The 56,794-nt window shown below is 66.3% G+C and carries 50 protein-coding genes and 1 riboswitch (2 of these 51 only partly in view); of the genes, 21 read left to right on the plus strand and 29 right to left on the minus strand.

The features are described from left to right. A protein-coding gene (locus AKI39_RS21985; protein ID WP_145925349.1) for an HD domain-containing phosphohydrolase crosses the window boundary here: on the minus strand, nt 1–1,369 show its 5' portion. It extends 221 nt beyond the left edge of the window; only the first 1,369 of its 1,590 coding nucleotides appear in the window; it begins with the start codon at nt 1,367–1,369; the stop codon falls past the left edge of the window. A gap of 146 nt (nt 1,370–1,515) precedes the next feature. Between AKI39_RS21985 and AKI39_RS21990 the strand changes: the two genes are divergently transcribed. The 3 genes from AKI39_RS21990 to AKI39_RS22000 all read left to right on the plus strand — a co-directional run bounded on the left by AKI39_RS21990 (nt 1,516) and on the right by AKI39_RS22000 (nt 4,778). Next, a complete protein-coding gene (locus AKI39_RS21990) occupies nt 1,516–2,295 on the plus strand; it encodes an alpha/beta fold hydrolase (RefSeq protein WP_066640944.1) in 780 nt (259 codons plus the stop codon). Nucleotides 2,296–2,404: 109 nt separating this feature from the next. Next, a complete protein-coding gene (locus AKI39_RS21995) occupies nt 2,405–3,598 on the plus strand; it encodes a CaiB/BaiF CoA transferase family protein (protein ID WP_066640945.1) in 1,194 nt (397 codons plus the stop codon). A gap of 187 nt (nt 3,599–3,785) precedes the next feature. Next, a complete protein-coding gene (locus AKI39_RS22000) occupies nt 3,786–4,778 on the plus strand; it encodes a Bug family tripartite tricarboxylate transporter substrate binding protein (RefSeq protein WP_066640946.1) in 993 nt (330 codons plus the stop codon). 137 nt (nt 4,779–4,915) lie between these two features. Here AKI39_RS22000 and AKI39_RS22005 read toward each other — a convergent pair whose 3' ends face one another. Continuing rightward, nucleotides 4,916–5,836 (minus strand): LysR family transcriptional regulator, encoded by a 921-nt coding sequence (locus tag AKI39_RS22005; protein ID WP_066640947.1) that lies wholly within the window; start codon nt 5,834–5,836, stop codon nt 4,916–4,918. A 178-nt stretch (nt 5,837–6,014) separates the two neighbouring features. Here AKI39_RS22005 and gtdA point away from each other — a divergent pair, with 178 nt between their 5' ends. The 5 genes from gtdA to maiA all read left to right on the plus strand — a co-directional run bounded on the left by gtdA (nt 6,015) and on the right by maiA (nt 10,955). Next, a complete protein-coding gene (gene gtdA, locus AKI39_RS22010; RefSeq protein WP_066640950.1) occupies nt 6,015–7,067 on the plus strand; it encodes a gentisate 1,2-dioxygenase in 1,053 nt (350 codons plus the stop codon). Nucleotides 7,068–7,318: 251 nt separating this feature from the next. Beyond that, complete coding sequence (locus AKI39_RS22015; protein WP_066640952.1) at nt 7,319–8,017, plus strand: fumarylacetoacetate hydrolase family protein; 699 nt, start codon at nt 7,319–7,321, stop codon at nt 8,015–8,017. A 3-nt stretch (nt 8,018–8,020) separates the two neighbouring features. Further along, entirely contained in the window at nt 8,021–9,277 is a 1,257-nt protein-coding gene (locus AKI39_RS22020) for a flavin-dependent oxidoreductase (RefSeq protein WP_066640954.1), read from the plus strand. A 56-nt stretch (nt 9,278–9,333) separates the two neighbouring features. Further along, the gene (locus AKI39_RS22025; RefSeq protein ID WP_066640956.1) at nt 9,334–10,299 is read left to right on the plus strand and encodes a tripartite tricarboxylate transporter substrate binding protein; all 966 of its coding nucleotides are present in this window, start codon (nt 9,334–9,336) and stop codon (nt 10,297–10,299) included. Between the two features lie 17 nt (nt 10,300–10,316). Then, complete coding sequence (gene maiA / locus AKI39_RS22030; RefSeq protein WP_066640958.1) at nt 10,317–10,955, plus strand: maleylacetoacetate isomerase; 639 nt, start codon at nt 10,317–10,319, stop codon at nt 10,953–10,955. Between the two features lie 26 nt (nt 10,956–10,981). Here maiA and AKI39_RS22035 read toward each other — a convergent pair whose 3' ends face one another. The 3 genes from AKI39_RS22035 to AKI39_RS22045 form a co-directional block, all read right to left on the minus strand. Continuing rightward, entirely contained in the window at nt 10,982–11,989 is a 1,008-nt protein-coding gene (locus AKI39_RS22035; RefSeq protein WP_066640960.1) for a Bug family tripartite tricarboxylate transporter substrate binding protein, read from the minus strand. Nucleotides 11,990–12,142: 153 nt separating this feature from the next. Continuing rightward, the gene (locus AKI39_RS22040; RefSeq protein WP_066640962.1) at nt 12,143–13,117 is read right to left on the minus strand and encodes a zinc-binding alcohol dehydrogenase family protein; all 975 of its coding nucleotides are present in this window, start codon (nt 13,115–13,117) and stop codon (nt 12,143–12,145) included. 96 nt (nt 13,118–13,213) lie between these two features. Continuing rightward, nucleotides 13,214–14,074: an alpha/beta fold hydrolase gene (locus AKI39_RS22045; protein WP_066640964.1), complete on the minus strand. Its 861-nt coding sequence runs from the start codon at nt 14,072–14,074 to the stop codon at nt 13,214–13,216. A gap of 351 nt (nt 14,075–14,425) precedes the next feature. On the opposite strand from AKI39_RS22045, the gene AKI39_RS22050 reads away from it, so the two are divergent. After that, entirely contained in the window at nt 14,426–15,013 is a 588-nt protein-coding gene (locus tag AKI39_RS22050; protein WP_066643591.1) for a CGNR zinc finger domain-containing protein, read from the plus strand. Nucleotides 15,014–15,062: 49 nt separating this feature from the next. Here AKI39_RS22050 and AKI39_RS22055 read toward each other — a convergent pair whose 3' ends face one another. The 4 genes from AKI39_RS22055 to AKI39_RS22070 all read right to left on the minus strand — a co-directional run bounded on the left by AKI39_RS22055 (nt 15,063) and on the right by AKI39_RS22070 (nt 19,343). Further along, a complete protein-coding gene (locus AKI39_RS22055; RefSeq protein ID WP_066640966.1) occupies nt 15,063–15,803 on the minus strand; it encodes an amino acid ABC transporter ATP-binding protein in 741 nt (246 codons plus the stop codon). A gap of 56 nt (nt 15,804–15,859) precedes the next feature. Next, nucleotides 15,860–16,984: an amino acid ABC transporter permease gene (locus AKI39_RS22060; RefSeq protein WP_066643593.1), complete on the minus strand. Its 1,125-nt coding sequence runs from the start codon at nt 16,982–16,984 to the stop codon at nt 15,860–15,862. Between the two features lie 75 nt (nt 16,985–17,059). Next, on the minus strand, nt 17,060–18,250 hold the full coding sequence (locus tag AKI39_RS22065) for an amino acid ABC transporter permease (RefSeq protein WP_066643595.1): 1,191 nt from the start codon (nt 18,248–18,250) through the stop codon (nt 17,060–17,062). 76 nt (nt 18,251–18,326) lie between these two features. Then, nucleotides 18,327–19,343, minus strand: coding sequence for an amino acid ABC transporter substrate-binding protein (locus AKI39_RS22070; RefSeq protein WP_066640968.1), 1,017 nt, complete (start codon nt 19,341–19,343; stop codon nt 18,327–18,329). A 275-nt stretch (nt 19,344–19,618) separates the two neighbouring features. On the opposite strand from AKI39_RS22070, the gene AKI39_RS22075 reads away from it, so the two are divergent. From AKI39_RS22075 to cheD, 3 genes are all read left to right on the plus strand, one after another. Then, the gene (locus tag AKI39_RS22075; protein WP_066640969.1) at nt 19,619–20,290 is read left to right on the plus strand and encodes a cell division ATP-binding protein FtsE; all 672 of its coding nucleotides are present in this window, start codon (nt 19,619–19,621) and stop codon (nt 20,288–20,290) included. Continuing rightward, nucleotides 20,287–21,195, plus strand: coding sequence for a cell division protein FtsX (locus AKI39_RS22080; RefSeq protein ID WP_066640971.1), 909 nt, complete (start codon nt 20,287–20,289; stop codon nt 21,193–21,195). Before AKI39_RS22075 ends, AKI39_RS22080 begins: the two co-directional genes overlap by 4 nt. Before the next feature lie 285 nt (nt 21,196–21,480). Next, on the plus strand, nt 21,481–22,128 hold the full coding sequence (cheD, locus tag AKI39_RS22085; RefSeq protein WP_066640973.1) for a chemoreceptor glutamine deamidase CheD: 648 nt from the start codon (nt 21,481–21,483) through the stop codon (nt 22,126–22,128). Between the two features lie 32 nt (nt 22,129–22,160). Here the strand turns inward: cheD and AKI39_RS22090 are convergent, their stop codons facing one another. From AKI39_RS22090 to AKI39_RS22120, 7 genes are all read right to left on the minus strand, one after another. Further along, nucleotides 22,161–22,583: a hypothetical protein gene (locus tag AKI39_RS22090; protein ID WP_066640974.1), complete on the minus strand. Its 423-nt coding sequence runs from the start codon at nt 22,581–22,583 to the stop codon at nt 22,161–22,163. Nucleotides 22,584–22,822: 239 nt separating this feature from the next. Further along, nucleotides 22,823–23,914 (minus strand): GlcNAc-transferase family protein, encoded by a 1,092-nt coding sequence (locus AKI39_RS22095; RefSeq protein ID WP_066640975.1) that lies wholly within the window; start codon nt 23,912–23,914, stop codon nt 22,823–22,825. Next, the gene (locus tag AKI39_RS22100) at nt 23,911–24,702 is read right to left on the minus strand and encodes a 2OG-Fe(II) oxygenase (RefSeq protein ID WP_083228990.1); all 792 of its coding nucleotides are present in this window, start codon (nt 24,700–24,702) and stop codon (nt 23,911–23,913) included. The genes AKI39_RS22095 and AKI39_RS22100 overlap by 4 nt, the downstream gene beginning before the upstream one ends. Nucleotides 24,703–24,814: 112 nt before the next feature. After that, nucleotides 24,815–26,131 (minus strand): hemopexin repeat-containing protein, encoded by a 1,317-nt coding sequence (locus AKI39_RS25845; RefSeq protein ID WP_083228991.1) that lies wholly within the window; start codon nt 26,129–26,131, stop codon nt 24,815–24,817. Nucleotides 26,132–26,223: 92 nt separating this feature from the next. Continuing rightward, entirely contained in the window at nt 26,224–27,171 is a 948-nt protein-coding gene (locus AKI39_RS25030; RefSeq protein WP_076879730.1) for a hypothetical protein, read from the minus strand. Beyond that, nucleotides 27,147–27,884 (minus strand): hypothetical protein, encoded by a 738-nt coding sequence (locus AKI39_RS25645; protein ID WP_145925350.1) that lies wholly within the window; start codon nt 27,882–27,884, stop codon nt 27,147–27,149. The genes AKI39_RS25030 and AKI39_RS25645 overlap by 25 nt, the downstream gene beginning before the upstream one ends. A 119-nt stretch (nt 27,885–28,003) precedes the next feature. Continuing rightward, nucleotides 28,004–31,642, minus strand: a complete 3,639-nt coding sequence (locus tag AKI39_RS22120; RefSeq protein ID WP_066640983.1) for an indolepyruvate ferredoxin oxidoreductase family protein — start codon at nt 31,640–31,642, stop codon at nt 28,004–28,006. 188 nt (nt 31,643–31,830) lie between these two features. On the opposite strand from AKI39_RS22120, the gene mutY reads away from it, so the two are divergent. Continuing rightward, complete coding sequence (gene mutY / locus AKI39_RS22125) at nt 31,831–32,910, plus strand: A/G-specific adenine glycosylase (protein ID WP_066640984.1); 1,080 nt, start codon at nt 31,831–31,833, stop codon at nt 32,908–32,910. A gap of 50 nt (nt 32,911–32,960) precedes the next feature. Here mutY and rodA read toward each other — a convergent pair whose 3' ends face one another. From rodA to AKI39_RS22150, 5 genes are all read right to left on the minus strand, one after another. Beyond that, nucleotides 32,961–34,097, minus strand: a complete 1,137-nt coding sequence (rodA, locus tag AKI39_RS22130; RefSeq protein WP_066640985.1) for a rod shape-determining protein RodA — start codon at nt 34,095–34,097, stop codon at nt 32,961–32,963. Then, nucleotides 34,094–36,136 carry a penicillin-binding protein 2 gene (mrdA, locus tag AKI39_RS22135; RefSeq protein WP_083228992.1) on the minus strand — a complete coding sequence of 681 codons (2,043 nt, stop codon included), beginning with the start codon at nt 36,134–36,136 and terminating at the stop codon, nt 34,094–34,096. The genes rodA and mrdA overlap by 4 nt, the downstream gene beginning before the upstream one ends. 14 nt (nt 36,137–36,150) lie before the next feature. Continuing rightward, entirely contained in the window at nt 36,151–36,618 is a 468-nt protein-coding gene (mreD, locus tag AKI39_RS22140; RefSeq protein ID WP_083229153.1) for a rod shape-determining protein MreD, read from the minus strand. 73 nt (nt 36,619–36,691) lie between these two features. Continuing rightward, nucleotides 36,692–37,591, minus strand: coding sequence for a rod shape-determining protein MreC (gene mreC, locus AKI39_RS22145; RefSeq protein ID WP_066640986.1), 900 nt, complete (start codon nt 37,589–37,591; stop codon nt 36,692–36,694). Nucleotides 37,592–37,671: 80 nt separating this feature from the next. Then, nucleotides 37,672–38,715, minus strand: a complete 1,044-nt coding sequence (locus AKI39_RS22150; RefSeq protein WP_066640988.1) for a rod shape-determining protein — start codon at nt 38,713–38,715, stop codon at nt 37,672–37,674. 217 nt (nt 38,716–38,932) lie between these two features. On the opposite strand from AKI39_RS22150, the gene gatC reads away from it, so the two are divergent. The 3 genes from gatC (at nt 38,933) to gatB (ending at nt 42,605) form a co-directional block, all read left to right on the plus strand. Further along, complete coding sequence (gene gatC, locus AKI39_RS22155; protein ID WP_066640990.1) at nt 38,933–39,241, plus strand: Asp-tRNA(Asn)/Glu-tRNA(Gln) amidotransferase subunit GatC; 309 nt, start codon at nt 38,933–38,935, stop codon at nt 39,239–39,241. Nucleotides 39,242–39,243: 2 nt separating this feature from the next. Then, entirely contained in the window at nt 39,244–40,770 is a 1,527-nt protein-coding gene (gene gatA / locus AKI39_RS22160; protein WP_066640992.1) for an Asp-tRNA(Asn)/Glu-tRNA(Gln) amidotransferase subunit GatA, read from the plus strand. A 380-nt stretch (nt 40,771–41,150) separates the two neighbouring features. Beyond that, a complete protein-coding gene (gatB, locus tag AKI39_RS22165; RefSeq protein WP_066640994.1) occupies nt 41,151–42,605 on the plus strand; it encodes an Asp-tRNA(Asn)/Glu-tRNA(Gln) amidotransferase subunit GatB in 1,455 nt (484 codons plus the stop codon). 78 nt (nt 42,606–42,683) lie between these two features. Here the strand turns inward: gatB and pyrE are convergent, their stop codons facing one another. Continuing rightward, nucleotides 42,684–43,364 (minus strand): orotate phosphoribosyltransferase, encoded by a 681-nt coding sequence (gene pyrE / locus AKI39_RS22170; RefSeq protein ID WP_066640998.1) that lies wholly within the window; start codon nt 43,362–43,364, stop codon nt 42,684–42,686. 302 nt (nt 43,365–43,666) lie between these two features. On the opposite strand from pyrE, the gene AKI39_RS22175 reads away from it, so the two are divergent. Further along, nucleotides 43,667–44,449, plus strand: a complete 783-nt coding sequence (locus tag AKI39_RS22175) for an exodeoxyribonuclease III (RefSeq protein ID WP_066641001.1) — start codon at nt 43,667–43,669, stop codon at nt 44,447–44,449. Nucleotides 44,450–45,525: 1,076 nt separating this feature from the next. On the opposite strand, the gene AKI39_RS22180 is transcribed toward AKI39_RS22175, so the two are convergent. The 6 genes from AKI39_RS22180 to metX form a co-directional block, all read right to left on the minus strand. Next, nucleotides 45,526–47,607: a putative bifunctional diguanylate cyclase/phosphodiesterase gene (locus tag AKI39_RS22180; RefSeq protein WP_066641004.1), complete on the minus strand. Its 2,082-nt coding sequence runs from the start codon at nt 47,605–47,607 to the stop codon at nt 45,526–45,528. 134 nt (nt 47,608–47,741) lie between these two features. Beyond that, on the minus strand, nt 47,742–48,590 hold the full coding sequence (locus AKI39_RS22185; protein WP_066641005.1) for a universal stress protein: 849 nt from the start codon (nt 48,588–48,590) through the stop codon (nt 47,742–47,744). An 80-nt stretch (nt 48,591–48,670) separates the two neighbouring features. Beyond that, complete coding sequence (locus AKI39_RS22190) at nt 48,671–49,552, minus strand: universal stress protein (RefSeq protein WP_066641006.1); 882 nt, start codon at nt 49,550–49,552, stop codon at nt 48,671–48,673. A 48-nt stretch (nt 49,553–49,600) separates the two neighbouring features. Then, nucleotides 49,601–50,794: a muropeptide transporter gene (locus AKI39_RS22195; protein ID WP_145925351.1), complete on the minus strand. Its 1,194-nt coding sequence runs from the start codon at nt 50,792–50,794 to the stop codon at nt 49,601–49,603. 84 nt (nt 50,795–50,878) lie between these two features. Beyond that, nucleotides 50,879–51,484: a methionine biosynthesis protein MetW gene (metW, locus tag AKI39_RS22200; RefSeq protein ID WP_066641009.1), complete on the minus strand. Its 606-nt coding sequence runs from the start codon at nt 51,482–51,484 to the stop codon at nt 50,879–50,881. Further along, nucleotides 51,481–52,887 carry a homoserine O-succinyltransferase MetX gene (metX, locus tag AKI39_RS22205; protein WP_338012409.1) on the minus strand — a complete coding sequence of 469 codons (1,407 nt, stop codon included), beginning with the start codon at nt 52,885–52,887 and terminating at the stop codon, nt 51,481–51,483. The genes metW and metX overlap by 4 nt, the downstream gene beginning before the upstream one ends. Beyond that, nucleotides 52,877–52,955: riboswitch (SAM riboswitch) on the minus strand. (Overlaps the previous gene by 11 nt.) Nucleotides 52,956–53,155: 200 nt before the next feature. Between metX and AKI39_RS22210 the strand changes: the two genes are divergently transcribed. Beyond that, the gene (locus AKI39_RS22210; protein ID WP_066643601.1) at nt 53,156–53,383 is read left to right on the plus strand and encodes a helix-turn-helix domain-containing protein; all 228 of its coding nucleotides are present in this window, start codon (nt 53,156–53,158) and stop codon (nt 53,381–53,383) included. 6 nt (nt 53,384–53,389) lie between these two features. On the opposite strand, the gene AKI39_RS22215 is transcribed toward AKI39_RS22210, so the two are convergent. Further along, nucleotides 53,390–54,016: a hypothetical protein gene (locus AKI39_RS22215; RefSeq protein WP_235610699.1), complete on the minus strand. Its 627-nt coding sequence runs from the start codon at nt 54,014–54,016 to the stop codon at nt 53,390–53,392. Nucleotides 54,017–54,153: 137 nt separating this feature from the next. Here AKI39_RS22215 and gshA point away from each other — a divergent pair, with 137 nt between their 5' ends. The 3 genes from gshA to AKI39_RS22230 form a co-directional block, all read left to right on the plus strand. Next, on the plus strand, nt 54,154–55,740 hold the full coding sequence (gene gshA / locus AKI39_RS22220) for a glutamate--cysteine ligase (RefSeq protein ID WP_066641011.1): 1,587 nt from the start codon (nt 54,154–54,156) through the stop codon (nt 55,738–55,740). Between the two features lie 133 nt (nt 55,741–55,873). Next, entirely contained in the window at nt 55,874–56,425 is a 552-nt protein-coding gene (locus AKI39_RS22225; RefSeq protein WP_066641013.1) for a lipocalin family protein, read from the plus strand. Between the two features lie 286 nt (nt 56,426–56,711). Continuing rightward, nucleotides 56,712–56,794, plus strand: the 5' portion of a protein-coding gene (locus AKI39_RS22230) for a TRAP transporter substrate-binding protein (RefSeq protein WP_066641015.1). The gene runs 1,039 nt beyond the window's last position; the window shows 83 of its 1,122 coding nt (coding positions 1–83); the start codon lies at nt 56,712–56,714; its stop codon lies beyond the right edge, outside the window.

Below are 56,794 nucleotides of genomic sequence, written 5' to 3' on the forward strand. Positions count from 1 at the left end.
CTGAAGCGGGCGTGCCCGCCGCCGGCGCGTCCTCGATGCCTTGTGCGGGACTGCGCGCTGTCAGCGCGTCGACGATGCGGCGGTCGAAGCGGCCGCGATCGGCCTCATCGCGCAGGCACGCGGCCGCCGCGTCGTCGGGCAGGGCCGCCCGCCACGGCCGGGGCGAACGCAGCGCCACCCAGGCGACCGAGGCAGCCAGGATCTGGGCGGATTGCCCGACGGCCGGTGCGCCGATGGCGCGGAAATAGCCGGACCCGTCGGCGCGTTCATAGGCATACGAACCGAGCTCGGCGGCATCCGCCAGGGACCCCGTCTGCTTGCCCGCGCGCGCCGTCCAGTATGGCACCAGCCGCACCTTCTCCCAGGCCGGCGCGGACAGCCGGCCAGGCGTATCCCAGATGGCGTTCGGCACCGCGGCGCGGCCGATGCCGTGCACCAGCCCCGCGCGATAGACGGCACGCAGCGTGTCTTCGTCCGTGGCCAAGCGCAGCGCGCAAGCGGCCGCGGCGTCCGCGACGGCGCGCGAATACCCCGTCATCCACGGCAGCTTCAGGTCGATGATGTCGGCGATCAGCTCCAGCGGGGCCGGCTGCGAAGTGGACGGCGTGGGCGTCAAAACCCCTTGCGTGGATTCCAGGGCCGATCGCGTGGATGCCGGAGCCGACCGCGCCGCCTGCGGGGCGGATGGCGGGGGCGGCAAGCCCTCCGGCGCGGATGTGTCATCGTCCAGTTCGCGCATCCACTGCTCGGCGTGCGTCATGGCGATATCCGCCAGGTCGGCGGGATAGGCCGCATCGGCCTTGCCGCGTATCAGTTCACGCGCCCGGCTCACGCCATAAACGCGGGCGTATATCTCCAGGTCGCCCGCCAGGGCAACGACGAATACACCGAGGGGCACCGCGGCGCCGCGCAGGCCGCCAGGCTGACCGCTGCCGTCCCAGGCCTCGAACACATTGCGCAGGATGTGCTGGGCGTTCCCGGACAAGCGCAACATCGCCGCGACCTGGCCGGATACCTCGCAATGGACTTCGGCCAGCGGCCGGATCGCCGCCGCCGCGCCGCCGTGTCGCGCCAGCGGCGCGGACCATCCCGGCCGCATGGCCAGCATGGCCTCGCGGCCCAGGACATCGTCGCCCAGCACGTCCGCGAAACCGGACGCATTGGCCGTGCAGCCGGACCAGCGCAGCAAGCCGGCCTCCTGCACGGCGTGGACCACGTCGTCGCCCAATCCCGCCGCGCGCGCGATATGGCACGCCAGCCGCGCCACGCGCGGAGAGTGATCCGTCGGCTGGCCCATGCTGAGGTCGCCGATAAAAGCCAATGCCCGTATGCCGTCGAACACCGGCACGGGGTTGCCACGCACATGCATCCGCGCACGCTCCGTATCGCCCATCGCCGCCTGCCGCGCGGGCGGCTTCGGCCGGGGAGGCGCCGGGATCGGATGTTCATCCGATGCCCTTATTCCGCCCCAAGCCCCAAGCTGGCGTCTCCTGAAACCGCACCGAGGATAGCACCATGAAAACCCCCTTCAAGAAATACCTGTCCGCCCTGTTCCTGGGCAGCGCCCTGGCCGCCACCGCCGTCCATGCCGCGCCGCCGCCGCAAGACCTGAAAGGCAAGAACATCGTGCTGGTGCATGGGGCCTTCGCCGATGGCTCCAGCTGGAACAAGGTCATTCCGCTGCTGCAGGCGCGCGGCGCGAACGTCGTGGCCGTGCAGAACCCGCTGACCTCGCTGCGCGACGACGTCGCGGCCACGCGCCGCGCCATCGACGCGCAGCCGGGGCCGGTCATCCTGGTCGGACATTCCTGGGGCGGACCGGTCATCACGGAAGCGGGCAACGACGACAAGGTCAAGGCCCTGGTCTATGTTGCCGCCTTCGCGCCGGACAACGGCCAGTCGATCGCCGACCTGACGCAAGGCGCGCCCGCGCCGGCATGGGCCGCCGAACTGCGCAAGGACGCGGGCGGCTTCCTGACCTTGTCCACGGACGGCATCCTGCACCAGTTCGCGCAGGACCTGCCGCCGGCATCCGCGCGGCTGGTCGCCGCCACCCAGGGCGCCTGGGCGGAAACGGCCATCGCGGACAAGGTCTCGACCGCGGCCTGGCACAACAAGCCGTCCGCCTTCGTCGTCACCGACCAGGATCACATGATCGACCCCCGCCTGCAGGCCAGAATGGCGGCGGCCATCGGCGCGACCGTCACCCACGTGCCCGCCAGCCATGTCGTCATGCTGAGCCAGCCGGCCGCCGTGGCCGCCGCCATTGCCGCCGAGGCGAAAAAGGCCGATTGAGCGTCCTTTCTCGTTTGCGGAAACCCCCTTTGGCGAATGCGTCATTCCCCCCGCGTCTCCCCCTGCGGCACACTGTCGCTCCCTGAGTGGCTGTGCGCGGGGAGGAGATATGGCACGACAAATACTCGCGGGCATCCGCGTGCTGGAACTGGGGCAGCTGATCGCCGGCCCCTTCGCGGCGAAGACGCTGGCCGACTTCGGCGCCCAGGTCATCAAGATCGAACCCCCGATCGTGGGCGACCCGCTGCGCAAATGGCGGATGCTGCACGAAGGCACGTCCGTCTGGTGGGAAGCGCAGTCACGCAACAAGCAGTCGGTCTGCGTGGACCTGCGCCAGCCGGAAGGCCAGGACATCGTGCGCCTGCTGGCCGCCGAGGCCGACGTGCTGATCGAGAATTTCCGGCCGGGCACCATGGAGAAATGGGGCCTGTCCTGGGAAACGCTGCACGCCCTGAATCCGCGCCTGATCATGCTGCGCATCTCCGGCTATGGCCAGACCGGCCCGAAGTCCGGTGAACCGGGCTTTGCCGCGATCGGCGAAGCCATGGCCGGCCTGCGCTACCTGAACGGCGAGCCGGGCCGCGCGCCGGTGCGCGCCGGGCTGTCGCTGGGCGACACCATCGCCGGCCTGCATGGCGCGCTGGGCGTGCTGCTGGCCCTGTACGAGCGCGACGCCCGCGGCGGCACCGGGCAGGTGATCGACGCGGCGCTGTACGAAAGCATTTTCAACCTGACCGAAAGCCTGTTGCCCGAATATTCCGTATTCGGCGCCGTGCGCGAGCCCGCCGGCGCGGCGCTGCCGGGCATCGCGCCGTCCAACGCCTACCCCTGCCAGGACGGCTACGTCCTGATCGCCGGCAACGGCGACGGCATTTATACGCGGCTGATGTCGCGCATCGGCCGCGAAGACCTGGCGCGCGATCCCGCGCTGGCGCGCAACGACGGCCGCGTCGCCCGCGTGGCGGAAATCGATGCGGCGATCGGCGGGTGGACGCAAACGCGCACCATCGACCAGGTACTGGACGGCATGCGCGAAGCCGGCGTGCCCGCAGGGCGCATCTACAGCATCGCCGACATCGCGCAAGACCCGCATTACCGTGCCCGCAAGGCCATCGTGACGGTGGAGGCCGCCAGCGGCATCGCCGTGGAAATGCCGGCCGTCTTCCCGCTGCTGTCGGACAATCCGGGCGCGGTGCGCGAGCGCGCGCCCACGCTGGGCGAGGACACCGAAACGGTATTGCGCGAAGCCGGCGTGGACGAAGAACGCCTGGCCGTGCTGCGAGTCGCGGGCGTTATCGCATAGCACGGCGATATCGCAAGCGGGATACCGAACCGCGCATCACGTTTCATCGAACCGGCAACGCAGTACGTGACAACGCACCACCGCTCACCGAACCGGCAACGCAGCACCTGACCACGCATCAACGCATTACCGAACCGGCAACGCAGCACTGCCATCATTTCGCACAACAAAGAACGGAGACATTGACATGCATGCCCGCTATCTGACCCATCCCCTGCGCCGCCTGATGGCGGCCGCCGGCCTTTGCGCGCTGGCCGCCGCGCCGCTGGCCGCCGGCGCCGCCTATCCCGACCACCCCATCACGCTGATCGTTTCGGCCGCGCCGGGCGGCACCACCGACATCGCGGCGCGCCTGATCGCCCAGCCGCTGGCGAAGGCACTGGGGCAAGCGGTCGTCGTGGAAAACAAGCCGGGCGCCTCCGGCAGCATCGCGGCGCAGGCCGTCAGCCGCGCCGCCCCGGACGGCTACACCCTGCTGCTGCAGTACTCGGGCTACCAGGTCATCACGCCGCTGATCACCCCGGGCCTCACCTGGGATCCCATCAAGTCCTTTACGCCCATCGCCAACGTGCTGTCCGCGCCGCAGGTCGTCGTGGTGCGCCCCAGCCTGCCCATCAAATCGCTGAAGGAGCTGGTGGACTACGCCAAGGCCCATCCCGGTGAACTGAACTACGCATCGTCGGGCAACGGCTCGCTGCAGCAGGTCGCCACGGAGCTGCTGAACCAGATGGCGGGCATCAAGACCACGCACATCCCGTACAAGGGCACGGGCCCGGCCATGGCCGACCTGCTGAGCGGCTCGGTCGACATGACCATCACCACGCCGCCGCCGCTGCTGGGCCAGATCGCGGCGGGCAAGCTGCGCCCCCTGGCCGTTACCGGCAAGGCGCGCCTGGAATCGCTGCCCAATGTGCCGACCGCCGCCGAAGCCGGCTATCCCGACCTGATCGTCTCATCCTGGTTCGCGATGTATGCGCCGGCCAATACGCCCAAGGGCGTGGTCGACAAGCTGGCTGGCGAGATCGACAAGATCATGAAAACGGAGGAATTCCGCAAGAAGGCCGCCGAACAGGGCGCCGAGGCGGAATTCATGGGCCCCGAGCAGCTTGGCAAGTACACGCAGGACGAACTGGTGCGCTACAAGGACGTCGTCGAAAAGGCCAACATCAAGGCCAACTGATCGCGGCTGGAAGGCCAACGTCAGCCTATGTGACGACGGGGCGGCACGCCCCGATGCCAGCCCGGGAGGCAACGCCGCCCGGGCTTTTTTTCGTTCCGTGCCGTGGCTCCAGCGCGCGGGAACGAGCCGCGCCAGCCCTATCCCTGATGTTCTCCCACGACACTGCGCAGACTATCCAGCGCCATTTCGACGGCCGCGGGCTGGAAGGTTTCCTGCCGCCAATACATCGCCACCGCGCCGAAGCCGGACAGCCGGATCGGCAGGATGCGCATCACCCTCATGTGCGTGAAGCGCAGCGCCGCGCGGTGCGAAGCCACGCCGATCAGGTCGCTATTGCTGATCAGGGTCAGGTTGACGGTGACTGAATTCGATTCCACGTGGTCGGCCGGCATGGCCTTGCCCGCGGCCGCCAAGGCGGTATCCAGCGCATTGCGGATCGGCGTTCCCTTGGGCCAGACGATCCAGCGATAAGCCATCAAGTCTTCCCAGGTGATGCGGGACAGGCCGAACACCGGATGGCGCGGACGCGCCACCATGTGCACCGGCTCGAGGTATAGCGATTCGGACAGGATGGCGGGGTCATGATGCTCCGGCGCGGACCGGCCGACGACGATATCCAGTTCGCCCTGCGCCAGCTGGGCCAGCAGATGGTCCATGGTGGATTCGACCAGCTTCACGCGCGCCTGCGGCATGCGTTCCAGCAGCCGCATGACCGCCAGCGGCACCGTGTCGGAGGCCGAGGCGCCGGACGCGCCGATCACCACGCGCCCGCCGCCGCCCTGGCGCAACGCCGCCATATCGCCGCTGGCGCGCTCCAGCTGGGCATCGATGCGCTGGGCGTGGGCGATCAGGGCCTCGCCATACGGCGTGGGGCGCAAGCCGCGCGCGTGCCGCTCGAACAGCGGCAGGCCGATATCGTCCTCCAGGTCTTTCAGCCATTTCGACAGGCCGGGCTGCGTGGTGTTCAGCATGGCCGCGGAGTGGCTGATGTTGCGCGTCTGCGCCAGGCTGAGCAGCATCTTCAGGTTGCGCAGGCGCAGCCGGTAGGTCCAGTCCATGGATGTCTCGATGCCGGCGGAACCTGGCCCGGCCGCCGCCGCGCGGGCGATCCGTCAGCCTCGCGGCGGGCCGTCGCCCGTCAGCCATATGGTTTTAAGTATGGTTAATAAGATAATTTCATTTCTGAAGACATATCGCCGCTCACATAATACGCAAAAACGTCAAGGAGACAAGGCCATGGCAGAAGGAACATCAACCCGCGCCGACCGCGCCGCCTACTACGAGCGCATCGCCCGCAAGAACATGGCGCCGCTGTGGGAATCCCTGCACAACCTGGTTCCCCGCACGCCGCAGCCGCGCTGCGTCCCGGCCATCTGGCGCTACAACGACGTGCGCGCCGACGTGATGGAAGCCGGCTCGCTGATCACCGCCGAAGAAGCCGTGCGCCGCGTCCTGATTCTGGAAAACCCCGGCCTGCCGGGCCAGGCCAGCATCACCCAGACGCTGTACGCCGGCCTGCAGCTTATCCTGCCCGGCGAAATCGCCCCCAGCCATCGCCACACGCAATCGGCGCTGCGCTTCATCGTGGAAGGCGCCGGCGCGTATACCGCGGTCAACGGCGAACGCACCACCATGCACCCGGGCGACTTCATCATCACCCCCTCGTGGACCTTCCACGACCACGGCAATATCGAAGCGGCCGAAGGCGGCGAACCGGTGGTCTGGCTGGACGGCCTGGATATTCCGCTGCTGCGCATGCTGGACGCCGGCTTCGCCGAGAACTATCCCGCATCCACGCAGCCGGTGACGCGGCACGAAGGTGACAGCTTCGCCCGCTTCGGCAACAACATGGCGCCCGTGCGGCACGTGCCCGCGAACGGTAATTCGCCCATCTTCAACTATCCCTATGAACGCAGCCGCGAGGCCCTGGACCAGCTGTATCGCTTCGGCGAACTGGACGCCTGGGACGGCGTGAAGCTGCGCTATGTAAATCCCGCGACCGGCGGCTATCCCATGCCGACCATGGCGACCTTCATGCAGTTCCTGCCCGCCGGCTTCCAGGGCAAGACCTATCGCAGCACGGATTCGACCGTCTATTCGGTGGTGGAAGGCCGCGGCACGGCGCGCGTCGGCGACCAGGAATTCCATTTCGGCCCGCGCGATGTGTTCGTCGCGCCGTCGTGGCAGCCGGTGCAGCTGGCCGCCATGGACGACGCGATCCTGTTCAGCTATTCCGACCGTCCGGTGCAAGCGGCCCTGGGCCTGCTGCGGGAAGAACGGGAAGAGTAGGAAAAGGCCCACCCCCGAAGCGCTTCGCGCTTCCCCCTCAAGGGGGCGACGCCAGAGGACCGGCGGAGCCGGATCCTCGGCGTCCCCGGTCGGGCCAGACCGGTGGATGTTCGCCGCAGTCGCGCTTGAAGGGTCGACGCGAGCGAGCGGGAGAGCCGGGTCGGCGGCGTTCCGGGTGGGTCCGAGTTTGTTTCATGCGACGGTGAATCGTCGTCCGTTTTCTGTTCTTTGCCAACAAAGGCTTTTTGCAAATGCCCTACGTCTTTGCCCCGCCGGCGACTGTCGCCGTGCCCGTCGCCGGAACCGGCGACAGCTTTCCCGTGCGCCGCGTGTACTGCGTGGGCCGCAACTACGCCGCCCATGCGCGCGAAATGGGCTTCGATCCCGACCGCGAACCGCCGTTCTTCTTCTGCAAGCCGGCCGACGCGGTGATGCCGGTGGCGGAAGGTGAAACGCTGGACCTGCCCTACCCCACGGAAACGTCCAACTACCATTACGAGATCGAGTTGGTCGCGGCCATCGGCAAGCCCGGTGCGAACATCGCGGTGGGCGATGCGCTGGGCCATGTGCACAGCTACGCCGTCGGCCTGGACATGACGCGCCGCGACCTGCAGATGAAGATGCGCGAAGCCGGTCGCCCCTGGGAACTGGGCAAGGCCTTCGACGACAGTGCGCCCATCGGCCCGCTGCATCCGGTCAGCGCCAAGGGGCATTTCGAGCAAGCCGGCATCTGGTTGAAGGTGAACGGCCAGGACAAGCAGCGCAGCGACACCTCCAAGCTGATCTGGTCGGTGGCCGCGACCATCAGCTATCTGTCGCGCTACTTCCGCCTGGAAGCGGGCGATCTCATCTACACCGGCACGCCGGAAGGCGTGGGGCCGGTGATCAAGGGCGACCTCATGGAAGGCGGGGTCGAGGGACTGGGCACCTTGCGCGCACGGGTGGTGTAAGCCATGAAAGATACCGACGTCATTATCGTGGGCGCGGGCGTGGGCGGGCTGGTGCTGGCCCTGAGCCTGCACCAGGCCGGCATCGCCTGCCGGGTGTACGAAGCCGTTCCGGAAATCAAGCCGCTGGGCGTGGGCATCAACCTGCTGCCGCACGCGGCGCGCGAGCTGGACGAACTGGGCTTGCTGCCGACGCTGGACAAGCTGGGCGTGCACACCAAGGAATCGATCTTCTTCACGCGCCACGGCCAGTTCATCTACAGCGAACCCGCGGGCAAGGCGGCCGGCTATGCCTGGCCGCAATACTCCATCCACCGCGGCGACCTGCAGATGGCGCTGCTGGATGCCGTGCGCCAGCGCCTGGGCGCCGAGAGCATCCTGGCCGACCACCGCGCCGTGCGTGTCGAGCAGGACGCCGACGGCGTCACCGTGCACATGACCGATAGCGCCGGCACGCCGCGTCCGGCCGTGCGCGGCGCCATCGTCGTCGGCTGCGACGGCATCCACTCGGCACTGCGCAAGCAGCTGTATCCCAACGAAGGCGCGCCGCGCTATTCCGGCGTGAACATGTGGCGCGGCGTCACGCGCTGCAAGCCCTTCCTGAGCGGCGGCAGCATGGTCCGCGCCGGTTGGCTGTCGATCGGCAAGATGGTGATCTATCCCATCCAAAACAACATCGACGCGGAAGGCAACCAGCTCGTGAACTGGGTCGCCGAGATCGAATCGGCCGAACCCGCGGTGCGCGACTGGACCCGCCAGGGCCGCCTGGAGGACTTCTTCCCGGCCTTCGCCGACTGGCATTTCGACTGGCTGGATGTGGCCGCGCTGATCCAGAACGCCGACTCGGTGCTGGAATACCCCATGGTCGACCAGGACCCGCTGCCTACCTGGACGCAAGGCCGCATGACCCTGCTGGGCGATGCCGCGCACCCCATGGTGCCGCGCGGCTCCAACGGCGCCGGTCAAGCCATCATCGACGCACGCTTCCTGGCCGGCCAGCTGAAGAAGCAGGGCCTGGTTCCCGCGGCGCTGCAGGAGTACGACCGAGCCCGCGTCGCCGCCACCACCAAGGTCGTGCTGACCAACCGCAGCAATCCGCCGGACGCCATCCTGCGCGAAGCCTACGAGCGTTCGCACGACCAGCGCTTCGAACGCATCGAGGACGTCATCAGCCGCGAAGAACTGCAGGCCATTTCCGATCGCTACAAGCAAGTGGCCGGCTTCGATCCCGCAACGCTGACATCGCGGCCGTCCTTCCTCTGATCCGGCAGTACCACCCATCGGGCGCGGCGCGAACGCCGCGTCCGCAAGGAGACAACATGAAGACCCTGTTACGCGCCCTGGCCGCGCTGGCGCTTGTGATGACGGCATCCGTCAGCCAGGCCGCCTGGCCGGACCGCCCGATCACGCTGATCGTGCCGTTTACGCCCGCCACCGGCATCGACCTGGTGGCGCGCCAGCTGGCCGCCACCCTGCCCAAGACGCTGGGCCAGTCCGTCATCGTGGAAAACCTGGCCGGCGCCAGCGGCAACATCGGCACGGAGAAAGTCGCCCGCGCCGCGCCGGACGGCTACACCTTCCTGGTGACCGTGAACACCTTCGTCATGAACCAGCCCCTGTACAAGGAAAAGCTGCACTACGACCCCGTGAAGGATTTCGCCCCGGTCAGCCTGACCTCCTGGGGCACGCTGCTGCTGGTCACGCACCCGTCCAATCCCGTGAGCACGGTGCAGCAGCTCGAAGACGCCGCGCGCAAACAGCCCGGCAAGCTCACCTACGGCACACCCGGCGTCGGCACGCCGCACCACCTGGCCATGGCGCTGCTGCTGGACCAGACCAAGACGGAAATGCTCCACGTGCCCTACAAGGGAACGGCGGGCGCCGTCACCGATATGCTGGCCGGCCGTCTGGACTATATGTTCCTGCCAGTGCACGTGGCGCTGCCGCAGATCAAGGCCGGCAAGCTGAAGGTCATCGCCACCGGCAGCCCCAAGCGCATTGCGCAGCTGCCCGATGTGCCCACGCTGACCGAATCCGGCCTGCAGGGCGCGGACGTCGACATGTGGTACGGCGTGCTGGCGCCCAAGGGCACGCCGGCGGCCATCATCGACAGCCTGAACAAGCAGATCGCCGAGGCGCTGAAGGCGCCGTCCACCGCTACCGCGTTCGAAGCCCAGGGCATGGTGCCCGCCACGTCCACGCCGGCGGAATTCGGTGACCTGATCGCCCGGGACGCCAAGCGCTGGAGCGATATCGTCACCCGCGCCGGCATCAAGGCGGACTGAGTCCGGGAACAGCATCCATGCAACTCTATAGTTTCTTCAACAGCTCAACCTCTTACCGCGTACGCATTGCCCTGGCCCTGAAGGGCCTGGAGCACGACTACCAGGCCATCAACATCCGCACGCTGGAACATCGCGCGCAGGCCTACATGGACAGGAACCCCTCGGGCAGCGTGCCGCTGTTGAGCGATGGCGATATGAACCTGGGGCAGTCGCTGGCGATCATCGACTATCTGGATGGCATCCATCCGGAACCGCGCCTGATCCCGCGCGACATCCCGCTGCGCGCGCGCGTGCTGGAATTGAGCAGCGTCATCGCCTGCGACATCCATCCGGTCAACAACCTGCGCATCCTGCGCTACCTGACCGATGTCCTGGGCGTGTCCGCGGAACAGAAGGATGCCTGGTACCGGCATTGGGTGCAGGATGGCATGCGGGCGGTGGAGGCCCTGCTGGTCCGCCATGGCCACGGCCCCTACTGCTTCGGCGACGCGCCCACGCTGGCCGATGTCTGCCTGGTGCCGCAGATCGCCAATGCCCAGCGCATGGGCTGCGACATGTCGGCGTACCCGCGCGCCATGGCGGTCTACGCGCATTGCAGCGCGCAGCCGGCCTTCCAGCGCGCGGAGCCGGCCAGGCAGCCGGACTTCATCAAATAGGGCGGCGCGGGGCGCCGCCCCGTGCTTCAGTTCGTGCTGGCGCCCGACACCTGCACGATTTCCTTGTACTTGCTCTTTTCGTTGCGCACGAAGTCGGCGAACTGCGTGGGCGACATGGGCTTGACTTCCGAGCCCATGGTCAGCAGGCGCTGGCGCACGTCGGGCTGCATCAGCGCCGCGCTGTAGGCCTTGTTCAGCTTGTCGACCACGGCCTGCGGCGTGCCGCCCGTGGTGAATACGCCGAACCACGTGCCCAGGTCGAAATCCTTGACGCCGGATTGCTCGACCGTCGGCACGTCGGGCAGCAAGGACGACCGTTCCTTCGTGGTCACGGCCAGGGCCTTGACCTTGCCATCCTTGATCAGCGGCGCGGACGCGGCCAGATTGTCGAACATGAAGTCCGATTGGCCCGACAGCAGCGCCAGCTGCGCCGGAGACGCGCCCTGGTAGGGAATGTGCTCGATGTTGACGCCAGCGCGCGCCTTCAGCAGCTCGCCCGACAGATGCCCGGCGCTGCCGTTGCCGCCCGAACCGTAGTTCAGCTTGCCGGGGTTGGCCTTGGCATAGGCGATCAGGTCGCTCAGGCTGTTGATGTTGTTCTTCTTGGCGAAGTCGACGTTCATGACCAGCACGTTCGGCACCGACGCCACGATGGTCACCGGCGCGAAGTCCTTGATGGGATCGTAGGGCAGGTTCTTGAACAGCCAGGGATTGATGGCATGCGTCGCCACGGCGCCCATCACCAGGGTATAGCCGTCCGGCTGCGCCTTGGCCGCCAGGTCGGCGCCGATATTGCCGCCCGCGCCGGCGCGGTTTTCCACGATCACCGGCTGGCCGAGTTCGGCGCGCACCTTCTCGGCCAGCATGCGGGCGGTGGTGTCCAGCGGTCCGCCGGGCGGATAAGGAACGATGAAGCGCAGCGGCTTGCTTGGATAGCTGGCCGCGGCGTGCGCGACCACGGGCGCCACGGCGGCCAGCGCGATGGCGCCGCACGCCAGCACGCGGCCCAGGCGGGCAAACAGATTAGGGGACATGATCTCCTCCCACGTTTTGAAATAACCCGTAGCATAACTGAGAAGATAGGCAAGCCTTTTCCGGAATAAACGGCCGTCCCCGGCCATGGATGACAGCTCGAAAGCGAGCGGCGCTGGGGTATCGACACCCCACCATCGCCGGACAGCGACGACTCAATCGCGCACGACCACCATCTTGCCGGCCGCTTCATTGGCTTCCATGATGCGATGCGCTTCATGGATGTCCTCGAAGCGGAAGACGCGCGAGGGTTTTGCTTGCAGCCGTCCCGCCGCGACATCCCGTGCGATGGCCTGCAATGGCACATCCGATAACGGAAACCCCGGCGTGCCGAACACGAAGCTGCCGAAGAAAGTCAGGTACACGCCGCTCGCCATTTGCAGCAGGGGATTGAAATCCGCGATCGGCGCCAGGCCGCCCAGCCAGCCCGCCAGGCAGGCCTTGCCGCCACGCTGCAGCATCGCCAGCGAATCCAGGATGGTGCTGTTGCCCACCAGGTCCAGAACCGCATCCAGTTGCCGGGCTTCGGCGATGCGCTTGGACAGGTCCGGCCCTTCCAGCTCCACGCGCACGGCGCCCAAGGCCAGCAGCATGTCGAAGCGCTTGGGGTTGCGGGTCGTCGCGATCACCCTGGCGCCGGCATTCACCGCCAGCTTCACCGCCGCCTGGCCGAAGGCCGAGGTCGCGCCCCGTATCACCAGGGTTTGTCCGGCCTGCAGGTCCAGGTTGCGGAACAGGCAGGTCCACGCCGTGGCGTAGGTTTCGGGGATGGCGGCCAGGTCCGCCCAAGGCAGATCGGCATCGATCAAGGCGACGTTCGAGACGGGCGCTCGTGTGAACTCCGCATAGCTGCCATTGATGGTGCGGCCCAGGCCGCCCATCAATGCCGCCACCTTGGCGCCTACCGGAAACTCGCCGCCGGGGCAGGACTTCACCACGCCCACGCACTCGATGCCGCTGACGGGCGCGGCTTCGGCCCATTCGCCGCGCCGCATGTGCATTTCGGCGTGGTTGATGCCGAAGGCCTTGATCTCGATCACCACATGGCCGGCCTTCGGCTCGGGCTCCGGGATGTCCTTGTAGACCAGGCTATCCAGGCCGCCGAATTTTTCCAGCACGATTGCTCGCATTTTTTTCATCTCCAGTGATAACTGATCCCGCGACCTGTCCGGCCGCTTGGATGGCAATGAGTATTCGTGAAGGCCGCGTGATGCGGCCCGCGGCCTTCACGCCAGGGATCGCAGGAAGGCGCGGATTTCAGCGCCGATCTCGTCGGCATGCGTTTCCAGGGCAAAGTGCCCGGTATCGAAGAACCGCACCGTGGCCGACGGAATATCGCGCTTGAACGCTTCCGCGCCAGGCGGCAGGAAGAAGGGATCGTTCCTGCCCCACACCGCCAGCAGCGGCGGCTGATGCTGGCGGAAATACGCTTGAAAGTCCGGGTACAGGGCGACGTTGCTCTTGTAGTCGCCGAAGACGTCCAGCTGGATTTCGTCCGCGCCGGGCCGGGACAGGTAATAGTTATCCAGCCCATACCCATCCGGCGACACGGCCGCAGGATCCGCGACGCCGTGCGTGTACTGCCACCGGGTAGTTTCCGGCGTCAGCAGCGCGCGCAAGGCCTGGCGGTTTTCGGACGAGGGGTCACGCCAGTACGCCTGGATCGGGTTCCAACCTTCGCTCAGGCCTTCTTCGTACGCATTGCCGTTCTGCGTGATGATGGCGCGGATGCGCTCGGGGTGCCGCAGCGCCAGGCGAAAACCGGTGGGCGCACCGTAGTCGAACACGTACATCGCGTAGCGATCGAACCCCACGGCTTCGGTGAAGGCTTCGATGACGTTGGCGAAATTGTCGAAGGTGTAGTCGAACCGCTCGCGCGGCGGCATCTCCGTCTGGCCGAAGCCCGGCAGATCGGGCGCGACGATGTGGAAGTCCGCGGCCAGCAGGGGGATCAGTTCGCGGAACATATGGCTGGAACTGGGAAATCCGTGCAGCAGCAAGAGCTTCGGCGCGCCCGGCGCGCCTGCCTCGCGATAGAACACATTCAGGCCACCGGCCTGGACTTGGCGATAGGCAATCTTCGTCATGGCGTTTTCCTTGGAAGGTGAAAGGCTGGATTCGCCAGGCCCGGTACCTAATGCCCCAGGTCGGCGCTTATAACTTATCTGGTTATTACAATTAGGTTATATGTCACCACACATTCCCTGCGGAACGCGGGCGCACGAGTACGCTGAGTCCCGTACTAGATCAGCGGCGTATCCCCACAGTCGACCCGAGCGTCGAGTAACCTTACTGATATCGGTTGCAAGGTTAGCTATGGCGATGCTAACCTGTCAACAACTTTTTGAAGGGTTACACCATCAGCCGCGATCCGACGCGGCAAGGGACGCCACGTGCACGATCACCACCACCCGCCCGCCCTATTCATCGCCGATTCCATGGCACTCGATTTCCTGAACTCGATCGCCACCCCCACGGATACGCCGGTCGACTGGATAGCCAATGGAGAGGGCCTGCTCGCCTGGCTGGAACAGGCCGGACTGGTGCCGGCGCCGGAGTTGGCAGCGCTACACGCGCGCGCGATGCCGGGGGAACTGGACGGCGTGGCCGCCCAGGCTCGCGCGCTGCGGGAATGGTTCAGGGACTTTGTACGCCGGCACATGGGGCGCCCGCTCGGTCCGGACGCCGTGCAGGCCTTGCAGCCCTTGAATCGCCTGCTGGAACGCGACGAAGGCTACACGCAGGTCGTCACCGCCGGGGAAACCGGGGGCGCGCTTGAACTGCGCGCCATGCGTCGCTGGCGCTCGCCCGAATCGTTGCTCCTGCCCATCGGCGAAGCGTTGGCGCGATTCGTCGCCACCGAAGACCTCGCGCACGTCAAAGCCTGCGAAGGCGCGCGCTGCACGCTGATGTTCGCGGACCACACCCGGGGCCACCGCCGCCGATGGTGCAGCACCGCCGTCTGCGGCAACCGCGCCAAGGTGGCAGCACACCGCCAACGCGCGAAGCAAGCCGGCGCCGCGTAACTGGATCAGGGCCTCATGCCTTCGCGGCACCAGGCCCTGACGACGGGCCCTAATGCAGGATCTGGCTCAGGAAGAGTTTCGTCCGCTCGTTCTTCGGATGGTCGAAGAACGCGTCCGGTGTGTTTTCCTCGATGATTTCGCCGCGATCCATGAAGATCACGCGATCGGCGACCTTGCGCGCGAAACCCATTTCGTGCGTCACGCACAGCATGGTCACGCCGCTTTCCTCGGCCAGCGTGACCATCACGTCCAGCACTTCCTTGACCATTTCCGGGTCCAGCGCCGACGTGGGTTCGTCGAACAGCATGATCTTCGGATTCATGCACAGCGAGCGCGCGATCGCCACCCGCTGCTGCTGCCCGCCCGACAACTGTCCGGGAAACTTGTTCGCCTGTTCGGGGATGCGCACGCGTTCCAGGTACTTCAACGCGGCGGCCTCGGCCTCGGCACGGGGTTTCTTCAGCACCCACATCGGCCCCAGCGTCAGGTTCTCCAGCACGGTCAGGTGGGGGAACAGGTTGAAATGCTGGAACACCATGCCGACTTCGCGGCGTATGGTCTCGATGTGCTTCAGGTCATTGGTCAGCTCGGTGCCGCTGACGACGATGTGACCTTGCTGGTGTTCTTCCAGCCGGTTGATGCAGCGAATCAAGGTCGACTTGCCGGACCCCGATGGGCCGCAGATCACGATGCGCTCGCCCGTCGCAACGTCCAGGTTGATATTGCGCAGGACGTGGAACTGGCCGTACCACTTGTTCACGTCCTGCATACTGATGATAGCGTCGGCCATGCGGGCGCTCCCTTGCGCTGGCGCCGCCCGGGGCCAGGCCCGGGCGCAGCGCCGTCTTATCGTTGATAACCCTTGGCCAGCCGGCGTTCCAGCGCCTGGCTGTACTTGGACATCGAAAAGCAGAAGATAAAGTAGATGAATGCGATGAACAGATAGGCCTCGACGCCGAATCCGCGCCATGCGGCGTCGGACAGCGCGGCCTTGGCCGCCAGCGTCAGGTCGAAGATGCCGATGATGACCACCAGCGATGTGTCCTTGAACAGCGAAATGAAAATGCTGACCAGCGGCGGGATGACGATACGCAAGGCCTGCGGCAGGATGATCTTGCGCATCTGCTGCCAGTAGGTCAGCCCCAGCGAAGCGGCGCCCTCGTACTGTCCCTTGGGTATGGCCTGCAGGCCGCCGCGCACGGTTTCCGCGATGTACGCAGCCGCGAACATGATGATGGCGATCTGCGCGCGCAGCAGCTTGTCGATGGAAAAGCCTTCGGGCAGGAACAGCGGCAGCATCACCGACGACATGAACAGCAGGCTGATCAGCGGGACGCCGCGTATCAGCTCGATGTACACCACGCACAGCGCCTTGATCGCCGGCAGCCGCGATCGCCGTCCCAGCGCCAGCAGCACGCCGATGGGAAACGCGAAGGCAATGCCGAAGGTGGCCAGGATCAGCGTCAGCGGCAGGCCACCCCAGCGTTCGTTTTCCACGTAGGTCAGGCCGAAGACGCCGCCCCACATCAGCCCCGCGACCACGACCAGGCCGACGGCCCACAGCACCGCCAGGGCCGGGGTCCAGAATCGCCGGATGCCGCTGCAGATGATGACCGCGATCAGGACGACGGACGCGAGCAGCGGGCGCCACTGTTCATCGTAGGGATAGGTGCCGAACAGGATCAAGCGGTGCTTTTCGCGGATGAAGGCCCAGCAGGCACCGCCGGAAGCGCGGCATTCCTGCGCCGTCGTCGCCGAGAAATTCGCCTTGACCAGCAGCCATTCCAGCAGCGCGGGAATGGCGAGCAGCAGGAACCACGCGATCAGGACGGTCAGCAGGATGTTCAACGGCGACGAGAACAGCCGCGACCGCAGCCATCCCAGCAGGCCGACCTGGCTGGCCGGCGGCGGCAGGGCGTCCACGGCCGGAGAGGCCGCACCGGCCGGGCCGCCGGGCGCCGGCGGCGGCATGCCCTCGATCGAGGGCACGGACACACCCAGGGGATTGAGGTCCTCTTGCCGAGGCGGCAGGCCGGACGCGTTCATCTAGCGCTCCACCAGCGCGATGCGCCTGTTGTACCAGTTCATCAACACGGAGATGGACAGGCTGACGGTCAGGTACGCCCCCATGATGATCAGGATGCCTTCGATCGCCTGCCCGGTCTGGTTCAAGGTGGTATTCACCACCGACACGATGTCGGGATAGCCGATGGCAACCGCCAGCGAACTGTTCTTGGTCAGGTTCAGGTACTGGCTGGTCATCGGCGGGATGATCACGCGCAGCGCCTGCGGCAACACCACCAGCCGCAGCACCAGCCCGCGGCGCAGTCCCAGCGAACCGGCTGCTTCCCACTGGCCGATATTGACCGCCTGGACGCCCGCACGCACGACTTCGGCGACGAAGGCCGCCGTATAGCTGACCAGGCCGGCCAGCAGCGCGGCGAATTCCGGAGACAGGGTCATGCCGCCGGAAAAATTGAAGCCGCGCAGCACCGGCACATCCAGGGCAAGCGATGCGCCGCTGATCAGCCATCCCAGCAGCGGCAGCGCAATGAGCAGGCCCAGCGCCCAGCGCGCCAGCGGGAAAATGCGGCCCGTGGCTTCGCGCCGCTTATTGCCCCAGTGCGCCAGCAACAGGGTGGCGGCGATCGCCAGGCCCACCCCGCCCAGCATCCAGTCCAGCGCGTCGCCCTGCAGCGTCGGCAGCTTCAGCCCGCGATTCGAAATGAACACCCCCGGCAAGGGCTGGTGTGCCTGCCGCGGCCCCGGCATGTTCTCGGTGATCAGCGCGTACCAGAAGAACAACTGCAGCAATAACGGAATATTGCGCATGACCTCGACGTAGATCGATGCCAGTTTGGCGATCAGCCAGTTGCGCGACAGGCGCCCGATGCCGATCAGGGTACCCAGCACGGTGGCCAGCACGATGCCGATCACCGCCGCCCGCAGGGTGTTGAGCAGGCCGACGACGATGGCGCGTCCGTAGGTATTGGCAGGCGTGTAGGGGATGGGGGTCTCGCCGATGGCGAAACCCGCCTCGCGGCCCAGGAAGGCGAAGCCGGTGGAAATATGGCGCGATGACAGATTGTGCAGGGTGTTCGAGACCAGGAACCACACCACCCAGGCAACGGCCGCGACGGCGATGACCTGGTACACGATGGCCCGCACCCCCGGATCGTTCCAGGACAGCTTGCGCACGGGCGCCGTCATCGGAGGGGGTTTGGGGGTGGAGCTCATTTCGGCACCATACACCATGCAACACGGCGAGTTGCGGCCGGGCGCCGACCGGCGCCCGCGCCCGGCTCACGGATGATCAACGGATGGGCCAGCCGTACATCAGGCCGCCCTGCTTCCATTGCGCGTTCAGGCCGCGCGGCAGCTTCATCGGGCTGTCCTGGCCAAGATTGCGTTCGAAACTCTCACCGTAATTGCCCACCTGCTTGACGATGGTGTACGCCCATTTGTCGTCCACGCCCAGGTTTTTGCCCATGCCCGGGGTGACGCCCAGGATGCGCTGCACATTGGGATTGGTGCTTTTCAGCATGGCGTCCAGGTTGTCCGACTTGATGCCGTATTCCTCGGCTTCCAGCATGGCGTTCAAGGCCCAGCGCACGACGTTGAACCATTGCACGTCATCCTGGCGCACCATGGGGCCGAGCGGCTCCTTGGAGAAATCCTCCGGCAGGATGATGTACTTGTCCGGATTCTCCAGCGTCGTGCGCGTGGATGCCAGCTGCGACTTGTCGGTGGTGAAGGCGTCGCAGCGACCGGCCGAGAAGGCGCGCACGATCTCGTCGTACTTATCGATGACAACGGGCTTGAATTCGATCTTGTTGGAGCGGAACCAGTCCGCCAGGTTCAGTTCGGTGGTGGTGCCGGGCTGCACGCAGACCGTGGCCCCGTTCAGTTCCTTGGCGCTCTTGAGGCCCAGGTCCTTGGAGACCATCACGCCCTGGCTGTCGTAATAGTTGACCCCGGTACCGACCAGGCCCAGCGTCGTATCGCGTGTCAGGGTTTCGGTCGTGTTGCGGGTCAGGACATCGATCTCGCCAGACTGCAGCGCCGTGAAGCGCTGCTGGGTGTTCAACGGCGTGACCTTGAATTTGCTGGCGTCGTTGAACATGGTCGCCGCGATGGCGCGACACATATCGATGTCCAGTCCCTTCCATTCGCCCTTGCTGTCCGCGGCGGAAAATCCCGGGACGCCGGTGGAGACCCCGCACTGGACGAAGCCCTTCTTCTTTACGTTGTCGTAGGTCGCGCCGGCGTGTGCGGAGCCGAACAAGGCCAGCAAGGCGGCGCCGAGCGCGGCCGTTTTCCAGGTCTTCATGATGGTCTCCATTACGAAATGGACGAAAGTTCGGGCAACGGCAAGCCAGGAATGCGACCCCGGCCGAAGGCGCGCGCCCGCCGTGCGCGCATCCCCATACTGCGGCGCATGGTAGCCCCCGGCAAAAACAAGGGACATGGGGGAAATCCCTGCGCACTTCGGCCCCGATTTAAGGGACGTATCATGCCATAAAATGCTGCCAGCCCGCCCTCGCAGCATGCGCCTGGCGGCGCTCCGTACACGGTACTATTGCGGCTTCATCCGCCCTATCCGCCATGATCGAATTCCAGCACGTTTTCAAATCGTATGGACGCGGCCGCAACATCCTGGCCGATATCAACTTCCGCATTACCGCGGGCGAATTCGTCTTTGTCTCGGGGCCTTCGGGGGCCGGCAAATCCACCCTGCTGAAATTGATCGGCGGCCTGGAACCGCCCAGCCGCGGCTCGATCCAGGTGAACGGGCAGCGGCTGGACAAACTCCCGCAGCGCGCCCGCCCCTATTTGCGGCGCGCGGTCGGCGTCATCCTGCAGGACACCCACCTGCTCTATGACCGCAATGCCTTCCAGAACGTCATGCTGCCGCTGGCCGTCACCGGACAACACTGGGACTCGGCCGCCGCGCGGGCTCGCGCGGCATTGGACAAAGTCGGCCTGTCCGGCAAGGAAACCCTGAATCCGATCGAATTGTCCGGCGGCGAACAACAGCGCCTGGCCATCGCGCGCGCCATCGTCAACCGGCCCGCCATCCTGATCGCCGATGAACCGACCGCCAACCTGGACCACGAGAGCGCCCTGCGCATCATGAACGTGTTCCGCGACTTCAACCGGGTCGGCGTCACGACGCTGATCGCCTCCCACGACCAGGAATTGATGGCCCATTACGCCCCACGGGTCCTGCGCATCGAACCGGGCCGCTTCGCCGATCTTTCGGAGGCCACGGCATGACAGCATGGCTGCGGCAACATCGCTACGCCCTGGGCATCACCCTGCGGCGCATGCTGGCCCAACCGTTTTCCTCGCTGGCCAACCTGCTGGTCATGGCGTTGGCATTGGCCCTGCCGGTGCTGGGCGCGGCCATCCTGGTATCGGTGCAGCCGGTGGCGCGCCAGCTTTCCGTGACGCCCGAACTGACCGTGTTCATGAAGCTGGACGCACCCGCCGGCGCCGCGCAGGCGCTGGCCGATCGCATCCGCAAGGACTACAGCGAGCAGGTACGGGAAGTCCGCACGGTAGGCCGTGACGCGGCGCTGGCCGCCCTGCGACGCAATCCCACCTGGGCCGCGGCGCTGGCGGTCCTGCCCGGCAATCCCCTGCCCGATGCCGTGGTGGCGACGCTGCGCGACGGCGACGACCTCGCCGGCCGCGCGGCCCAGCTGGCCCAGGCCTGGAAGGCCCTGGACCAGGTCGAGCAGGTGCAGCTGGACAGCGATTGGGTCCAACGCATGGAAGCGCTGCTGCGGTTCGGCCGCATCGGGCTGGTATTCCTGGCGGCCTGCGTGGCCGTGGTGGTCCTGGCGACGGTCTTCAATACGGTGCGGATGCAGGCGCTGACGCAGCGCGAAGAGATCGCCGTGGCACGCCTGGTCGGCGCGACCGAATCCTTCGTCCGCCGCCCATTCCTGTACCTGGGGGCGCTGTCCGGGGCGCTGGCCGCGCTGCTGGGCATACTGATCGCGGTATTGGCGCTTTCGCCGCTGAACGAGGCCTTAACGGCCTTGGCCCACAGCTACGGGGCCGATTTCGCCCTGCACCTGCCCGAGGCCCCCTGGCTGGCCGTGGCGGTAGTGGGCGCCGCCATCCTGGCCGCCTTGTCCGCCCGGTGGTCAGTCACCCGCAGTACCCGCTTTTAAGCCATCTGATCGGGCAAATAGACGCGCCGCATCCGTGGAATAGTGCAGTGAAAGCACGGCAGCCGCCGGTTGCTCGTCGTCCCTTCTTGCAGCGGTATCCGCGCTGCCAGCCAGGGGCGACGTCCGGACGATCGCCCTCGCAAGCGAGCTCCTGTATCCCCCCGTTTGTACGCCGGCCCCCGGCCGCCCGGGGGGCCGGGTACGGTAGAGCAGAAATAAAGTAGAAGTTTCAGACAAATTTAGTAATATCAATTTTCGACCTCGTTTCAAGAACCTCGACCCACCATGTTGTCTGCCCGTGACGCCCGCGCGACGCGCCACTATTTTGATAGTGCCTTCAACTATCAGGCAGTCAAAGTGCTGCCCAACGAGTACTACGTCACGGGCGATGACCTGATGATCACCACCGTGCTGGGCTCCTGTGTGGCGGCGTGCATCCGCGATCCGCAGACCGGCGTGGGTGGCATGAATCACTTCATGCTGCCGGAAGGCGACAGCCAGTCGCCGGCTTCGGCCACCATGCGCTATGGCGCCTTCGCGATGGAAGTTCTGATCAACGAGGTCCTGAAGGCGGGCGGCGCGCGCGAGCGGCTGCAGGCCAAGGTATTCGGCGGCGGCGCGGTGCTGGAAGCGATGCAACAGATGAACATCGGCGAGCGCAACGGCCACTTCGTGCTGAACTACCTGGCGATGGAGAACATCCCCGTGCTGGCCAAGGACCTGGGCGACGTGTATGCCCGCCGCATCAGCTTTTTCCCGCGCGACGGCCGTGTGATGGTGCGCAAGATGACCACCAAGGCCCGGGCGACGGAAATCATCGCGAAGCGGGAAGTCGCGGTCGTGCAGACGCTGAAGGAAACGACCGCGACCAAGCCCCGCCTGGAGCGCTTCAACATCCCGCCCACCGTGGGCCGCCGCGCGACCGCCTCTTGAAGGGACGGCCCGCGTCATTCCGCCGCGCAGGGTCAGCTTGATGCGCCCGGCTGCGCCACCGTGCTCCAGTACACCGTAATCGTGGCATCGTTGAGACCCTGTTCCGGCTGGTAGGTCCCGCCTCCGGAGGGATAGTCCTTCTGGCCGCCGATGTTCACGTACTTGCCGTTGCCCAGCGTCTGGGTAGGAATCCACCCAAGCTGCATCTGGCCGTTCTGGCTGTCGTACATCTGTACCTGCACACTGCGGGTGTCTCCGCTCTTGGCGCCCTTCACCACGGGATACACGCTGCCCTGGATGCCACCGGGGGGTACTTCGATCTGCTGCGTTTCCTTCCTGTCCAGGACGACCTTGACGGTCCGCTTCCATTTTTCCTCGTTATGGACGGAGACATACAAAGGCCTGTTCGCCGGCACGGTGAAATCGCATTCCTTGCCTACGTTACTGTTGCTCATTTCCTTACCTCTCGGGTGGATGGGATGGCGGTGCGCCTCGTGATCCGGATGGATACACGCGCATGTCCCGGGACTGCGCCGATGCAATATCGGCGCTGCATCGACGGGATGCCAGACTAACGCCGACCCGCCAGCCACGGCTGCGCGCCACAGTAATTTCGGCGCACAAAACGTCACCGGGCCGGCGTTGCCTATCCAGGCATGGGGGATGGCCGCCGAGTCTGGCCCAGGCGGCCGATTCAGGCATGGTCCGTGTGGCACAGGGATGCGCACCAGGCATCGTCGTCCAGCATCGCATCGCCCGCAGGCGGCAGGTGGCCGTCCAGCGTAGCTTCGTGCGCCATGCGCCGCGCGAAGCACAGGCCCGCGTACCTTTCGTACTGGGCCAGGCTGCGCGCGGTGCCAAGACCGTAGGGTGCGAAATCGACGCGGTCCGACGGGACGCCGTCCATGCCCAACAGCTGCCGCACGCGCAGCCGCGCGCTGTCGTTCCGCTCGGCCCAGACCAGCGCGACGTCGCCCTTGGCCTTGGCTTCTTCCGTATGGTCCTGCCAGATGGTCGAACGGCCATCGCACCCATACTGATGCCAGGCAACCAGTCGATGAGGGCAATGGAAATCGTAGCCGTGCGTATAGGCACGCACGGCGATGGAGATTTCCTCGCCATAGAAGAACAGGCCGGGATCATGCCGCACCTCGCGCGCGAACGCGCCGTCGGCGAAGGCGAAGTGCGCGCTGTAGAAGGCGACAGGGATGGGGCGCGTATGCTCCGATTCCGCAACATACCTGCCGGAAAGCAGGATGATGCCGTCGTAGTCGAACTTGAAGAACGTCAATACCGCGGGCAGCATGACCCGGCTGCCGGGGTCGTCGCGTGAATCGAAAGCCGGCAGGTAAGTGGTCAATACGGGCTTGGGGCTTTCCGTACGCAGGGATTCCAGCATCTCGATCAATACGGCGTCCCAATGCGGAACGAAGCGATGATGCGAATCCAGCTGCAATGTATAGGCTTCTTCCTGGTAGCGTTGCTGGATCAGGTTGCGCGCCCAGCAGGCTCCCCGCGATTGCCACTGGGGCACATCGATAAGTTCGATGGCGGCCCCCGCGCGCGCCAGCCGGTGGACGGGATATTGGCCGCGCACGTCGCCGCGCGCGCCGGCAAATCCACTGGCGAAGAACGTATCCAGCGTTTCCTCCTGGGCGTGCTGCCAGCACACGACAACGCGCAAGGCGTCCGGTTGCGCCGCTTGCTCGATCAGGTCCACCAGCGTCGGAATCAGTTGCGGATCGCGATAGCTCGCGATCTGTACGAATATCCGCTTGGCACTCATGTGAACGTGCCTTGCCTCAGCCATTTGGTGGCCAGCCATTTCTCGCCCGCGATGACCGGCTGGCCGGCATGCAGGGTCTTGCTGTCCCGACGGGGATCTTCGTAGCTGAAGAACAATGCCTGCCCCCGATGCGCGCCCACGGTGACGCCGATCTCCGGAAAGACGGTGCCACCGCCGCAGGCCGGCTCGTTCAGGTACATCAAGACACTGGCCAGACGTTGCCCGCCGCGCTCGAGTATTGCGGGCGTCCCTCGGGCATCCGGCGGGAAGAAATCGAAATGCGGCCGGTATTCCGCCCCTACGCGGTAATGCAGCACCTGCATTCCTTCCCCGCGCTCCACTGGCCAGTTCACCAGGTTGGCGATGCGCGTCTCGATCCGGCGTACGAGTTCGTTCTCCCCAGGCTGGAAGAACATCCCGTCGCTGGTCCGCACGTTGTCGAGCACGCTGTCGCCACCGGTCTCGTTATCGACCACGGTGGAATGCCGCAGCTGGGGCCGCGCCGCGGCGATCAGCGCATCGCACTCTTCGCCGGAAAGGAAATCCGCGAACAGGACGATGCGGGGATCGCGCATGGCGAGCAGCACGCGCACTTCGCGGTCTCCCGCGTGGATACGCTGGGGGGAATGCGCCAGCGCCGGCTCGGGACAAGCCGGCCACGACAGCGCCCCCGCGTCGACGGCGTAGCCGGCCTCCACGCGGGCGGCCGCGTCGACACCGGGCGCCAGGGCGGTATCCGCGTCGATCCCCATAGCGTGGTTCTCTCCCTGCATTTCCGTCTCCTTCATCCGCGCCTCCCTATCTCCCTGTCACCCGGCCGCAATGCCGATGAGGAACCGCCTCTCCGCCGGCCCCGGCACGGACTCGTGCCGGCGCGTCACGCGCCCCCCGGTTGAAGCGTCAGCCCGCCGAACCCTTGGGTTGCGCCACCGCCCAGGACACCGAGACAGTCACATCGTTGAAGCCCGCTTCCGGCGGATACTGGGTGCCTCCCGTGGCGTAGTCCTTTTCCGCACCGATATTGACGAATTCGCTTTCACCCACCACCGCCGGCGGGTGCCAGCCCAGCAGCATCTGCCCGGACTTGCTGTCCTGAACCGAGATGCATATCGTGCTTCGCCCTCCCACTGCTGCGGAGCCTGGGCCCGAAACAAATTCCGTGGCCACTGCGCTGTGGCCCGGCTGGGCTTCGATAGCGTGAGCGGCCTTATCGATGGAGACGGTGACCGTCCTGGCCCACTTTTCCTGGTTCGTGACCGAAACGGAAAAGTGCGTATTGGCCGGAAGGTTGAAGCAGCATTCCCTTCCGGTCCTTAACGAAGGAGAAGGGGCCGGCGACGGCGACGGTGATGGTGATGGCGACGGCGACGGCGACGGCGATGGCGACGGCGACGGCGATGGCGACGGCGACGGTGACGACGACGGTGACGGTGACGGTGACGGCGATGGCGATGGCGATGGCGACGGCGATGGCGACGGCGATGGTGACGGCGACGGCGATGGCGACGGCGGAGGAGGCGGTGGCGGCGGCACGGGATCCGGTTTGGACATCACTCCGCCGGAAACCGCGTCACCGCTCAATAACGTCGCCGCTTGAATGTTCTGCTGGAAGCTCGCCGCCAATTGCAGGAAGGCACTGTTGATCGGGACGGGCCCGCCCACGGCATGGAGCGCCTGGGTGATGTCGTAGGTGATGACACTTGCGCCATTGAAAAAGTAGGCAATCTCCTGCCCATACCGTTTCATTGCGGCGTCCATATCCGTGACGAACTGCATCGGCACGCCAGGGAAACTTAGTTGGGTCGTCGGAACCCAGGCGCTTTGGTTATCGTAGGGCGCCATCAGCACATGTTGGGCACCGGCGAAGAACACGAATGTCCGTTCGCTTCCCGCCAAAACAAACGGCGTGATGGCGTTCAACCTTCCAGCCTGCATCCCGCTGGGGTTTACCCAGTCGCCCATGGGACTCGGCCCCTTGGAGACGCGATCCTGGGTCAGGTCATAGGTGATGTATTGGGTACCTCTGAAAAAATACACATAAGGGCCTGTGCTTTCCGGCGCCCACGCGGCATCGTAATCGCTGGCAAAGCCCACATCCGCTGTCCCGTGCCAATCATCCGCTATCGAGCGCGGGTAGCCGGGATCCATCGTATTGGTTTGGGCGTCTATCCGTACGTACGACGCGCCCTGGAAAAAATAGTATTTGGGACCGGACATGGAAATTTCCTATATAGACAGACAAGACCATCCATGACCGGTACCTAACGGAAGCCAGGCTTGGATGACGTAATGGTGCGTCGTTTACCCGCTCAAACCGCCGACCCCTGCGGCTTGCTTGCCGCCCAGGACACGGTGACTTCAACGTCGTTGAAGCGGGTCTCCGGCTGGTAATTGCTGCCCGAGGGATAGTCTTTCTCTGCACCGATGTGGACGTACTCGCTGTCACCCACGAGTGTCGTCGGACGCCAGCCCAACAACATCTGGCCGTGCTGGCTGTCTTGCACCTCGATGCAGATCAAGCTCTTTCCCTTCTGGGCAATCTTGAACTCCTTTACCGCGGGGCAATTTCCAAAACCGGAATCGCCGTCGAGTTGATTGAGATCGACCCGAGAAAGACGCCTTTCTCGGGTTCCACTGCTTACGTGGGACGGGACTGGCGAAGCGGCTTCAATCCAGTCGCCATCATTCTGCACACGCCGCTGTGCGCGAACCGCGGGGCCACCATAATCTTTTGTTTCGGCGCGTTTACACGCCGAGCCTCGAGCGGGGCACCCGCGGGAACGAACGACATGCGCGAACTGCCGGGAATCAGGTCGCACGGGCGGCCGCCAGCCCAACAACATCTCGCCCGACTGGCTGTCCTCGATCTCGATGCATACCTGGCTCTTGCCGCCCTGGGCGGCGGTTCCTGGGCCGGAGACGAAGTTCTTGGAGCCTGTGCTATGGCCGACCGGCACCGGAATGCTGGTGGGCTTCTGGTCGATATACACCATCACCGTCCTGGTCCACTTTTCCTCGTTGGTGTATGCAACGGTGAAGTTCGTGTGGGCGGGGATATCGAAGCAGCACTTCTTCCCGGTGGTCAGCGCGGGGGAAGGAGACGGCGAATGCGACGGCGATGGGGAGGGAGAATGGGATGGCGAGGGGGAATGCGAAGGCGACGGCGAAGGGGAAGCCGACGCCGGCTTGATGTTGGTGACCCTCCACCAGGGGTCGCCACCTGCACCGATATTCAACGCCTGCCGCGTGAACACCATGTACATCTCCTTGGCGCCGTCGAGCGGCGCGGAAATTTGCCCATGGATGCACAAGAACTCCCCTGTCGCATTGCCGTTGTTAAGGTAAGGCGGCGCCGCGAGGCAACTGGAAAGGCAAATATAAGAGTCTCCGGGATGGGAGCCACGCCGTACGGATTCGGATTCCCAGGGTTGGCCGGGTCCTCCACGCCAAAGATGTGCCATGTCCAGCTGTCTACATCGTCCGACGGCTTGCCTCCGTAGGCCTTGGCGTTGGACTCCCTCACGGCTTGAAGGGGTTGCCCCGCCGTGGACTTGGGCGTGACGTTCACGAGTTTGACGACGTCCCCCACCATCACACTGCCCTTTTTCTTGCCATCCTGAGACTCGAATTTCCAAGTCGCCACCGGACTATCCGTCGTCACCGCGTATTTCGACGTATCGAGGGCGAGGTAGCCGCCGACGGCCGGGAGCTCGATACTTCCCTCATAGCCCAGGCCCTGCAGTTCGAATGTATCGCCGTATTGAAGATCGCTTATCTTTGACTCCCGATTCAGCCATGCAAAATTCCGAAACTCGGACTTGCCCGGACAAGTGGATTTGATTTCGGGTATCCGGCGGAAATGGATTTCCCGGATTCCAGTGCTTCCATGCACACGAGAGGAAGCCGCTGCTTCCCTCCTGTCGTGGCCATTGTGCGCACGGCGCCATGCCGGGAGCGAGAGCGCGACCATAATCTTTTGTGTCGGCTGATTTACGACATCGGCGGGATGCCCGGGGCGCGCCATTCCGGGCCGCGCAAAAAAAAACGACGCGCATGGCGCGTCGCTCGAACAAGGAATTACAGGTAGCGCTATGCGGCGCGGGCGGTGCCTCCCGCACTTCCATGCGTGCCGCCATCCAGGCGCTGCAACAGCTCGGACCGGCGCGCCCGCGCCCTGTCGATCGCGGCGTCCTTGATGTGGCCGTAGCCGCGGATCTCTTCGGGCAAAGTTGCCAGCGCCACGGCAATATCCAGATTGCCGCGTCCCAAGCGAGGCAATAGCGCCGCGATGGTGTCGCGGTACTCCGCCACCAGCGCCCTTTCCGTGCGCCGCTCCTTGGTGTACCCGAAAGGATCGAGCGGCGTGCCACGCAGGAAGCGCGCCTTGCTGAGGACGCCGAAGGCTTTCATCATCCATGGCCCATAAGAACGCTTGACCAGATGGCCCTGGGCATCGTGCCGCGAAAAAGCCGGCGGCGCCAGATGGAAATTGAGCTTCCAGTCGCCTTCGAATTGTTCGGCGATGCGGCGCAGGAAAACGCCATCGCTGTACAGCCGGGCCACCTCGTATTCGTCCTTGTAGGCCATCAGCTTGAAGTAGTTGCGCGCGACCGCCTGGGCCAGGCGCGTGGTGCCCGTCGCGGCGAATTCGGCGGTGGCGACCTGCTCCACGAAATCGGCATAGCGCCGCGCGTAGGCCTTGTTCTGGTAGTCGGCCAGGAAGCGCTCGCGCCGGCCCACCAGCGCGGCCAGATCCGCGGGCCAGCGCCGCGCCGGGCCGGCATCTCCGGCCGCCAGCACCGCGCCGCGGCGGATTTCGATGATTTCCGCGCCGGTGTTCACGGCATCGCCCGCATCGGACGCGGCCGGCGCGATCAGTTGCTGGACAGACGCCAGATCCTGCGCGGCGCGGCGGCCCCAGGCGAAGGCGGCCTTGTTGTTCTCGACCTGCTGGCCGTTCAGTTCGATGGCACGCAACAGCGACTCGCGCCCCAGGGGAATCCAGCCTTTCTGATAGGCGTAGCCCATCATCAAGGGGTTGGCGTAGATGGCGTCTCCCAGCAAGCCCACGGCCAGTTCGGCGGCATCGACCGTATCCACCTGCCCCGGCATGCAGGCCCCATCGATGTCGCGCTGCAGGCTGTCCGATGGCAGGCGCCAGTCCGGATTGGAAATAAAGGCAGCGGTAGGCGCCACATCGCTATTGAGCAGCAGGCGCGTGCGTTCGGGCCGCATGCGCGCCAGCGCATCGCGGCTGCTGGCCACCACCAGGTCGCCCGCCAGGACCAGGTCGGCCTCGCCCATGGCCACGCGGGTGTTCAGCAAATGGCCCGGCGAGCGTGCCAGGATGACGTGCGAATGCACGGCTCCGCCCTTCTGCGCCAGGCCCGCCATATCCAGCACCGAGCAGCCCTTGCCTTCCAAGTGCGCGGCCATGCCCAGCAGCTGGCCGATCGTGACCACGCCGGTGCCGCCCACGCCCGCGATGAACACGCCGTACGGCCTATCCAATGCGGGCCGTTCGGGATCGGACAATGCCGCGTCGATCTCGCCCTGGGCGGCGATGCCCTTGGGCTTGCGCAGCTTGCCGCCTTCCACCGTCACGAAGCTGGGACAGAAGCCGTTCAGGCAGGAGAAGTCCTTGTTGCAGCTGGACTGGTTGATCGTGCGCTTGCGGCCGAACTCGGTTTCCAGCGGCTCGACCGACAGGCAGTTGGATTTATCGGAGCAATCGCCGCAGCCTTCGCACACGCGGTCGTTGATGACGACGCGCCGGGCGGGATCCGGATACGCGTTGTGCTTGCGCCGCCGGCGTTTTTCCGTGGCGCAGGTCTGGTCATAGATCAGGATGGACACGCCCGGATACTCGCGCAGTTCGCGCTGCACGCGATCCAGTTCGTCGCGATGCAGGACCGGCACGCCGGGCGCCATGCCGTTCATGGTTTTGTATTTCTCGGGCTCGTCCGTGACCACGACGATTTTCTCGATGCCCTCGGCCGCCAGCTGGCACGTGATCATGGGCACGCTGATGGGCCCGTCCACCGGCTGGCCGCCGGTCATCGCGACGGCATCGTTGAACAGGATCTTGTAGGTGATGGGCGTCTTGGCGGCAACCGCGGCGCGGATGGCAAGCAGCCCGGAATGATAGTAGGTGCCGTCGCCCAGGTTGGCGAAGACATGTTTTTCGTCCGTGAACGGTGCATGGCCGACCCAGGGCACGCCCTCGCCGCCCATGTGGGTGTACAGATCCGTGCTGCGGTCCATCCACCGGACCATGTAGTGGCAACCGATCCCGGCCATGCCGCGCGAGCCCTCCGGCACGCGCGTGGAGGTATTGTGCGGACAGCCCGAGCAGAACCAGGGCTTGCGTTCCGCCACCACGCGCGGACGCGACAGCGCGCGCTCGCGCGCGTCGATGAAGGCCAGGCGCGCCTCGATGCCGGCGCGGACGTCGGCCGGCAGGTCGAACTTCAGCAGCCGCGCGCCGATGGCCTTGGCGACGATGGCGGGCGAAAACTCGTAGTGGGCGGGCAGCAGCCAATTGCCCTGCGGCACGGCCCATTCGCCGCCGTCCTTGTCGTCGAACTTGCCCACCACGCGCGGGATTTTCTTGCCGCTGCCTATCCAGCTGAACAGCTCTTCCTTCAGCTGGTATTCCAGCACCTGGCGCTTTTCCTCGACCACCAGGATTTCGTCCAGGCCTTCGGCGAAGCGCTGCATGCCCGTGGCCTCCAGCGGCCACACCATGCCCACCTTGAACAGCCGCACGCCGATACGACGGCAGGTGTCGTCGTCCAGGCCCAGGTCGGACAGCGCCTGGCGCGTATCCAGGTATGCCTTGCCGGACGTCATGATGCCGAAGCGCGCGGCTTCCTGCGGCACATGCCAGAGCTCGCGGTTCAGCCCATTGGCCCGCGCATAGGCCAGCGCCGCGTACAGCTTGAAGTCCAGCAGGCGTGCTTCCTGTTCAAGCGGCGTATCGGGCAGCCGGATGTTCAAGCCGTCCGGCGGCATCTGGAAATCGTGCGGCATCACGATGCCGACGCGGTCCGGGTCCACTTCCACCGAGGCCGATACCTCCACGATATCCGTGATGCATTTCATGCCGACCCAGACGCCGGCATAGCGGCTCATGGCCCAGCCGTGCAGCCCGTAGTCCAGGACCTCCTGGACGTTGGAGGGAAACAGCACCGGGATCAGGCAGGCCTTGAGCAGATGGTCGCTTTGATGCGGCAGGGTCGATGACTTCGCGGGGTGGTCGTCGCCCGCCACCACCAGCACGCCGCCGTGGCGGGAAGTGCCCGCCGCATTGGCATGCTTGAACACGTCCCCGCAGCGGTCCACGCCGGGCCCCTTGCCGTACCACATGCCGAATACGCCGTCGTAGCGCGCGCCGGGAAACAGATTGACCTGCTGGGAGCCCCATACGGCGGTGGCCGCAAGGTCCTCGTTCACGCCCGGCTGGAACACCACGTGATGCGCCTTCAGGTACTTGGCCGCCTTCCACATGTTCAGGTCCACGCCGCCCAGGGGCGAACCCCGATAGCCCGAGATGAAGCCCGCCGTATTCAGGCCAGCCCGCACATCGCGCGTGCGCTGCATCATGGGCAGGCGCACCAGCGCATGGATGCCGCTCATCCAGGCAAGGCCGGTTTCCAGGGAATATTTGTCGTCCAGTTGGACCGAGTCGAGCGCGGCGCGCTGCGCCGGCGTAAGGGGGGCGTTCATGCAGTCTCCGTTTGTCTTGGATCGCTCGTGCCGGGCGGGCCATCGCCTCTTGTGAAGGCTTGCCGGCCGGCATGAACAGTCAACCAGGCTTTTCCATCGTGCCTGTACCGGTCTTTTACTCCTGGCTCGGCCCCTGCGCAATTGGTGTTCCCGAGGGCTTCCCATGCCATGGATGCCATAATCGCGCCATGGACTTCGCAACCCGAATCGCCGCGTGGCAGCAGCGCCACGGCCGCCACGATCTGCCGTGGCAGAACACCCGCGATCCCTACCGCATCTGGCTGTCGGAAATCATGCTGCAACAGACCCAGGTCGGTACAGTCATTCCCTACTACGAGCGCTTTCTGGGCCGCTTTCCGGACCTGCACGCGCTGGCCGCGGCGGACCAGGAAGCCGTCATGCCCTATTGGGCGGGACTGGGCTACTACGCCCGCGCGCGCAACCTGCATCGATGCGCACAGGTAATCGTAAGCGACTGGGGCGGCCGCTTCCCCCCCGACGCATCGGCCATCGCGACGCTGCCGGGCATAGGACGATCCACCGCGGCCGCCATCGCCGCCTTCGCCTACGGCGAGCGATCGCCCATCATGGACGGCAATGTGAAGCGCGTGTTCGCGCGCCATTTCGGCATTGCCGGCGATCCGGCGCGGCGCGAAACCGAGATCCGGCTATGGGCACTGGCCGACGCCCAGCTGGCCGACGGGGCCGGGCAGGCGGTCGACATGGCCGCCTATACACAGGGATTGATGGACCTGGGCGCCACGGTATGCGTGCGCGGCAAGCCGCGCTGCGAGCGTTGCCCGGTCAACGAGACGTGTATCGCCCGGCGCGACGGCCGGCAGGCCGAACTGCCCACGCCCAAGGCGCGCAAGGCATCGCCGGAGCGGCGCACGGGCATGCTGCTCCTGCAGCACGACGGCAAGCTCCTGCTGGAACGGCGTCCCTCGCCGGGCATCTGGGGCGGCCTGTGGAGCCTGCCGGAATTCGATGCCGGCCTGGACGCCGCGGCGGCCTGCAAGGCGCTGGGTGCCGCGCCGGGCGCGGTATTCGAACTGGCTGCGTTCTCGCACACCTTCACGCACTTTCGGCTGCATGTGCGGCCCTGGTATGTCGTCGTTTCGCAGGCGCCTGCCGCGCTGGAGCGGCCGTGGCGGTGGGTGGATGCCGCCGGCGCCGCGGACGTTGCCCTGCCCGCGCCGGTGCGCAAGCTGATCGACGGCCTGTTCGCGGCCGGCTTGCCGCAGGACGTGATGGCGCCGGCGGCCTAGAGCCTGTCAACGCTGGAAGGCGCCTCGCACCCGCCGCGGCGATGCCGCCGCTAGGCCTTGAGGGAACGATGCCTGTTCACGCTCATCAGCATCCCGCAGGCGACGCCCACGGTGAGCAGCGCGGTTCCGCCATAACTCATGAACGGCAGCGGCACGCCCACCACGGGCAGGATGCCGGTCACCATGCCGATGTTCACGAATACATAGATGAAGAACATCATGGTCAGTGAGCCGCTCAACAATCGGCCGAATTGCGAGGTCGCCCGCGTGGCGATGGTCAGCCCGCGGGCGATCAGCAACCCATACAGCACCAGGATCAACACCCCCCCGTACAGGCCGAATTCCTCCGCGTAGACCGCGAAAATGAAGTCGGTCGTGCGTTCCGGGATGAAGTCCAGATGCGTCTGGGTTCCCTTCATGTAGCCCTTGCCGTACAGGCCGCCCGATCCCACCGCGATCATGGACTGGATCGTGTGGAAGCCCTTGCCCAATGGGTCCGAGCTGGGGTCCAGCAAGGTACACACGCGGTGCTTCTGGTAGTCGTGCAGCACCACCCAGTTCACGTCGGGCTGGCACAGCTGCCCTTCGTAGCTGACCAGCGTGCCCACGCCGATGATGCCGGCCACCACCACCGGAATCAGCAGCTTGAAGGACAGGCCGGCGAAATAGATCACGCAGAATCCGGCGCCAAATACCAACAGCGCCGTTCCGAGGTCGGGCTGGCGCACGATCAGCAGGAAAGGCACGCCCAGCAGCAATCCGGCGAACAGGAAGTCGCGTATGCGGACCTGGCCTTCATGCCGCTGGAAGTACCAGGCGAGCATCAACGGCAGCGCGATCTTCATCATTTCGGACGGCTGGATGCGGGTGACGCCCAGGTTCAGCCAGCGCGTGGCGCCCTTGCTGGTTTCGCCGAACAGCTCCACCGCCACGAGCAGCGCCACGCCCAGCACATAGGCCGGGGGCGCGCACTTCATGAGCGCCTTGGGCGGGATCAGCGCCACCACCCACATCGCGAAGAAGGCGATGATGAAATTGCGCGACTGGTCGGCAAAGCGCCAATCGGTGCTGCCCACCGCGGAATGCATGACGGTCAGGCCCAGGGCGGTCAGCAGCACCAGGATGCACAGCAAGGGCCAATCGAAAGCCGTGACCACGCGCAACAAGATCAATGCCAGGCGCTTCATCGGTCGGCCCCCGCCACGGCGGCATCGGTCTTGACGGCGACGGGCCGTGGCCGCGGCGGCATGTCCGACTGGTTGACCGCGACATCGCGCCGCCGTGGCGGCGCATCGGGCGCCTTGCCCGCGATGTTGGGCTGCTTGGGCGGCGCGTCAGGGGCGTTACCCGCGACGTTGGGCTGCCTGGGCGGCGCATCGGGATGGTCTTCGGTAAGCCAGGCGTCGAATACCTTGCGGGCGATGGGGGCGGCGGAGCTGGCGCCCCAGCCGGCGTTTTCGACGATCAGCGCGACGGCGATGCGCGGATGGTCCACCGGCGCGAAGCCCATGAACAGCGCATGGTCGCGCAGGCGCTCGTCGATGGCGCTGGCGTGGTAGCGCGCGCCGCGCAGGCTGTAGACCTGCGCCGTACCGGTCTTGCCGGCGGCCTGGTAGGCCGTGCCCCGGAAGGCCTGCCGCGCCGTTCCCACGCGCACCACATCGGCCATCGCCCCCTTCACCACGTCCAGGTTGGCCTGGTGCAGCGGGATCTGGTAGTTGGGCGTGGTGGGCGTATCGGTGAACACGCCGGTGCGCGGGTCTTCCACGGCATGGACCAGGTGCGGCCTGCGATACAGCCCGTTGTCGGCCAGCGTGGAGGTCGCCTGCGCCAGCTGCAGGATGGTGAAGGCGTTGTAGCCCTGCCCCACCGCCACCGACACCGACTCGCCGGCATACCAGCGCTGCTTGTCCTTGTCCTTGTAGGCGCTGCGCTTCCAGGCCGTGGACGGCAGCACGCCGCGCTTTTCGCCGTCCAGGTCGATGCCGGTGATCTGCCCGAAGCCGAATTGCTTGGTGAAGTCGTGCAGCGCGTCCACGCCGATTTCCGGGCCGAGCGAAAAGAAGTAGGTGTCCGAGGACACCACCAGGGCCTTGTGCATGTCGGTGGGGCCGAACACCGCGCCCGCCGCATTGCGGAATTTCTGTCCGCCAAATTCAAAATAGCCCGGGTCGGGAATGCGGTCGGTCGCGCGCCGCTTGCCCAGTTCCAGGGCCGCCATGGCCACGAAGGGCTTGTACGTCGAGCCGATCGGATAGGTGCCGTAGATGGGCCGGTTGATCAGGGGATGATCCGGCGATTCGTTCAGCATGCGCCAGTTATCCACGTCGATGCCGTCGACGAACATATTCGGGTCGAACGAAGGCTGCGACACGAAGGCCAGCACTTCACCCGTGTCCGGCTCCAGGGCGACCAGGGCGCCGCGCTGGTCCCCAAAGGCCTCCTCGGCGACTTTCTGCAGGCGCATATCGATGGACAGCTTGATGTCGGAGCCCGGAATGGGATCGATGCGCCGCAGGGTGCGCACGGGCCGGCCGCCCGCCGTCACTTCCACTTCTTCCATGCCGGTACGGCCGTGCAGCTGGGCTTCCCAGCTCTTTTCGATGCCCTTCTTGCCGATGACGTCGGTGCCGCGGTAGTTGCCGAGCTGGCCGCTGGCTTCGAGCTCCTCGATATCGCCGTCGGAGATCCGGCCGATATAGCCGACCACGTGCCCCGCGGACTTGCCCTCCGGATACTCGCGCACCCAGCGCGCGCGCAGCTCCACGCCAGGGAACTGGAAGGCATGCGCGGCGAACCAGGCGGCTTCGGTCTCGTTCAGGTTGTCGCGCAGGGTGAGCGTCGCGTAGCGGCTGTTCTCCGCGATGCGGCGCTTGAGCCGGCGCTGGTCCGCCGGGCTGATGTACACCACCGGTGTCAGGGCCTTGAACAGCGCATCGATACCACCCACCTGCGCCGGCACGATCTCCAGGGTATAGGTGCGGTAGTTGCGCGCCAGCACGACCCCGTTGCGGTCCAGTATTTCGCCGCGTCGCGGCGGGATGGGGACGACGGCGATGCGATTGCGGTCCGCGCGCTCGGACAAGCCCTCATAGCGCTCCACCTGCAGCATCCAGAAGCGGCCCACGAGCAGGCCGAAGCACAGCAGCGCCGCCACGCCGCCCACCCAGGCGCGCAACCTGAAGCGCTGTTTCTGCTGTGCGCCGGTTTTTTTGAATTCGAACATATCTGGAAAAGCGGTCAGACCGAGGCCGCATCGGCATCGTCGGCGCCGCGCGTGGGCAGATGCAGCAACCATCCCGCGACGGGCCAGAGGGCGGCGGTCAGCGCCGTGCCGACTGCCCAATCCCAGCCCGGCCATTTGCCGGCAATCCAGGCCTTGATCAATACGGTCACCAGCCGCGCCACGAAGAAGATGGGCAGCATGTGCATGGCCTGGCTCCACAGATCGAAGCGCTGCAGGCGGCGATGCAGAACGACGGCGCCATAGGCCACCAGGGCATAGGACAGCGCGTTGCCGCCCAGCACCCCGGCGTCATGCACGTCCATCAACAGCCCAAAGACGAAGGCCGTCACCATGCCGATGCGCCGCGGTTCGTGCACGCACCAGAACGCGATGACCAGGATCAGGATATCCGGGGCTTCCTCCCACAGCCGCCACGGCAGCAGCGAGATCAGCCAGACCAGGAGCACCGATCCCCACACCATGGCGGCATGCGCCGGACGCGCGACCCGTTCGGGCTCGACCGTCCGCCGCGGGCGCAGCACCGCGCGATGGGATTCACTCCGGTTTATCGGACTCACTGGAGTCGGCCTCCTGGCGGTTGACTTCGGCGCGCTTGACGTCGACTTGCAGAACGAGGAAATGCCGGTACCGTTCCGGATGGGCCAGCGGCTCGCACAGGGCTCGGGCGAAGCCGGACGCGGTATCGCGTTCCACCTTCGTCACCTTGGCCACCGGCAACCCGGCCGGGAACAGGCCGCCGACACCGCTGGTGATAATAGTATCGCCCTCTTTGATGTCGGCATTGGCGGCAAGATAGCGCACTTCGATTTTTCCCGGCTGGTTGCTGCCGAAGGCGATCAGGCGCAGTCCATTGCGCAGGATCTGCACCGGGATGGAGACCTGCTCATCGGTCACCAGCGCGGCCTCGGACGTCATGGGCGTGACCCGCACGATCTGCCCCACCACGCCGCCCTCGTCGATGACGGGCATGCCCGGCGCCAGGCCCTGGCGGCTGCCTTTGTTGAAAACCAGCCGCTGGTTGAAGGCGTTGGGCGGTTCGTAGAGCACTTCAACGACCACCGCCTGCTGCGACAGCGTATCCGTCACGCCCAGCAGGCGGCGCAGCTGGGCGTTTTCCGCGGCCATCTGCGCGGCGTGCGTGGCCACTTGCGCCAGCTCGATGCGCTGGCGCTGCAGGGCTTCGTTTTCGGAACGGACGAGGTTGGCCGCGTTGTACCACTCGCTGACCTGCTGGACCATGTCGCGCGGCAGCAGGACGGCGCGTTGAAAGGGGTAAAGCGCGACGGACACGGCCCGGCGCACGGGCTCCAGGACGCGCCACTGCGAATCGCCCACCAATAGCGCCAGCGCCAGAACGACCAGGATGGCCAGTTTCGCCTCGGCGGGCAGGCCGTGTCGGAACAGCCGCGGTGTGGTGGCGTTAAGTTGGGGCATGGATACTCACGGGCTTATGGCCCGGTGCCGGCCGCCCACCGTCGCCGCTTCGGCAAAGCGGCCGCGGCCAGGCGCATGGATCAATCGTTGATGAAAATGGCGCCGAGCTTTTCCAGGTGTTCCAGGGCCTCGCCGCAGCCCCGCACCACGCACGTCAGCGGATCGTCCGCCACCACCACCGGCAGGCCGGTTTCTTCCTGCAGCAGGCGGTCCAGATCGCGCAGCAGCGCGCCGCCCCCGGTCAGTGCAATGCCCTTGTCGGTGATATCCGCGCCCAGTTCGGGCGGCGTCTGCTCCAGGGCGATCTTCACCGCCGACACGATCTGGTTCAGCGGATCGGTCAGCGATTCCAGGATTTCGTTGGACGATACCGTGAAGCTGCGCGGCACGCCCTCGGCCAGGTTGCGGCCCTTGACTTCGATTTCGCGGACTTCCGAACCGGGGAAGGCGGAACCGATCTGCTTCTTGATCAGTTCGGCGGTCGGCTCACCGATCAGCATGCCGTAATTGCGGCGGATATAGTTGACGATGGCCTCGTCGAACTTGTCGCCACCGACACGCACCGAGCCTTTGTACACCATGCCGCCCAGGGAAATCACCGCGACTTCGGTGGTACCGCCGCCGATGTCCACCACCATCGAACCGCTGGCGTCGGACACCGCCAGGCCGGCGCCGATGGCCGCGGCCATGGGCTCTTCGATCAGGTAGACGTGCGACGCGCCCGCGCCCAGGGCCGATTCGCGGATGGCGCGCCGTTCGACCTGGGTGGAACCGCAGGGCACGCACACGATGATGCGAGGGCTGGGGGCCAGCATGTTGCGGGGGTGCACCATGCGGATGAACTGCTTGAGCATTTGCTCGGTGACGGTGAAGTCGGCGATGACGCCGTCCTTCATGGGGCGGATGGCTTCGATGTTGCCGGGCACCCGGCCGAGCATCTGCTTGGCTTCGTGGCCGACGGCCTGGATGATTTTCTTGCCGCTCGCGCCACCTTCATGGCGAATTGCGACGACGGATGGCTCATCCAGCACGATGCCTTTGCCGCGAACGTAGATCAGCGTATTGGCCGTGCCGAGGTCGATCGCCATATCGCTGGAAAAATAACTACGCAGGAATCCGAACATGGATATAGGCTCAGCGAGATCAGGAATTTGGGACGTGACTGCGACCGGGCACAAGCCAGAAAGGCGCGCCTCCGGGTGCAGCGATTAAACCGTGAATGATAACTTATAATTTCAAGGGAAATAGGCGGCAAATCCCGCCTATTCCAGGCTTTGTAACTACTGCTGGCCTGTCATGTAACGCCCGCCCCCGCGGCTCCCACATTTTTTACACCTCCCCATGGCGCTAAACGACGAAGACGTGGCCCGCATTGCCCGGCTGGCCAGAATCGAGCTCACCGCGGAACGGCGCGCGCACGCGCTGCAGGAGCTCAACGGCATGCTGCACATCATCGAGCGCCTGCAGCAGGAAGACACCGAGGGCGTCGAGCCCATGGCGCACCCGCTGTCGGCGATCGAGGACGTGGCGCTGCGCCTGCGCGAAGACCGCGTAACGGAATCCGGCTCCGAAGCCGAACGGGCGGCGCTCATGCGCAATGCGCCGCAAGCGCAGGACGGCCTGTTCCTGGTCCCCAAGGTGCTGGAGTAGTCATGAGCAAACCCGCCCTGCATACCCAATTCGCCGATATCGCCGCCCTGCGGCAGGCGCTGGAACAGCGCCAGGTCAGCGCGGTCGAACTGGCGTCCAGCGCGCTGGACGCCGCCCAGTCGGCCACCGCCCTGAATGCCTTCCTGCAGATCGATGCCGACCTGACGCTGCAAGAGGCACGCGCCGCGGACGCTGCCCTGGCCGCCGGCACGGCCGGTCCGCTGACCGGTATTCCCATTGCCCACAAGGACGCCTTCGTCACGCGCGGCTGGCGCACCACGGCCGGCAGTCGCATGCTGGACGGCTATGTCAGCCCCTTCGACGCCACGGTGGTCGAACGCCTGCGGCAGGCAGGCGCCGTGTCCATCGGCAAGCTCAATTGCGATGAGTTCGCCATGGGCTCCGGCAACGAGAATTCCGCGTTCGGCCCCGTGCGCAACCCCTGGGATACCGCCGCGGTGCCCGGCGGGTCATCGGGCGGCTCGGCCGCCGCGGTGGCGGCCCGCCTGGTGGCCGCGGCTACCGGCACCGACACTGGCGGCTCGGTGCGCCAGCCCGCCGCCCTGTGCGGCGTGACCGGCATCAAGCCTACCTATGGCACCGTCTCGCGCTTCGGCATCGTCGCCTTCGGCTCCAGCCTGGACCAGGCAGGCCCGCTGGCGGCCAGCAGCCGCGACGCCCTGGCCCTGCTGGACGCCATGGCCGGCTTCGACCCGCGCGACGCCACCAGCGTCGAACGCTGCGGCAAGGACGCCAACGAACCGGGCCGCGTGCGGCGCGACTTCGACGCCGCCCAGGGCGCCTACGACGCCGCCGGCGGCAAGCCGCTGGCCGGCCTGCGCATCGGCGTCCCGGCGGAATACGTCGGCGCGGGCCTGTCCGACGAAGTCCGCGCGGCCGTGGAGGCCGCCCTGGCGCAGTTCGAAGCCCTGGGCGCGCGGCGCGTCGACATCTCGCTGCCGCGCACCGAACTCGCGATCCCCGCCTACTACGTCATCGCGCCCGCCGAAGCGTCCAGCAACCTGGCGCGCTACGACGGCGTGCGCTACGGCCATCGCACGGCCGAGTACGGCGACCTGACGGAAATGATCAGCCGCTCCCGCGCGGAAGGCTTCGGCGACGAAGTGCGGCGGCGCATCCTGATCGGCACCTACGTGCTGTCGCACGGCTATTACGACGCCTACTACCTGCAGGCACAGCGCCTGCGCCGCCTGATCGCGCAGGACTTCCAGCGCGCCTTGGCGCAGTGCGACGTGATCATGGGGCCGGTGGCGCCGACGGTGGCCAAGAACATCGGCGAAAACCGCGACGATCCCACCGCCGATTGGCTAGCCGACGTCTACACGCTGGGCGTCAGCCTGGCCGGCCTGCCCGCCATGTCGGTGCCGTGCGGCTTCGGCACCGGCGCGCATGCCCGCCGGCCCGTCGGCCTGCAGATCATCGGCAACTATTTCGACGAAGGCCGCCTGCTGGCAATCGCCGACCGCTACCAACACGTGACCGACTGGCATCAGCGCATGCCGGAATAGTCCACCCCGGGAATAACCCACCCCCGAAGCGCTTCGCGCTTCCCCCTCAAGGGGGCGACGCTGGCGGACCGGCAAAGCCGGATCCGCGGCGTCCCGGATCGGGCAGAGCTGTTTAATGCGATATGAAAACCACCCCCGAAGCGCTTCGCGCTTCCCCCTCAAGGGGGGCGACGCCGGCGGACCGGCAAAGCCGGATCCGCGGCGTCCCGGATGGGGAAAGAGCTGTTTAATGCGATATAGAACACAACACCGAAGCGCTGGCGCTTTCCCCTCAAAGGGAGCGACGCTGGCGGGCCGGCAAAGCCGGATCTTCGGCGTCCCGGAACGGGATTACCCGTTTCATGCGTCGCAGATGGCGCAAAGAGCAATGGACTACTGACATGAACTGGGAAATCGTCATCGGGCTGGAAACGCACACCCAGCTTTCCACCGACTCGAAGATCTTTTCGGGCAGCAGCACGCGCTTCGGCGCCGCGCCCAACACGCAGGCCAACGTGGTCGACCTGGCCCTGCCCGGCAGCCTGCCGGTGATGAACCGCGCCGCCGCCGAACGCGCCATCCGCTTCGGCCTGGCGGTGGGCGGGCAGGTTTCGCCGCGCTCCATCTTCGCGCGCAAGAACTACTTCTACCCCGACCTGCCCAAGGGCTACCAGATCAGCCAGTACGAAATCCCCGTCGTCGTCGGCGGGTCCCTTTCGTTCTTCGTCGGCGAAACGGCCAAGACCGTGCAGCTGACCCGGGCCCATCTGGAAGAAGACGCCGGCAAGTCGCTGCACGATGAATTCCACCTGGCCAACGGGGCGCCGGCCAGCGGCATCGACCTGAACCGGGCCGGCACGCCCCTGCTGGAAATCGTCAGCGAACCGGAAATGCGCTCCGCCGCCGAAGCGGTCGCCTACGCCCGCGCCCTGCACAGCCTGGTCGTCTGGCTGGGCATCTGCGACGGCAACATGCAGGAAGGCTCGTTCCGCTGCGACGCCAACGTGTCGGTGCGCCCCATGGGGCAGAAGGAATTCGGCACGCGCACCGAAATCAAGAACGTCAATTCCTTCCGTTTCCTGGAACGTGCCATCGTGTACGAGGCACGGCGCCAGATCGAGCTGATCGAGGACGGCGGCACCGTGGTGCAGGAAACCCGCCTGTACGACGCGGACCGCGACGAAACGCGCAGCATGCGCAGCAAGGAAGACGCGCACGATTACCGCTACTTCCCCGATCCGGATCTGCCCCCGCTGGTGATCTCGCAAGCATGGGTGGACGAAGTGCGCGCCACCATGCCGGAGCTGCCTGCCGACATTCGGGCGCGCTTCGAGGACCAGTACGGCCTGTCCGCCTACGATGCCGCCCAGCTGACCACCAGCCGCGACATGGCGGACTACTTCGAAGCCGTTGCCCGCGCCCTGCCGGCGGGCCAGGCCAAGCAGGCCGCCAACTGGATCATGGGCGAGCTGGCCGCCGCCCTGAACCGTTCCGAAATCGAGGTTGCCGCCTCGCCGGTGCCGGCGCCCGCCCTGGCCGCGCTGATCGCGCGCATCCTGGACGGCACGATCTCCAACAAGATCGCCCGCGACGTGTTCGCCGGCATGTGGGCCGGGGAGCAGGGCGGCCAGCCCGACGCCATCATCGAAGCACGCGGGCTCAAGCAGATCAGCGATACAGGCGCCATCGGCGCCATGATCGACGAGGTGCTGGCGGCCAATCCCGCCGTGGTGGAGGAATACCGGGCAGGCAAGCAGAAGGCCTTCAATTCCCTGGTCGGCCAGATCATGAAGGCTGCCAAGGGCAAGGCCAACCCGCAGCAGGTCAACGAGCTGCTGAAGCAGAAGCTGGGCTAGGGCCTGCCAACGCCGGAAGGCGCCTCGCACCGGCCGGCGCGAGGCCACGACAAGCCCCGTTCCCGGGGCTTTCGTTCTTCAGCCGGCCACGCCGTATTTCTGGCGATACGCCAGCACGGCCTGCCGATGCTCGGCGAATTCCGTCGCGTTCTCCATCAGCTTCAGGATATCGGTCAGCGAAGCGATGCTGACCACCGGAATGCCGTAGGTGCGTGCGACGTCCTGCACCGCGGAATGCGCGGACAGCGCATCGTCCGGCCCGGCGCGTTCCATGCGGTCCAGCGCGATCAGCACGGCGGCGGGTTCGGCGCCCGCGGCACGGATGATGTCCACGGATTCGCGCACCGACGTCCCCGCGGTGATCACGTCGTCGATGATGACGACCTTGCCCTTGAGCGGCGCGCCGACCAGCGTGCCGCCTTCGCCGTGGTCCTTGGCTTCCTTGCGGTTGTAGGCGAAGGGAATCGCCCGGCCGCCACCGCGCGGATCGGCGGCCAGCGCCATGGCCGCGGCGGTCGCCAGTGGAATGCCCTTGTAGGCCGGGCCGAAGAGCATGTCGAAGGGCAGCCCGGAATCCAGCAAGGCCCGGGCATAGAAGGCCCCCAGGCGATTCATGGAAGCACCGTCGCTGAACAGCCCGGCATTGAAGAAATACGGGCTGATGCGCCCCGATTTGACCTTGAAACTTCCGAAACGCAGCACGCCCTGGTCTAGGGCGAAACGCACGAACTGGACGGAGGGAGCGGCGGAAGCGGTCATACGGTCACCGGAAACGGGAAATTCGAGAGAAACCGGAATTATGCCTGCTCCGTCCGCCGAGCCAGGCCGAGCCCTGCCGGTGCCGGCCGCCGCCAGTCCCAGCACGCGGGTACCCATTTCAGTTATCCATGCCGCCGCCCGCCACCCGCGTCGCATGAAACAGGTGCGGCCCGACGGGGGACGCAGCGGATCCGGCTCCGCCGGTCCGCCAGCGTCGCCCCCTCGAGGGGGAAGCGCGCAGCGCTTCGGGGGTGGGCTCGATTTCAGGTACGCTAGCGGCCGTCCTCCTATCCCTGGCCAACATGCTGCGCATCATCTCCGCAAACCTGAACGGCATCCGCTCCGCCGCGAACAAAGGCTTCTTTCCCTGGGTGGCCAAGCAGAACGCCGACTTCATCTGCCTGCAGGAACTGAAGGCCCAGGCGGCCGACATGACGCTGGAAATGCTCAACCCGCCGGGGCTGTACGGCTATTTCCACTACGCCGAAAAGAAGGGCTACAGCGGGGTCGGGGTCTACGCCCGCACCCAGCCGCTGCAGGTCATCGAAGGCCTGGGCGTGCCGGAAATCGACAGCGAAGGCCGCTACCTGGAACTGGTCTACGACCAGCATTCGATCATTTCGGTCTACCTGCCGTCGGGATCCAGCGGCGAACACCGGCAGACCGCCAAATTCGCCTTCATGGAGCACTTCTACACCCACCTGGCCACGTTGGTGAAATGCGGGCGGCAGGTCGTGCTGTGCGGCGACTGGAACATCGCGCACAACGAGATCGACCTGAAGAACTGGAAGGGCAACATGAAGAACAGCGGCTTCCTGCCGGAGGAACGCGCCTGGTTGACCAAGGTTTTCGCCGACCTGGGCTGGACCGACGTCTATCGACGCCTGCATCCGGAGGCCACCGGCGAAGCCTATACGTGGTGGAGCAACCGCGGGCAGGCCTGGGCCAAGAACGTCGGCTGGCGGATCGACTACCAGATCGCCACCCCGGAAATCGCCGCCACGGCCAAGGCCGCCGCCATCTACAAGGACGAGCGCTTCAGCGATCATGCGCCGCTGATAATCGATTACGACACGGTGTTGTAGGTGGTTAGCCCTTTTGGGCGCTGATGGGATTTGGTTTACTGATGCCGTCCGCCGGGGGCGGGGCCTGTCGGGGCCGGCCCGATCGGGCGGTCGGGCGCGCGGGCGCCCGACACCACATCGCTGACCTCGTCCGCCGGGCGTTCGGTGCCGGTGTTTTTCTTGATGGCGTCCGCGCCTCGGCTCCCTTCGGTACCCGCTCGTTCGCCCTCAACGGGCCAGCCCCGACAGGCCCCGCCCCCGACGGACTCCGTTGTGCCTTAATCACCGGCCGTTGGGACGGGTTGTGTGCTTGGCACTTCGTGGGTGTGTGCGTTTCGGCAAAGGAACATCTTGCACTGCCCGTCGTTCATGGCCGCCCAGCGCGGCCATGAACGACTTACGTGATTGCGTCATGCGGCTGTTGCTGGCGTGCGTGGATCGGGGCGAACAAGTGGATTCCAAGATGGGCCAAGATCGTGGATTGCTATCGGTATCTGTCTCAGCCGATGGAAGGTCTTGCACTGCCCGCCGTTCATGGCCGCCCAGCGCGGCCATGAACGACTTACGCGCTTAGGTCATGCGGTGGTTGTCGCGTGCGCCGATGGCGGCAATAAGCGGAATCCCGGCATGCCACAACCGCCCACAATATCGACGACACGTCGCGCCACAACGCCCGCTGCATACCGCAGCCGCGTAGGCGCTTCGGGGCCGCGCTGGGCGGCCTCGAAGCGACGGGCAGTCCAAGATCTTCCATCGCCGAAACGCACAAACCCACGAAGTGCCAAGCACACAGCTCGTCCCAGCGACACGTGATTAAGGCACAACGGAGTCCGTCGGGGGTGAGGCCTGTCGGGGCTGGCCCGTTGAGGGCGAACGAGCGGGTACCGAAGGGAGCCGAGGCGCGGACGCCATCAACAAAAACACCGCACCGAACGCCCGGCGGACGAGGTCAGCGATGTGGTGTCGGGCGCCCGCGCGCCCGACCGCCCGATCGGGCCGGCCCCGACAGGCCTCGCCCCCGACGGACGGCATTAGCAAACCGACCTCCACACACCACGGAACTCCGCACACTGAGAAAGCCCAATTCGACAAGCCACCTAAGCGACCCGCAACCCGCGCGGCGCCATCGCCGCTTCGATGAACCCCTCCGCCGACATTGGCCGCCCCAGCAGGAAACCCTGCAGAGAATCGCAGCCCAGCCGGGTCAAGAACTCCTGCTGTTCGCGGGTTTCCACGCCTTCGGCCACGATCCGCAGGTTCAGCGTCTGCCCCAGTGCGACGATCGCCGATACGATGGCGGCGTCCTCGGAGTCGCGTTCCAGCTCGCGCACGAAACCGCGATCGATCTTCAGTTCGGTGGCCGGCAGGCGCTTCAGGTACATGAGGCTGGAATAGCCCGTGCCGAAGTCGTCGATCGAAATCTTCACCCCCATGCCATGCAGCTGGCCCAGAGTGGCCAACGTCGCCTCGACGTCGCGCATCGCCGTGGTTTCGGTAATTTCCAGCGTCAGGCTGCCCGCCTGCAGCCCGTGCCGCGCCAGGGTGTTGCGCACGACCTGCACCAGGCCCGCGTGATTGAACTGCTGCAGGGAAAGGTTCACGGCCATGGACCAATCGGTATGGCCAGCCTCGTGCCAACACTTCATCTGGCGACAGGCTTCGTCCAGCACCCATTCGCCGATCTGGATGATCAGCCCGGTTTTTTCCGCCAGGGGGATGAACGCCGCCGGTTGCACCATGCCGCGCCGCGGATGGTTCCAGCGCACCAGCGCTTCGGCGCCGACCACCTCGCCGGAGGCCGCGTGGAACTTCGGCTGATACTCCAGGATGAGCTCGTCGCGGATCAGCGCGTGCCGCAGGTCGCGCAGCAGCTCCACCTGGCCCTGGACGTCCTGGTTCATCGATGCTTCGAAATAGCAGTAGGTATTGCGCCCCGACGATTTGGCGAAATACATCGCGGCATCGGCGTTGGCCAGCAGCTCGTGCTGGTCCGTCCCGTTACCCGGATAGACCGCGATGCCTACGCTCGCCGAGACGTGCAGCGGCTGTCCCTCGACCTCGAATTCGTCCTCGATGATGCGGACCAGCTTGGACGCGATCGTGGCGGCATCGGCCGGTTCCTCGACCTGCGTCACCAGCACGAACTCGTCCCCACCCAGGCGCGCCACCGTATCCTGCCCGCGCACATTGACGCGGATGCGGGCCGCCACCTCCATCAGCAGGCGGTCCCCGATGTGGTGGCCATAGGCGTCGTTCACCGCCTTGAAGCCGTCGAGGTCCATGAACATCACGGCAAAGCAGGTGCGCTCGCGGGTGGAAGTATGGATGGCCTGCTGCAAGCGGTCTTCCAGCAGCAGGCGGTTGGGCAGCTTGGTCAGGTTGTCGTGCAGCGCCAGATAAGCCAGTTCCTGGTTGGCGTGCGCCAACGAGGATGCAAGGACGGAGGTGCGGGCCTCCATGCGCAGGTCCAGCACGGAAGTGACCAGGGCAATGGCGATGACCGCCAGGGTGACGATGATGATGACGATCGCCAGCCAGTTGCTGTCCACGCCGCTGCCCGCGGCGCCGCAAACGCTGCCCAGCGGAAACTGCGCCGCGGCCATGCCCGTGTAGTGCATGCCGACGATCGCACCGCCCATCACCAACGCGGCGGCGGCGCGCAGCGTACGCGCATGGCGCACGGCGTGCCGCAGCTTGAACGCGATCCACAACGCGCAGCCCGAAGCACCGATGGCGATCAGCACCGAAAGCGCGAACAGCGCCGGCTGGTACTGGATGCCGGGCGCCATCCGCAGAGCCGCCATGCCGGTGTAGTGCATGCCCGCCACGCCGACGCCCATCAGCAGGGCACCGGCACTCAGCCTGCGCCAGGGCAGACGCTCCTGGCAGACCAGCCACAGGGCGAAGACGGCCGAAGCGACGCCGATGAACAGGGACAGAGACGTCAGGCCGACGTCATAGCCCAGGGGGATGGGAAGGCTGAAGGCCAGCATGCCCACAAAATGCATGGACCAGATGCCTAGCCCGATGGCACACGCGCCGCCGGCCAGCCACCAGCGCGCCGCCGGTCCTCGCGCCGACCCGATGCGGCCGGCCATATCCAACGCCGCATAGGCGGCAAGCACCGCGACGGCCAGTGAACACAGCACCAGCGCCACGTTATAGCTGCCGACGTACATATCCGATTCCTTGGAGGTGCGGCTCGTGCCGCCGATCGCGCCCCGCCCGATGGAGCGGCAACCACCCTTTACGGGATATCGGCAAAATTCAAAAATACTTAAGGGCAGCTTACATATCGGTGCAGGTCACGTCCCTATCCGCGCGCCGGCTGGCGGACCACAAGGACGTCGCATGGCGCTTTTTCGATCAAGGCGTCGGCTACGCTGCCGATGGCGGTACGGGTCAAGCCGGTGGCCCCATGCGTCCCCGTGACCAGCAGCTCGCAATCCACCTGGTCGGCGTAGGCCACGAGTACCCGCTCTGCCACGCCCGCCGCGACCTGTATCCGGGGTTTCTCGCCGCCTTGCAGCTCCGGCGTGTTTTCCAGGAACTGCGCTGCCGCTTCCTCGGCGGTGCGCTGGAATCCCTTCGCGGTCACCTCGTCCTTGCGGTTGCCGGGCAGGTCGAAGGCATGGAACAGCGTCAGCCTTTCCGCCGGCAGCAGGGCCAGGGCGGCGCGCAGGGCGATGCGCGCGCCCTCGGAAAAGTCGCAGGCCACCAGCGCGTTGCCGTATGGCCGCCAGGCGCGGCGCTTGACCACCAGGACCGGCCTGGACGATTCGCGCACCAGCTTTTCGACCGTCGTGCCCAGCAGGATGCGGCCCAGCGTCTCGTCGCGCGCCACGCCCGCGACGATCAGGCCGCAGCCGTTTTCGTCGGCGGCCTGCCCCAACAGCCGGACGGGATCGCCGCAATGGACCATGACCTCCACCTCGACGTCGACGCCCTCCAGGTCGCGCAGCAGCGCACGGCGCGCACGGGCTTCCCTTTCCGCGGGCGGCCGCTGCGGCGTCAGCAGCGCACGGATCTGCGATTCGATGACATGCAGGGCGATCACGGACGTACCGAGCTGGCGCGCCAGCAACAGCGCGCGATCCAGGGCGCGATCGCCACGCGCGCTCAGGTCCGTGGCAAGCAGGATAGGCCCCGAAAAGCTGTGCATGATAGTCTCCCGGAATGATTCCCCGCCCCGTGGTCCATTCTCGTTGGGGCATTGGACCGCCTGGTCCGGCGGCGGCCGCGCTACGGCACGGCCTGTCCGCGCACCAGCATCACATCGCTGGGAAGCGACTCCAGAAGGCGCTCCGCGACACTGCCCACCATCGCGCCCATGATGCCCTTCATGCGCTGAGCGCCCGCCACCACCAGGTCGCACCGGGTGCGGAAAACGTATTCGGACAGCAGCGTTTCGGGCTCGCCGTACTGGACCGTCGTATCGGCCGGCACGCCCGGCGGCAGTCCGGCGATATCGGCCAGGAAACCGCGCATTTCATGGTCCAGGTCGTGCTGTAGCGACTCCGGCGCGTGCGCGGCGTCGCCCGGCATGCCCAGCACGGTGTCGCAGGCATGGAAAACGGTCAAGGGCGTACGCGGCAGGAGCCGCGCCGCCAGGCCCAGCGCATGGCCGGACTCCGGCGAGAAATCGGTTGCCACTACGCCCTTCGGATAGGTACCGTGCGGCCGCGTTTTCACGACCAGCACCGGCACCGCCACGTGCCGCACCACCTTCCTGACCGTGGAGCCCAGCAGCAATCTGCCCAGGGATTCGTTGCGGCCCACGCCGGTGACGACCAGCCCGCATCCGCACGCCTGTGCCAGATGCAGAATGTGCTCCGCGGGATCGCCGCTTTCCACGTGGATATCGGTGTCGATGCCGGCGCCATCCAGGTCCAGGCCCAGGCGATAGCTCGCCCATTCGCGGTGGTCTTCGGTCAAGCGGTGCCAGGACGGCGCGCCACCCGCGGCGGCGGAAGTCCCTGGCTCCAGCACATGCAGCGCGATCAGGCGCGCGCCCAGCTCCCGCGCGAGCACCACGGCGCGATCCAGGGCGCGGTCGCCCTGCGCGCTGAGATCGGTGGCAACAAGGACGGGAGCAGCGGCATGCGTGTGCGCGGTCGTCGGCATGATGGTCTCCGGATTGCCGTAAGGCCATTATCACCCGGCACGGCCGATTTACACCTTATCCAGCGCCTCGATTTCGCGGCGCCGCAGGTACAGCAGGATAAGGCCAGGCAGCGCGATCACTACCGTCACCACGAAGAACCAGGCCCAACCCATCCTTTCGACCAGGACGGGCGTCAAGGGCCCCGCCAGATAGGTACGCCCCACCGCCGCGACGGCCGACAGCAGCGCGTACTGCGTCGCGGAAAATTCCTGGCGGCACAAGGCCATGACCAGCGCCACGAAGGCCGCCGTACCCAGGCCGCCGCACAGGTTCTCCATGCCGACGGCGCCCACCATCAAGGGCAGGCTGCCGGGCTTGAGCGCCACCAGCCAGTAGCCCAGGTTGGACACCGCCTGCAGCACGCCGAACAGCATCAGCGAGCGATAGAGCCCGATGCGGGCCATGATGGAGCCGCCGGCCAGCGCGCCGACGATGGTGGCCGCCAGGCCCAGTACTTTATTGACCGTGCCGACTTCCGTCGGGGTGAAGCCGCCGCCGCGCAACAGGAAGGTGGTGGACAAGGCGCCCGCGAAGGCATCGCCGAGTTTGTACAGCACGATCAAGGTCAGCAGGCTGATGGCGCCGCGCCGCGAAAAAAATTCCCGCAGCGGGTCCGATACGGCATGCGCCAGGCTGCGCGGCGCCACCGCCGGGCGATCGGGTTCCGGTGCCCACAGCGTGGCCAGGACGCCCACGGCCATGAGCGCGCCCATCAGCACATAGGTATTGCCCCAGCCCAGCCAGCCGTCGGCCAGGATCAGCGCCAGCCCGCCGGACACCAGCATGGCGATGCGGTAGCCCAGCACCTTCACCGCCGCGCCCGCGCCGCGCTCTTCCTTTTGCAGGACATCGGTGCTGTAGGCGTCGAAGGCGATATCCTGCGTCGCGGAAAAAAACGCCACGATCACCGCCAGCAGCGCCAGGGGCAGCAGCGCGCTGTCCGGCGACAGCAGCCCCATGCCCGCGATGCCGGCCGCCAGCGCCAACTGGGTGGCCAGCATCCAGCCGCGCCGCCGCCCCAGCACGGGAACGGCATAACGGTCGATCAGCGGCGCCCACAGGAACTTGAGCGTATAGGCCGTGCCCACCAGGGTCAGGAAACCGATGTCCTGCAGCGATACGCCCGCCACGGTGGCCCATGCCTGCAATGTCCCGCTGGTCAGCGCCAGCGGCAGGCCGCTGGAAAAACCCAGGGCCAGCATGGGCGCGACGCGGCGGCTGGCATAAAGTTGGGCAGCGTATGAAATACGTGGTCTCCGTGACGGGATGGCCGCGGCCGCCAGGCCTTAGCCGGCGGCGAAGCGGTAGACCGCCAGGGTGCTGCGCCATCCCGGCAGCAGCCGCACCTCCCGGTCGTCGTTGAACGTTGCCCGCTGCAGGATGCGCAGGCCCAGCTTGGCGGCCAGGTCCTCGAAATCCCGCAGCGTGCACAGATGAATGTTGGGCGTGTTGTACCACTCGTACGGCATTTGTCCCGTCACCGGCATGCGTCCGCGCAGGATGGACCAGCCATGCGGCCAGTAGCCGAAGTTGGGAAAGGACACCACGCCGTAGCGCGCCACGCGGGCCATTTCACGCAGGATGTGTTCGCTGCGATGCATGGACTGCAGCGTCTGCGACAGCACCACCGTATCGAACTGGCCTTCGTCGAACAGCGCCAGGCCATCTTCCAGGTTCTGCTGGATGACGTCCACTCCCCGGCGCACGCAGGCGATCACGTAGTTGTCGTCGATTTCAACGCCCGCCCCACGGACCTGGCGTTCGTCGCGCAGCCAGGCCAGCAGTTCGCCGTCGCCGCAGCCCAGGTCCAGTACCCGCGATCCGGGCGTGATCCAGCTGGCGATGCGGGCCAGATCGGCCCGCAATTCCGTCGTCGCCGCGGGCGCGTTCATTCGGCCCCCCTGTGCTCAATGGCGCGGGGCGGCAGCCCCAATTCATGCGCGATGCGATCGTAATAGGCCCGGACGACCGCGTGGTAGCGCGTGTCGTCCAGCAGGAAGGCATCGTGGCCATGCGGGGCGTCGATTTCCGCATAGGTGACGGGCCGGCCGTTCTTCAGCAGGGCGCGCACGATCTCGCGCGAGCGTTCCGGCGGGAAGCGCCAGTCCGTGCTGAAGGACACCAGCAGGAAGCCCGCCCGCGCGGCCGCCAGCGCGCGGGCCAGGTCGCCGCCGTGCGTGCGGGACGGATCGAAGTAATCCAGCGCGCGCGTGATCAGCAGATAGGTATTCGCGTCGAAATAGCGGGAGAACTTTTCGCCCTGGTAGCGCAGGTACGACTCCACTTCGAACTCGACGTCGTAGCCGTAGCGGTATTCGCCGTTGATGCCCGGCGAGCGCTGCGTGCGGCCGAATTTTTCCGCCATGTCGTCCTGCGACAGATAGGTGATGTGGCCGAGCATGCGCGCCACCGCCAGTCCCCGATGCGGCACGGTGCCGTGCGCGTAGTAGTCGCCGCCGTGAAAGTCCGGGTCGGTGATGATGGCCCGCCGCGCCACCTCGTTGAAGCCGATGTTCTGCGCCGACAGCCGCGGCGTGCTGGCGATCACGACGCAGTGCGCCACGCGTTCCGGGCAGGCCGTAGCCCAGCCCAGGGCCTGCATCCCGCCCAGCGATCCGCCCATGACAGCGGCGAAACGTTCGATACCGAAGTGATCCGCCACCCTGGCCTGGGCGTGCACCCAGTCTTCGACGGTCAGGACCGGGAACGCGGCGCCCCAGGGCTTGCCGGTATCCGGATTGATGCTGGCCGGTCCCGTGGACCCGAAGCACGACCCCAGGTTGTTGATGCCGATCACGAAGAAGCGGTCGGTATCCACCGGCTTGCCCGGGCCGACCATGTTGTCCCACCAGCCGATGTCGCCGGGATCGTCGGCCGCGACGCCCGCGACGTGGTGCGAGGCATTCAGCGCGTGGCACACCAGCACCGCATTGGTGCGCTGGGCGTTGAGCGTACCGTAGGTTTCCACCGCCAGCTCGTAGGACGGCAGGGATAGGCCGCTGGCCAGCGGGAGGGGCTGATCGAACTTCAGGAACACCGGGGCCACCACCCCGACGCTACGGGCGGCGGCCGCATGCCGGTTTGCATCGGCAACGGTGCCGGGCGCCGGCGCGCAGGCCGCGCCGGGACTGGCCGCGAGAGTACCAGGCCCTATGTCCGGGGCCGCGCCCGGATGGCCCGCTTGGGATGGCGATGGAAAGGATTGCGTGCCGGGGGATTGCGTGCCGGCGGATTGAGAGCCGGCGGATTGCGCGGAAGCCGCCGCGCCGGCGGATTGCTCGATGGTTGCAGTCATGCAGACCTCTTTAGCTGGATTTATCAGGCGCCCGCAAGCGGATCAGGCAAATCGGCGCCAACCGAATGAATGGCAGATTCTAGCATCGGCGCGGGACCCTGCCGGCTACGCACAAGGCCATGCCCGCGTCGCGGGCTTCTCGGCCCGGAATCGCCGCCGCAATTCCCGTCCGTGTCATCGCTGGGCGCCGTCCACCGCTTATTGCAAGATGCGCCGGCATTCCGCCATCCCCCGCCATATCCCTCGCCGCAACGGCAGCGATCCCCCGATGCCAGAGAAGAAGTTGTCCGAACGCGAGGCCGCCTGCCTGCAGTGGGCCGCCGCCGGCAAGACCAGCCGGGAAACCGCCATGATCCTGGGCGTCAGCGAGCGAACCGTGAACTTCCATTTGCAAAATGCCTGCCGGAAACTGAGCGCCCGCAACCGGCGCGCGGCGGTCGCCACCGCCCTGACCTGCGGCTTGCTGGCCGCATTCCGCATCGGCGGCAGCCGCTGACTCGCGTCAACGAGCGTCGAAACGCACGGAACCGACGAATTCGCGTGCCGGGGCCAAGGGCAGGCCTTGCTCCGATCCGGTGGCCACCGCCTCCACCAGCAGGCCGCCCTGGACCCAGACCCGGCCCAGGGCCCAGACGGGCTGGCCGCCGGCCTGCCCGCGCACTTCGATATCGGTTCCGTACGGCGGCGGCGCCGGCGGCGGCTGGACACGCAGGTTCTGGTACAGCGCGCGCACGAGCGCGGCCGCCAGGTCGCGCTGCCCGGCGGGATCGCCAGCCAGGGCCTGCGGCAAGGGCGCGTATCCCACCGCGAATACCGCATCGCCCACCCGCGCGGACGTCAGGGAAAAGCGCAGCGTCTGGCCTCCCAGGCCGATATCGCGCGTATCGGTCGTGGTGCGGGCAGGAAACGCGGCGCGCGCGGCGCCATCGGCGATGAGGACTTCCCGCCAGTTATAGGTGGGCGTGCATGCGCTCACAAGCAGGGCGCAAAGCGCCAGGCAAGCCATGCGGCGGGCAGGCCGGACCGGCGCGCCAGGGCTGGCGCCGCCAGGCATGCCAGTTTCACGTATCGCGTATTGTTCTTGCGTCGCTTTTTCCATGTCGCCGGCCCGCTGGCGTATAACGGTCATGCGCCATTGTCGCCCATGCCGGGTATGGCATCGGATGCCGCGGCGATTATCCCTGGGCCGCGCGGGTTACTTCGCGCGGCCGGGGACGCAACCCGTAAAATCGGTTTCCATCAACCTGGACTACAAGAAGCCCCGCCGTGACCGATATCTCCGCCCGCCGCCTTGCCCGCCTGGACGCCAACCGGGATCTGCTTACCCGCACCCTGCGCGGCATAGAAAAAGAGGGCCTGCGGATCGATGCCGGCGGCCAGTTGGCGCGTACCCCGCATCCGGCCGCGCTGGGTTCGGCGCTGACCAACGAGCACGTCACCACCGACTATTCCGAGGCCTTGCTGGAGTTGATCACCGGCACGCAGGACAACGTCGCCGGGCTGATCGGCGAACTGGAAGACATCCATCGCTTCGTCTATGCCAACCTGGACGGCGAACTCATCTGGAACCAGTCCATGCCCGCCGCGCTGCCGGACGAGGCCCACATTCCCATTGCCTGGTACGGTACGTCCAATACCGGCATGCTCAAGCACGTCTACCGGCGCGGCCTGGCCCACCGCTACGGCAAGACCATGCAGTGCATCGCCGGCGTGCACTACAACTTTTCGCTGGACGATCGCATCTGGAGCCTGCTGGAACAGCCTGGCGCCACCGACCAGGAGCGCCGCTCCGCCGGCTACATCAGCCTGATCCGCAATTTCACGCGCTATTCCTGGCTGCTGATGTACCTGTTCGGCGCCGCGCCGGCCCTGTCCAAGGACTTCCTGCGCGGCCGCGAACATCCCCTGCAATCGCTGGACGGCGACACGCTGTACCTGCCGCACGCCACCAGCCTGCGCATGGGAGACCTGGGCTACCACAACCCGGCGCAGTCGCAGCTCAAGCCCTGCTACAACGATCTATCCACCTTCCTGCAGCGGCTATACGCCGCCGTCACCATGCCATGGCCAGCGTACGAGGCCATCGGCACGCATCGCGACGGCGAATGGATCCAGCTGAACACCAACATCCTGCAGATCGAAAACGAGTACTACTCGAGCATCCGCCCGAAACGCGCCACCGGACGCTGCGAACGGCCGATCACCGCGCTGGCCGAACGCGGCGTGCAATACGTCGAAGTGCGCTGCCTGGACATCGATCCCTTCGAACCGGTGGGCATCGCGGCCCAGACCGCGCGTTTCGTTGATGCCTTCCTGCTGTTCTGCGCAACCACCGACAGCCCCTACTTCGACGATGCCGGGTTCTGTAGCAACAGCGCCAGCAACTTCAACCGCGTGGTCAACGAAGGCCGCAAGCCGGGCCTGGAGCTGCTGCGCGAGGGCGCGCCCATCGCGCTGCCGCTGTGGGGCAAGGAACTGCTGGACCGCATCGTCCCCTATGCCGAGCTGCTGGACGCGGCCTACGGCGGACAGGCATACCGGCAGGCCGTTGCCGCGCAAGCGGGCAAGCTGGACGAACCGCAATCCACGCCCTCGGCGCGGCTGCTGGACGAACTGAAGCGCAACGGCGCCAGCTTCCTGGAATACACGCTGGCACAAAGCCGCGGCCACGCGCAGTCCCTGCTGGACACGCCCTTGGGCGCGGACAAGGCGGCCTCGTACGCGGACAAGGCCCGTGCATCGCTGGCGGAACAGGCGGCCATCGAGGCTGGCGATACGATCGATTTCGAGACCTATGTGTCACGCTACCACCAGGCGCTGAAGCCGCCCTCCTGTGCCGTTCCGCGCGCATGAGCACCAGCCGGCGTACGGCGCGGCAGCGGCGATGCAAGGCGCCACGACGTTGCAACACGACGCCGGTATGATGTAGCGGACGGTGCCGGACAGCCCCTACCGGCGTGCCGGCATCCTACCCGCGAGGACTTCCATGCATCTTCGGGCCTGCATCGCGTACGTGTGCGTGGCCGGCCTGGGCGCCGCGATACCGGTGCGGGCCGCCCAGCCCGCCGACCCCTTGCCGGTTTCCTCCGTGGACCTGCGCAGCTATCTGGGCAAATGGTACGAAATCGCCCGGCTGCCCCGCTTCTACCAGCGTTATTGCGTCGGCGACAGCATCGCCCTGTATTCCATCCGGGACGAGCATACGATCAACGTCGAAAACAGCTGCCGCACCAAGGACGGCGATATTCGCACGGCGCATGGCACGGCGCGGCCCGTACCCGGCAGCAATAACGCCAAGCTGGAAGTCACCTTCCTGCCGCCCTTCACCGGGGATTACTGGATCCTGGGGCTGGCACCGGATTACAGCTGGTCCGTGGTCGGCTCGCCCGGTCGCAAGTCGCTCTGGATACTCTCGCGCACGCCGCGGCTGTCGCCCGCCGATCTGGACCAGGCCAGATCGATCGCGCGGACCCAAGGCTATCCGGTCGACAAGCTCATCTATACGCCGCAGAGCGACGCCAAATCAGGCGCTCAATAGGCGCGGTCTAGGCCGTCGGGTGGATCGGCTCCGGGTTAGTCCGGGCCTTCAGGCAATTGTCAACAGACGAGCATGCGCGTGTAATTCCAGATAGGGATGCCCGCGCACGACAAAACACAACAACACCACAAGAAAACAGCAGGGGGTCTCGGAACGCTGCAGTCCACGCGCGTGGTGCGGCGTTGGCGCCGCCCGAGCACCGCGAAACAGCGGACGGCAGAGCACGGTTGGGAAGTCGGGTTCCATACAAAACGATGGTCCTCAAGCAGCCAACAGGAGACATGCCATGCAACGCCAGACTCGTTCACGCCGCAAATTTCTATCGGGGGCCACGGCGGCGGCGGGCGTCGCCGCCCTGGGATTTCCCGC

It is taken from the genome of Bordetella sp. H567 (genome assembly GCF_001704295.1).
Taxonomy (GTDB): domain Bacteria; phylum Pseudomonadota; class Gammaproteobacteria; order Burkholderiales; family Burkholderiaceae_B; genus Bordetella_C.

What these genes read in the sequence shown, in the direction of transcription:
- AKI39_RS21990 (WP_066640944.1), top strand. Translation starts at nt 1,516, where the DNA reads ATGAAAACCCCCTTCAAGAAATACCTGTCCGCCCTGTTCCTGGGCAGC.
- AKI39_RS21995 (WP_066640945.1), top strand. Translation starts at nt 2,405, where the DNA reads ATGGCACGACAAATACTCGCGGGCATCCGCGTGCTGGAACTGGGGCAG.
- AKI39_RS22000 (WP_066640946.1), top strand. Translation starts at nt 3,786, where the DNA reads ATGCATGCCCGCTATCTGACCCATCCCCTGCGCCGCCTGATGGCGGCC.
- AKI39_RS22005 (WP_066640947.1), bottom strand. Translation starts at nt 5,836, where the DNA reads ATGGACTGGACCTACCGGCTGCGCCTGCGCAACCTGAAGATGCTGCTC.
- gtdA (WP_066640950.1), top strand. Translation starts at nt 6,015, where the DNA reads ATGGCAGAAGGAACATCAACCCGCGCCGACCGCGCCGCCTACTACGAG.
- AKI39_RS22015 (WP_066640952.1), top strand. Translation starts at nt 7,319, where the DNA reads ATGCCCTACGTCTTTGCCCCGCCGGCGACTGTCGCCGTGCCCGTCGCC.
- AKI39_RS22020 (WP_066640954.1), top strand. Translation starts at nt 8,021, where the DNA reads ATGAAAGATACCGACGTCATTATCGTGGGCGCGGGCGTGGGCGGGCTG.
- AKI39_RS22025 (WP_066640956.1), top strand. Translation starts at nt 9,334, where the DNA reads ATGAAGACCCTGTTACGCGCCCTGGCCGCGCTGGCGCTTGTGATGACG.
- maiA (WP_066640958.1), top strand. Translation starts at nt 10,317, where the DNA reads ATGCAACTCTATAGTTTCTTCAACAGCTCAACCTCTTACCGCGTACGC.
- AKI39_RS22035 (WP_066640960.1), bottom strand. Translation starts at nt 11,989, where the DNA reads ATGTCCCCTAATCTGTTTGCCCGCCTGGGCCGCGTGCTGGCGTGCGGC.
- AKI39_RS22040 (WP_066640962.1), bottom strand. Translation starts at nt 13,117, where the DNA reads ATGCGAGCAATCGTGCTGGAAAAATTCGGCGGCCTGGATAGCCTGGTC.
- AKI39_RS22045 (WP_066640964.1), bottom strand. Translation starts at nt 14,074, where the DNA reads ATGACGAAGATTGCCTATCGCCAAGTCCAGGCCGGTGGCCTGAATGTG.
- AKI39_RS22050 (WP_066643591.1), top strand. Translation starts at nt 14,426, where the DNA reads ATGGCACTCGATTTCCTGAACTCGATCGCCACCCCCACGGATACGCCG.
- AKI39_RS22055 (WP_066640966.1), bottom strand. Translation starts at nt 15,803, where the DNA reads ATGGCCGACGCTATCATCAGTATGCAGGACGTGAACAAGTGGTACGGC.
- AKI39_RS22060 (WP_066643593.1), bottom strand. Translation starts at nt 16,984, where the DNA reads ATGCCGCCGCCGGCGCCCGGCGGCCCGGCCGGTGCGGCCTCTCCGGCC.
- AKI39_RS22065 (WP_066643595.1), bottom strand. Translation starts at nt 18,250, where the DNA reads ATGAGCTCCACCCCCAAACCCCCTCCGATGACGGCGCCCGTGCGCAAG.
- AKI39_RS22070 (WP_066640968.1), bottom strand. Translation starts at nt 19,343, where the DNA reads ATGAAGACCTGGAAAACGGCCGCGCTCGGCGCCGCCTTGCTGGCCTTG.
- AKI39_RS22075 (WP_066640969.1), top strand. Translation starts at nt 19,619, where the DNA reads ATGATCGAATTCCAGCACGTTTTCAAATCGTATGGACGCGGCCGCAAC.
- AKI39_RS22080 (WP_066640971.1), top strand. Translation starts at nt 20,287, where the DNA reads ATGACAGCATGGCTGCGGCAACATCGCTACGCCCTGGGCATCACCCTG.
- cheD (WP_066640973.1), top strand. Translation starts at nt 21,481, where the DNA reads ATGTTGTCTGCCCGTGACGCCCGCGCGACGCGCCACTATTTTGATAGT.
- AKI39_RS22090 (WP_066640974.1), bottom strand. Translation starts at nt 22,583, where the DNA reads ATGAGCAACAGTAACGTAGGCAAGGAATGCGATTTCACCGTGCCGGCG.
- AKI39_RS22095 (WP_066640975.1), bottom strand. Translation starts at nt 23,914, where the DNA reads ATGAGTGCCAAGCGGATATTCGTACAGATCGCGAGCTATCGCGATCCG.
- AKI39_RS22100 (WP_083228990.1), bottom strand. Translation starts at nt 24,702, where the DNA reads ATGAAGGAGACGGAAATGCAGGGAGAGAACCACGCTATGGGGATCGAC.
- AKI39_RS25845 (WP_083228991.1), bottom strand. Translation starts at nt 26,131, where the DNA reads ATGTCCGGTCCCAAATACTATTTTTTCCAGGGCGCGTCGTACGTACGG.
- AKI39_RS25030 (WP_076879730.1), bottom strand. Translation starts at nt 27,171, where the DNA reads ATGGTGTTCACGCGGCAGGCGTTGAATATCGGTGCAGGTGGCGACCCC.
- AKI39_RS25645 (WP_145925350.1), bottom strand. Translation starts at nt 27,884, where the DNA reads ATGGTCGCGCTCTCGCTCCCGGCATGGCGCCGTGCGCACAATGGCCAC.
- AKI39_RS22120 (WP_066640983.1), bottom strand. Translation starts at nt 31,642, where the DNA reads ATGAACGCCCCCCTTACGCCGGCGCAGCGCGCCGCGCTCGACTCGGTC.
- mutY (WP_066640984.1), top strand. Translation starts at nt 31,831, where the DNA reads ATGGACTTCGCAACCCGAATCGCCGCGTGGCAGCAGCGCCACGGCCGC.
- rodA (WP_066640985.1), bottom strand. Translation starts at nt 34,097, where the DNA reads ATGAAGCGCCTGGCATTGATCTTGTTGCGCGTGGTCACGGCTTTCGAT.
- mrdA (WP_083228992.1), bottom strand. Translation starts at nt 36,136, where the DNA reads ATGTTCGAATTCAAAAAAACCGGCGCACAGCAGAAACAGCGCTTCAGG.
- mreD (WP_083229153.1), bottom strand. Translation starts at nt 36,618, where the DNA reads ATGGTGTGGGGATCGGTGCTCCTGGTCTGGCTGATCTCGCTGCTGCCG.
- mreC (WP_066640986.1), bottom strand. Translation starts at nt 37,591, where the DNA reads ATGCCCCAACTTAACGCCACCACACCGCGGCTGTTCCGACACGGCCTG.
- AKI39_RS22150 (WP_066640988.1), bottom strand. Translation starts at nt 38,715, where the DNA reads ATGTTCGGATTCCTGCGTAGTTATTTTTCCAGCGATATGGCGATCGAC.
- gatC (WP_066640990.1), top strand. Translation starts at nt 38,933, where the DNA reads ATGGCGCTAAACGACGAAGACGTGGCCCGCATTGCCCGGCTGGCCAGA.
- gatA (WP_066640992.1), top strand. Translation starts at nt 39,244, where the DNA reads ATGAGCAAACCCGCCCTGCATACCCAATTCGCCGATATCGCCGCCCTG.
- gatB (WP_066640994.1), top strand. Translation starts at nt 41,151, where the DNA reads ATGAACTGGGAAATCGTCATCGGGCTGGAAACGCACACCCAGCTTTCC.
- pyrE (WP_066640998.1), bottom strand. Translation starts at nt 43,364, where the DNA reads ATGACCGCTTCCGCCGCTCCCTCCGTCCAGTTCGTGCGTTTCGCCCTA.
- AKI39_RS22175 (WP_066641001.1), top strand. Translation starts at nt 43,667, where the DNA reads ATGCTGCGCATCATCTCCGCAAACCTGAACGGCATCCGCTCCGCCGCG.
- AKI39_RS22180 (WP_066641004.1), bottom strand. Translation starts at nt 47,607, where the DNA reads ATGTACGTCGGCAGCTATAACGTGGCGCTGGTGCTGTGTTCACTGGCC.
- AKI39_RS22185 (WP_066641005.1), bottom strand. Translation starts at nt 48,590, where the DNA reads ATGCACAGCTTTTCGGGGCCTATCCTGCTTGCCACGGACCTGAGCGCG.
- AKI39_RS22190 (WP_066641006.1), bottom strand. Translation starts at nt 49,552, where the DNA reads ATGCCGACGACCGCGCACACGCATGCCGCTGCTCCCGTCCTTGTTGCC.
- AKI39_RS22195 (WP_145925351.1), bottom strand. Translation starts at nt 50,794, where the DNA reads ATGCTGGCCCTGGGTTTTTCCAGCGGCCTGCCGCTGGCGCTGACCAGC.
- metW (WP_066641009.1), bottom strand. Translation starts at nt 51,484, where the DNA reads ATGAACGCGCCCGCGGCGACGACGGAATTGCGGGCCGATCTGGCCCGC.
- metX (WP_338012409.1), bottom strand. Translation starts at nt 52,887, where the DNA reads ATGACTGCAACCATCGAGCAATCCGCCGGCGCGGCGGCTTCCGCGCAA.
- AKI39_RS22210 (WP_066643601.1), top strand. Translation starts at nt 53,156, where the DNA reads ATGCCAGAGAAGAAGTTGTCCGAACGCGAGGCCGCCTGCCTGCAGTGG.
- AKI39_RS22215 (WP_235610699.1), bottom strand. Translation starts at nt 54,016, where the DNA reads ATGACCGTTATACGCCAGCGGGCCGGCGACATGGAAAAAGCGACGCAA.
- AKI39_RS22225 (WP_066641013.1), top strand. Translation starts at nt 55,874, where the DNA reads ATGCATCTTCGGGCCTGCATCGCGTACGTGTGCGTGGCCGGCCTGGGC.